Origin of the sequence: Staphylococcus borealis, from assembly GCF_001224225.1 — a bacterium.
In the GTDB taxonomy this organism is placed as follows: domain Bacteria; phylum Bacillota; class Bacilli; order Staphylococcales; family Staphylococcaceae; genus Staphylococcus; species Staphylococcus borealis.
This window is the reverse complement of sequence record NZ_CUEE01000002.1, coordinates 286,992-344,662: the sequence shown is the minus strand read 5'-3', so window position 1 is coordinate 344,662 and position 57,671 is coordinate 286,992. Positions and strand designations below refer to the sequence as shown.

At 32.4% G+C, this 57,671-nt stretch carries 60 protein-coding genes and 8 pseudogenes (2 of these 68 cut by a window edge); 9 read left to right on the top strand and 59 right to left on the bottom strand.

The features are described from left to right. The 3 genes from tkt to sosA form a co-directional block, all read right to left on the bottom strand. A protein-coding gene (gene tkt / locus AK212_RS04320) for a transketolase (RefSeq protein WP_053029399.1) crosses the window boundary here: on the bottom strand, window positions 1-738 show its 5' end (the start). The gene continues 1,251 nt to the left of window position 1, outside the view; only the first 738 of its 1,989 coding nucleotides appear in the window; its start codon is at window positions 736-738; its stop codon lies off the left edge, out of view. 102 nt (window positions 739-840) lie between these two features. Then, window positions 841-1,074 carry a DUF896 domain-containing protein gene (locus AK212_RS04315; RefSeq protein ID WP_053029398.1) on the bottom strand — a complete coding sequence of 78 codons (234 nt, stop codon included), beginning with the start codon at window positions 1,072-1,074 and terminating at the stop codon, window positions 841-843. Window positions 1,075-1,197: 123 nt separating this feature from the next. After that, the gene (gene sosA / locus AK212_RS04310; protein ID WP_053029397.1) at window positions 1,198-1,431 is read right to left on the bottom strand and encodes a DNA damage-induced cell division inhibitor SosA; all 234 of its coding nucleotides are present in this window, start codon (window positions 1,429-1,431) and stop codon (window positions 1,198-1,200) included. A 142-nt stretch (window positions 1,432-1,573) separates the two neighbouring features. Between sosA and lexA the strand changes: the two genes are divergently transcribed. Beyond that, entirely contained in the window at window positions 1,574-2,197 is a 624-nt protein-coding gene (gene lexA, locus AK212_RS04305; RefSeq protein ID WP_053029396.1) for a transcriptional repressor LexA, read from the top strand. 229 nt (window positions 2,198-2,426) lie between these two features. Here the strand turns inward: lexA and AK212_RS04300 are convergent, their stop codons facing one another. From AK212_RS04300 to AK212_RS04280, 5 genes are all read right to left on the bottom strand, one after another. Then, on the bottom strand, window positions 2,427-3,452 hold the full coding sequence (locus AK212_RS04300) for a CAP domain-containing protein (protein WP_053029395.1): 1,026 nt from the start codon (window positions 3,450-3,452) through the stop codon (window positions 2,427-2,429). Window positions 3,453-3,466: 14 nt separating this feature from the next. Next, window positions 3,467-4,444 carry a GMP reductase gene (gene guaC / locus AK212_RS04295; RefSeq protein ID WP_053029394.1) on the bottom strand — a complete coding sequence of 326 codons (978 nt, stop codon included), beginning with the start codon at window positions 4,442-4,444 and terminating at the stop codon, window positions 3,467-3,469. 146 nt (window positions 4,445-4,590) lie between these two features. Further along, window positions 4,591-4,884, bottom strand: a complete 294-nt coding sequence (gene rpsN, locus AK212_RS04290) for a 30S ribosomal protein S14 (protein ID WP_280513662.1) — start codon at window positions 4,882-4,884, stop codon at window positions 4,591-4,593. Window positions 4,885-5,344: 460 nt separating this feature from the next. Then, entirely contained in the window at window positions 5,345-5,494 is a 150-nt protein-coding gene (gene rpmG, locus AK212_RS04285) for a 50S ribosomal protein L33 (protein ID WP_053029392.1), read from the bottom strand. Between the two features lie 90 nt (window positions 5,495-5,584). Beyond that, window positions 5,585-7,099 (bottom strand): catalase, encoded by a 1,515-nt coding sequence (locus tag AK212_RS04280; protein ID WP_053029391.1) that lies wholly within the window; start codon window positions 7,097-7,099, stop codon window positions 5,585-5,587. A 214-nt stretch (window positions 7,100-7,313) separates the two neighbouring features. Between AK212_RS04280 and AK212_RS04275 the strand changes: the two genes are divergently transcribed. Both AK212_RS04275 and AK212_RS04270 read left to right on the top strand, forming a co-directional pair. Further along, the gene (locus tag AK212_RS04275) at window positions 7,314-8,765 is read left to right on the top strand and encodes an amino acid permease (RefSeq protein ID WP_053029390.1); all 1,452 of its coding nucleotides are present in this window, start codon (window positions 7,314-7,316) and stop codon (window positions 8,763-8,765) included. 148 nt (window positions 8,766-8,913) lie between these two features. Then, entirely contained in the window at window positions 8,914-9,228 is a 315-nt protein-coding gene (locus AK212_RS04270; RefSeq protein ID WP_053029389.1) for a hypothetical protein, read from the top strand. 91 nt (window positions 9,229-9,319) lie between these two features. On the opposite strand, the gene AK212_RS04265 is transcribed toward AK212_RS04270, so the two are convergent. From AK212_RS04265 to AK212_RS04250, 4 genes are read right to left on the bottom strand one after another with little or no spacing between them, the layout of a single operon-like run. Continuing rightward, window positions 9,320-10,123 carry a Cof-type HAD-IIB family hydrolase gene (locus AK212_RS04265; protein ID WP_053029388.1) on the bottom strand — a complete coding sequence of 268 codons (804 nt, stop codon included), beginning with the start codon at window positions 10,121-10,123 and terminating at the stop codon, window positions 9,320-9,322. 53 nt (window positions 10,124-10,176) lie between these two features. Then, on the bottom strand, window positions 10,177-11,094 hold the full coding sequence (gene thrB, locus AK212_RS04260) for a homoserine kinase (RefSeq protein ID WP_053029387.1): 918 nt from the start codon (window positions 11,092-11,094) through the stop codon (window positions 10,177-10,179). A gap of 1 nt (window position 11,095) precedes the next feature. Continuing rightward, entirely contained in the window at window positions 11,096-12,157 is a 1,062-nt protein-coding gene (thrC, locus tag AK212_RS04255; protein ID WP_053029386.1) for a threonine synthase, read from the bottom strand. A gap of 5 nt (window positions 12,158-12,162) precedes the next feature. Then, window positions 12,163-13,440 (bottom strand): homoserine dehydrogenase, encoded by a 1,278-nt coding sequence (locus AK212_RS04250; RefSeq protein ID WP_053029385.1) that lies wholly within the window; start codon window positions 13,438-13,440, stop codon window positions 12,163-12,165. Window positions 13,441-13,638: 198 nt separating this feature from the next. On the opposite strand from AK212_RS04250, the gene AK212_RS04245 reads away from it, so the two are divergent. Then, complete coding sequence (locus AK212_RS04245; protein ID WP_053029384.1) at window positions 13,639-15,021, top strand: aspartate kinase; 1,383 nt, start codon at window positions 13,639-13,641, stop codon at window positions 15,019-15,021. 64 nt (window positions 15,022-15,085) lie between these two features. Here the strand turns inward: AK212_RS04245 and AK212_RS04240 are convergent, their stop codons facing one another. Further along, the gene (locus AK212_RS04240) at window positions 15,086-15,667 is read right to left on the bottom strand and encodes a hypothetical protein (RefSeq protein ID WP_053029383.1); all 582 of its coding nucleotides are present in this window, start codon (window positions 15,665-15,667) and stop codon (window positions 15,086-15,088) included. 288 nt (window positions 15,668-15,955) lie between these two features. On the opposite strand from AK212_RS04240, the gene AK212_RS04235 reads away from it, so the two are divergent. Next, window positions 15,956-16,813, top strand: a complete 858-nt coding sequence (locus tag AK212_RS04235; RefSeq protein WP_053029382.1) for a hypothetical protein — start codon at window positions 15,956-15,958, stop codon at window positions 16,811-16,813. 63 nt (window positions 16,814-16,876) lie between these two features. On the opposite strand, the gene nucI is transcribed toward AK212_RS04235, so the two are convergent. Further along, window positions 16,877-17,416: a thermonuclease NucI gene (gene nucI / locus AK212_RS04230; protein WP_053029381.1), complete on the bottom strand. Its 540-nt coding sequence runs from the start codon at window positions 17,414-17,416 to the stop codon at window positions 16,877-16,879. Between the two features lie 167 nt (window positions 17,417-17,583). On the opposite strand from nucI, the gene AK212_RS04225 reads away from it, so the two are divergent. Together AK212_RS04225 and AK212_RS04220 are read left to right on the top strand one after the other, a co-directional pair. Beyond that, window positions 17,584-17,775, top strand: a complete 192-nt coding sequence (locus AK212_RS04225; RefSeq protein ID WP_053029380.1) for a hypothetical protein — start codon at window positions 17,584-17,586, stop codon at window positions 17,773-17,775. Between the two features lie 350 nt (window positions 17,776-18,125). Further along, window positions 18,126-18,305 (top strand): hypothetical protein, encoded by a 180-nt coding sequence (locus tag AK212_RS04220; protein ID WP_053029379.1) that lies wholly within the window; start codon window positions 18,126-18,128, stop codon window positions 18,303-18,305. A 160-nt stretch (window positions 18,306-18,465) separates the two neighbouring features. Here the strand turns inward: AK212_RS04220 and AK212_RS04215 are convergent, their stop codons facing one another. From AK212_RS04215 to AK212_RS04190, 6 genes are all read right to left on the bottom strand, one after another. After that, window positions 18,466-19,068 (bottom strand): response regulator transcription factor, encoded by a 603-nt coding sequence (locus AK212_RS04215; protein ID WP_053029378.1) that lies wholly within the window; start codon window positions 19,066-19,068, stop codon window positions 18,466-18,468. Beyond that, window positions 19,065-20,162, bottom strand: a complete 1,098-nt coding sequence (locus AK212_RS04210; protein WP_053029377.1) for a sensor histidine kinase — start codon at window positions 20,160-20,162, stop codon at window positions 19,065-19,067. Before AK212_RS04210 ends, AK212_RS04215 begins: the two co-directional genes overlap by 4 nt. Next, window positions 20,163-20,900: an ABC transporter permease gene (locus AK212_RS04205; RefSeq protein ID WP_053029376.1), complete on the bottom strand. Its 738-nt coding sequence runs from the start codon at window positions 20,898-20,900 to the stop codon at window positions 20,163-20,165. 3 nt (window positions 20,901-20,903) lie between these two features. Further along, window positions 20,904-21,770, bottom strand: coding sequence for an ABC transporter ATP-binding protein (locus AK212_RS04200; RefSeq protein WP_053029375.1), 867 nt, complete (start codon window positions 21,768-21,770; stop codon window positions 20,904-20,906). Window positions 21,771-22,041: 271 nt separating this feature from the next. Then, window positions 22,042-23,523 (bottom strand): cardiolipin synthase, encoded by a 1,482-nt coding sequence (gene cls, locus AK212_RS04195; RefSeq protein ID WP_053029374.1) that lies wholly within the window; start codon window positions 23,521-23,523, stop codon window positions 22,042-22,044. Window positions 23,524-23,578: 55 nt separating this feature from the next. Continuing rightward, entirely contained in the window at window positions 23,579-23,773 is a 195-nt protein-coding gene (locus AK212_RS04190; RefSeq protein ID WP_053029373.1) for a hypothetical protein, read from the bottom strand. 209 nt (window positions 23,774-23,982) lie between these two features. Between AK212_RS04190 and AK212_RS04185 the strand changes: the two genes are divergently transcribed. Further along, window positions 23,983-25,008, top strand: coding sequence for a threonine aldolase family protein (locus tag AK212_RS04185; RefSeq protein ID WP_053029372.1), 1,026 nt, complete (start codon window positions 23,983-23,985; stop codon window positions 25,006-25,008). A gap of 302 nt (window positions 25,009-25,310) precedes the next feature. Here the strand turns inward: AK212_RS04185 and AK212_RS04180 are convergent, their stop codons facing one another. From AK212_RS04180 to hflX, 22 genes and pseudogenes are all read right to left on the bottom strand, one after another. Beyond that, window positions 25,311-25,589: a hypothetical protein gene (locus AK212_RS04180; RefSeq protein WP_053029371.1), complete on the bottom strand. Its 279-nt coding sequence runs from the start codon at window positions 25,587-25,589 to the stop codon at window positions 25,311-25,313. Between the two features lie 371 nt (window positions 25,590-25,960). Beyond that, a complete protein-coding gene (locus tag AK212_RS04175) occupies window positions 25,961-26,248 on the bottom strand; it encodes a hypothetical protein (RefSeq protein WP_053029370.1) in 288 nt (95 codons plus the stop codon). A 130-nt stretch (window positions 26,249-26,378) separates the two neighbouring features. Further along, window positions 26,379-26,552: a hypothetical protein gene (locus tag AK212_RS13625; RefSeq protein ID WP_174841311.1), complete on the bottom strand. Its 174-nt coding sequence runs from the start codon at window positions 26,550-26,552 to the stop codon at window positions 26,379-26,381. Further along, window positions 26,504-26,636 (bottom strand): annotated as a pseudogene (locus AK212_RS14000) (hypothetical protein); the annotation flags it as partial. The pseudogene AK212_RS14000 and the gene AK212_RS13625, both read right to left, overlap by 49 nt. A gap of 69 nt (window positions 26,637-26,705) precedes the next feature. Continuing rightward, entirely contained in the window at window positions 26,706-26,819 is a 114-nt protein-coding gene (locus AK212_RS13795) for a hypothetical protein (RefSeq protein ID WP_411841225.1), read from the bottom strand. Between the two features lie 8 nt (window positions 26,820-26,827). Continuing rightward, window positions 26,828-27,361, bottom strand: coding sequence for a hypothetical protein (locus tag AK212_RS04170; RefSeq protein ID WP_080365520.1), 534 nt, complete (start codon window positions 27,359-27,361; stop codon window positions 26,828-26,830). Then, a pseudogene (locus AK212_RS13995) lies at window positions 27,313-27,445 on the bottom strand (hypothetical protein); the annotation flags it as partial. The pseudogene AK212_RS13995 and the gene AK212_RS04170, both read right to left, overlap by 49 nt. A 69-nt stretch (window positions 27,446-27,514) precedes the next feature. Continuing rightward, window positions 27,515-27,763 carry a hypothetical protein gene (locus tag AK212_RS04165; protein WP_053029369.1) on the bottom strand — a complete coding sequence of 83 codons (249 nt, stop codon included), beginning with the start codon at window positions 27,761-27,763 and terminating at the stop codon, window positions 27,515-27,517. After that, on the bottom strand, window positions 27,751-28,044 hold the full coding sequence (locus AK212_RS13620; RefSeq protein WP_174841312.1) for a hypothetical protein: 294 nt from the start codon (window positions 28,042-28,044) through the stop codon (window positions 27,751-27,753). Before AK212_RS13620 ends, AK212_RS04165 begins: the two co-directional genes overlap by 13 nt. A 141-nt stretch (window positions 28,045-28,185) precedes the next feature. Further along, window positions 28,186-28,464 (bottom strand): annotated as a pseudogene (locus tag AK212_RS12930) (minor capsid protein); the annotation flags it as partial. Next, window positions 28,452-28,676 carry a DUF4355 domain-containing protein gene (locus AK212_RS13790; RefSeq protein ID WP_231119773.1) on the bottom strand — a complete coding sequence of 75 codons (225 nt, stop codon included), beginning with the start codon at window positions 28,674-28,676 and terminating at the stop codon, window positions 28,452-28,454. The gene AK212_RS13790 and the pseudogene AK212_RS12930, both read right to left, overlap by 13 nt. Before the next feature lie 118 nt (window positions 28,677-28,794). After that, the gene (locus AK212_RS04150; protein ID WP_053029368.1) at window positions 28,795-29,013 is read right to left on the bottom strand and encodes a hypothetical protein; all 219 of its coding nucleotides are present in this window, start codon (window positions 29,011-29,013) and stop codon (window positions 28,795-28,797) included. Continuing rightward, a pseudogene (locus tag AK212_RS13990) lies at window positions 29,004-29,100 on the bottom strand (hypothetical protein); the annotation flags it as partial. The pseudogene AK212_RS13990 and the gene AK212_RS04150, both read right to left, overlap by 10 nt. Window positions 29,101-29,175: 75 nt before the next feature. Further along, window positions 29,176-29,426 (bottom strand): annotated as a pseudogene (locus AK212_RS04145) (hypothetical protein). 464 nt (window positions 29,427-29,890) lie between these two features. After that, window positions 29,891-30,732: pseudogene (locus tag AK212_RS13615) on the bottom strand (minor capsid protein); the annotation flags it as partial. A gap of 242 nt (window positions 30,733-30,974) precedes the next feature. Further along, on the bottom strand, window positions 30,975-31,181 hold the full coding sequence (locus tag AK212_RS04130; RefSeq protein ID WP_053029365.1) for a hypothetical protein: 207 nt from the start codon (window positions 31,179-31,181) through the stop codon (window positions 30,975-30,977). Window positions 31,182-31,626: 445 nt separating this feature from the next. After that, window positions 31,627-31,822 (bottom strand): annotated as a pseudogene (locus AK212_RS12925) (hypothetical protein). A 1-nt stretch (window position 31,823) separates the two neighbouring features. Continuing rightward, a pseudogene (locus tag AK212_RS13785) lies at window positions 31,824-32,658 on the bottom strand (minor capsid protein); the annotation flags it as partial. Between the two features lie 124 nt (window positions 32,659-32,782). Further along, entirely contained in the window at window positions 32,783-34,123 is a 1,341-nt protein-coding gene (glnA, locus tag AK212_RS04115; RefSeq protein ID WP_053029364.1) for a type I glutamate--ammonia ligase, read from the bottom strand. A 20-nt stretch (window positions 34,124-34,143) separates the two neighbouring features. Next, window positions 34,144-34,509 carry a MerR family transcriptional regulator gene (locus AK212_RS04110; protein ID WP_053029363.1) on the bottom strand — a complete coding sequence of 122 codons (366 nt, stop codon included), beginning with the start codon at window positions 34,507-34,509 and terminating at the stop codon, window positions 34,144-34,146. 386 nt (window positions 34,510-34,895) lie between these two features. Continuing rightward, window positions 34,896-36,134 carry a methionine gamma-lyase family protein gene (locus AK212_RS04105; RefSeq protein WP_053029362.1) on the bottom strand — a complete coding sequence of 413 codons (1,239 nt, stop codon included), beginning with the start codon at window positions 36,132-36,134 and terminating at the stop codon, window positions 34,896-34,898. A 16-nt stretch (window positions 36,135-36,150) separates the two neighbouring features. Beyond that, window positions 36,151-37,380, bottom strand: coding sequence for a GTPase HflX (gene hflX / locus AK212_RS04100; protein WP_371106765.1), 1,230 nt, complete (start codon window positions 37,378-37,380; stop codon window positions 36,151-36,153). A gap of 121 nt (window positions 37,381-37,501) precedes the next feature. Between hflX and AK212_RS04095 the strand changes: the two genes are divergently transcribed. Next, window positions 37,502-37,978 carry a glutathione peroxidase gene (locus tag AK212_RS04095; RefSeq protein WP_053029360.1) on the top strand — a complete coding sequence of 159 codons (477 nt, stop codon included), beginning with the start codon at window positions 37,502-37,504 and terminating at the stop codon, window positions 37,976-37,978. 198 nt (window positions 37,979-38,176) lie between these two features. Here the strand turns inward: AK212_RS04095 and hfq are convergent, their stop codons facing one another. The 17 genes from hfq to AK212_RS04010 form a co-directional block, all read right to left on the bottom strand. Then, the gene (gene hfq, locus AK212_RS04090) at window positions 38,177-38,419 is read right to left on the bottom strand and encodes an RNA chaperone Hfq (RefSeq protein ID WP_053029359.1); all 243 of its coding nucleotides are present in this window, start codon (window positions 38,417-38,419) and stop codon (window positions 38,177-38,179) included. Then, complete coding sequence (gene miaA / locus AK212_RS04085; protein ID WP_053029358.1) at window positions 38,373-39,371, bottom strand: tRNA (adenosine(37)-N6)-dimethylallyltransferase MiaA; 999 nt, start codon at window positions 39,369-39,371, stop codon at window positions 38,373-38,375. The genes hfq and miaA overlap by 47 nt, the downstream gene beginning before the upstream one ends. Window positions 39,372-39,386: 15 nt before the next feature. After that, complete coding sequence (locus AK212_RS04080; RefSeq protein ID WP_053029357.1) at window positions 39,387-40,310, bottom strand: alpha/beta fold hydrolase; 924 nt, start codon at window positions 40,308-40,310, stop codon at window positions 39,387-39,389. 460 nt (window positions 40,311-40,770) lie between these two features. Beyond that, window positions 40,771-42,444, bottom strand: a complete 1,674-nt coding sequence (locus AK212_RS04075) for a glycerol-3-phosphate dehydrogenase/oxidase (protein ID WP_053029356.1) — start codon at window positions 42,442-42,444, stop codon at window positions 40,771-40,773. A 152-nt stretch (window positions 42,445-42,596) separates the two neighbouring features. After that, entirely contained in the window at window positions 42,597-44,096 is a 1,500-nt protein-coding gene (glpK, locus tag AK212_RS04070) for a glycerol kinase GlpK (RefSeq protein ID WP_053029355.1), read from the bottom strand. Between the two features lie 117 nt (window positions 44,097-44,213). Further along, a complete protein-coding gene (locus tag AK212_RS04065; protein WP_053029354.1) occupies window positions 44,214-45,032 on the bottom strand; it encodes an MIP/aquaporin family protein in 819 nt (272 codons plus the stop codon). A 227-nt stretch (window positions 45,033-45,259) separates the two neighbouring features. Next, window positions 45,260-45,793, bottom strand: a complete 534-nt coding sequence (locus tag AK212_RS04060; RefSeq protein ID WP_053029353.1) for a glycerol-3-phosphate responsive antiterminator — start codon at window positions 45,791-45,793, stop codon at window positions 45,260-45,262. Window positions 45,794-45,807: 14 nt separating this feature from the next. Beyond that, window positions 45,808-47,841, bottom strand: coding sequence for a DNA mismatch repair endonuclease MutL (gene mutL / locus AK212_RS04055; protein ID WP_053029352.1), 2,034 nt, complete (start codon window positions 47,839-47,841; stop codon window positions 45,808-45,810). A gap of 12 nt (window positions 47,842-47,853) precedes the next feature. Next, on the bottom strand, window positions 47,854-50,502 hold the full coding sequence (gene mutS, locus AK212_RS04050; protein ID WP_053029351.1) for a DNA mismatch repair protein MutS: 2,649 nt from the start codon (window positions 50,500-50,502) through the stop codon (window positions 47,854-47,856). Window positions 50,503-50,760: 258 nt separating this feature from the next. Further along, the gene (thiW, locus tag AK212_RS04045) at window positions 50,761-51,252 is read right to left on the bottom strand and encodes an energy coupling factor transporter S component ThiW (protein ID WP_053029350.1); all 492 of its coding nucleotides are present in this window, start codon (window positions 51,250-51,252) and stop codon (window positions 50,761-50,763) included. A 21-nt stretch (window positions 51,253-51,273) separates the two neighbouring features. After that, window positions 51,274-51,639, bottom strand: a complete 366-nt coding sequence (locus tag AK212_RS04040) for a YlbF/YmcA family competence regulator (protein WP_053029349.1) — start codon at window positions 51,637-51,639, stop codon at window positions 51,274-51,276. Beyond that, the gene (gene miaB, locus AK212_RS04035; RefSeq protein WP_053029348.1) at window positions 51,640-53,184 is read right to left on the bottom strand and encodes a tRNA (N6-isopentenyl adenosine(37)-C2)-methylthiotransferase MiaB; all 1,545 of its coding nucleotides are present in this window, start codon (window positions 53,182-53,184) and stop codon (window positions 51,640-51,642) included. A 306-nt stretch (window positions 53,185-53,490) separates the two neighbouring features. Then, complete coding sequence (locus tag AK212_RS04030; protein WP_053029347.1) at window positions 53,491-53,787, bottom strand: thiamine-binding protein; 297 nt, start codon at window positions 53,785-53,787, stop codon at window positions 53,491-53,493. 45 nt (window positions 53,788-53,832) lie between these two features. Next, window positions 53,833-54,459 (bottom strand): poly-gamma-glutamate hydrolase family protein, encoded by a 627-nt coding sequence (locus AK212_RS04025; protein WP_053029346.1) that lies wholly within the window; start codon window positions 54,457-54,459, stop codon window positions 53,833-53,835. Between the two features lie 218 nt (window positions 54,460-54,677). Next, window positions 54,678-55,544 carry a 2-oxoacid:ferredoxin oxidoreductase subunit beta gene (locus tag AK212_RS04020; RefSeq protein WP_053029345.1) on the bottom strand — a complete coding sequence of 289 codons (867 nt, stop codon included), beginning with the start codon at window positions 55,542-55,544 and terminating at the stop codon, window positions 54,678-54,680. Then, entirely contained in the window at window positions 55,545-57,305 is a 1,761-nt protein-coding gene (locus AK212_RS04015) for a 2-oxoacid:acceptor oxidoreductase subunit alpha (RefSeq protein ID WP_053029344.1), read from the bottom strand. It abuts the gene before it with no gap. Window positions 57,306-57,438: 133 nt separating this feature from the next. Then, on the bottom strand, window positions 57,439-57,671 hold the 3' end of the coding sequence (locus tag AK212_RS04010) for a TIGR00282 family metallophosphoesterase (RefSeq protein ID WP_053029343.1). It continues 562 nt past the right edge of the window; the window shows 233 of its 795 coding nt (coding positions 563-795); the start codon falls outside the window, past its right edge; it ends in the stop codon at window positions 57,439-57,441.

Here is a 57,671-nt window from a genome sequence, read left to right as displayed (position 1 = left end):
AATTGTCTTAACTTCAATCATCGTTGGTCCATGTTGTGATTTAGCTTTCGTAATCGCTTGATCAATGGCATCAAGATCATTACCATCTTTAACTAAAATGTGATTCCAACCATAACTTTCAAAACGCTCTTTTACATCCTCTGAAAATGCTTTGTTTAATTCCCCGTCTAATGAGATATCATTTGAATCATATAATACGATTAATTTATCTAATTGGTTGTGACCTGCAAATGAAGCAGCTTCATGAGAAATACCTTCCATTAAGTCACCATCAGATGCTAGTACGTAAGTATAGTGATCAACAATATTGAAGTCATCTTTATTAAATTTACCAGCTAAATGATCTTCAGCTAATGCCATACCTACTGACATAGCAAAACCTTGTCCTAGAGGACCAGTCGTAACTTCAACCCCATCAGTGTGTCTGAATTCAGGGTGTCCAGGTGTTTTAGAGCCCCATTGTCTAAATTGCTTTAATTCTTCTAATTCAAGACTACCTGAAACATGTAATAAACTATATAATAGCGCAGAACCATGGCCTGCTGACAATACAAAGCGGTCTCTATTAAAATAGTCTTTAGATTGAGGGTTAAAATTTAAATGGCGTGTCCATAACGTGTAAGCCATTGGTGCAGCGCCCATTGGTAACCCAGGGTGACCTGAATTAGCTTCTTCTATTGCATCGATACTTAAAGCTCTAATAGTATCTATCGCTAGTTGATCTTTCTCGTTAAACATCTCTAATACTTCCCTTCTATTTAAATCATATTTGTTATATTATAACTTAAAAATAGTGTAATTGATAATCGTTTAGTCTCAAAGAACCTTACTTTAAATTTACTACTTTTTATTTTGTGCTTGAATTTTTTTTAATTTTTCAGGCGTAACATCATTGCCTTCTGGATCAATTACTTTTGTACTTTCAATTTGTTGTTTAAATCCTTTTCTAAATGCTTCTAAATATTTTTTACGTAATTTTGATTGTTCTTTAGCTTCAGCTTCCGTCAAGCCCTGCTCTTTTTTCTTTTTAGCTAGTTCATTAATTCTATCTATATTCAAATTATCTTTAGGCATCTTTATCACTCTTTCTTTATTTTCCTATTTCATTCTCTTTTACTTCATAGAATATAACAAAAAAGAGGCCTAGGCAAAAGCTATAGACATTTCAATAGCTTCGATAGACCTCAAAATTGATACTTATCTGACAAAGGCGAACACTTTGTAGTCATCTTGTTCCCCATTTGTATTATTTACGTTCTTATTATCATCTTTAATTATTGCCTGTTTAGAAATTGTATGATCAGTGATTTCGTACGTTTGTTCCGTTTGAGCGTTATGATATAAATTCATGAAAAATACTATAAAAACAACACAAGATATTGATACAACAGCTATATTCGTTATTAATTTATTTTTATATTTATTAAACATTACTTCCACCTCTAGAACATTTGTTTGTATACACACTTTAACAGAACATCTGTTCCTAGTCAACACAAAAACGAACAAATGTTTGTTCATTAAATAAATAAATGCTATACTATAGTTAAATAAAACTAGGGAGTGCCTATATATGAGAGAATTAACTAAACGTCAAAGCGAAATATATGATTATATTAAACATGTAGTACAAACGAAAGGATATCCACCTAGTGTTCGAGAAATTGGTGAAGCTGTTGGATTAGCGTCAAGTTCTACTGTCCACGGCCATTTATCACGACTAGAAGAAAAAGGATATATTAAAAGAGACCCTACTAAACCAAGAGCGATTGAAATTGTTAGCGAACAAACGAATGATTCAGTTAACATGGAAGAAACGATTTACGTTCCTGTAATCGGTAAAGTTACTGCTGGTATTCCAATTACTGCAGTAGAAAATATTGAAGAATATTTCCCATTACCAGAGCATTTAACATCTACACACAATAGTGACATTTTCATTTTAAATGTTGTTGGTGAAAGTATGATTGAAGCTGGCATTTTAGACGGAGACAAAGTTATCGTTAGAAGTCAAACCATTGCTGAAAATGGAGACATTATTGTTGCTATGACTGAAGATGATGAGGCAACGGTTAAACGTTTCTATAAAGAGAAAACACGTTATAGATTACAACCTGAAAATAGTACAATGAGCCCAATTTATCTTGATAACGTAACCGTTATTGGTAAAGTGATTGGTTTATATAGAGAATTGTAGTTCTAAATTTTAAAATTTACGTTTACCTCTCTCTTATATATCGAAATAAATAAAGAACTAGCAAAGTTTACAATGTAGACTTTGCTAGTTCTTTTGCTTTTCATTTTCTTTTTTATTCAAAATTTCTTTAACTTTGTCTAGAATATCTAGTTTTTTTGCATTTTTAGTTGTCATAATATCAACTTCCTTATCAACTAAAAGATACCCTAAATAAGTTGGCTTAAAACACTTAGCCAGTATAATTTTCTGTCCAATATGGCTGACGCTCATCATTAAAATCAACGCCTACACCTAGTGTTTTAAAATTAGAATTCAATATATTTTTTCTATGACCAAGTGAATTCATTAATCCCTCATGTGCAAATATACTGTTTTGTTGACCGTAAGCTAGATTTTCACCTGCAGCGTTAAAGTCAATGTTATCAGCCTTTAATCTATCAAATGGGGATGCCCCATCTAAATTGTTATGATCAAAATAATTCTGTTTTACCATGTCTTCACTATGCTTCCTCGCAGTATTAGACACATCTTTGGCATAACTTAATGTATTCAGTCCATGTTGTTTTCGCTCTGCATTAACTAAATCATAATTTTGATATTCAAAACTCTGCTCTAACGTTGAGGATGGTGCACCATAATGTTGAGTCAATCTTTTTTCCATTGCATCACTAACTTGAAGTAATGCGGTAACACCATTGTCATTATGTTTATCATAAAAAACAGTTGTATAAATATTATCCTTATGGAAAACATCATATTCATCACTACTGATATCAATTCGAAATCTGCCTTTAACCATTTCTTTTAACGGCTTACCTAGTCGTTCTTTTACGACATCTTTAGGTGTATTATATTTCACTTTAGATTTAGAAGTAATGACATTCTGATTACTATACAATGCATTGACCTTATTATCAATATAGCTAACCATAATAAAGTTTTCGTAATCATTGTTGTAATAGGCATACCATTTCGTTCCATATTCGTTAGATGTTATTCTTTTAGGTTGACCTAATTGACGCTCAACTTTGCCTTTGGACATATTCATTTGAATATTATTGATTGCAAAGTCTTGATCTTTAGGTGTCTTTAGTGCATTGTTTTTAACACTTGAGTCTTGGTTCATTACTTGTTGAACTTTACTTCTTACGTCATTTTGAACATTAATTAATGTTTGATTTTCTTTTAATGGTATTAATAAAGTTACAGCTAACAATACCAATGAAAGTAAAAAGAATTTTTTGATAATGTACACCTGCCACTCAAATTTTAATCTTTGTCCCCATTAAAAATTGAATTTCGTACGATAACATAATCTACAGTTGTTAATGATTTTAAATCTTTTCCACCTGCGTATGAAATTGAACTTTGTAAATCTTGTTGCATTTCAGTCAAAGTATCTTTTAATGACCCTTTATGTTCAACAAACATTTTTTTGCCTTCTACATTCTTATGTTCGCCTTTTTGGAATTCAGATGCACTACCAAAATATTCTTTATAACGTTTACCGTCTAATTCAACTGTTTCACCTGGTGACTCTTCGTGAGCAGCAAATAATGAACCAATCATCACCATACTCGCACCAAAACGAATTGATTTGGCTATATCACCATGTGTTCTTAAACCACCATCAGCAATAATAGGTTTACGTGCTGCTTTACTACAAATGTTTAAGGCTGCTAATTGCCAGCCACCAGTACCAAAACCAGTCTTAATCTTAGTAATACAAACTCTACCTGGCCCAATTCCAACTTTAGTGGCGTCGGCGCCTGCATTTTCAAGTTCTCGAACACCTTCTGGCGTACCTACATTCCCAGCAATTACAAATGATGAAGGAATATGCTTTTTAATATGCTTGATCATTTTAATAACTGAATCTGAGTGTCCATGAGCGATATCAATCGTAATATACTCAGGTGTCAATTGTTTGTCAGCTAAATCTTCAATAAATTTAAATTCATTTGCTTTAACACCTACTGATATAGAAGCAAATAAACCTTCTTTTTGCATATTTTGAATAAATGGAATACGAGCTTCTTCATCAAAGCGATGCATTATATAAAAGTAATCATTTTTGGCAAACCAATGCGCTAATTCTTCACTCATTACAGTCTGCATATTTGCAGGAACTACAGGTAACTTGAATGTTTTAGGTCCGAATTGGACAGTTGTATCACATTCAGAACGACTTTCAACGATACATTTATTTGGAATTAATTGAATATCTTCATAATCAAAAATTTTCATACTTTTTAGCCCCTATACAATCATATTTATTAAGTAAAAACGAACGTTTAGTATATCAAAACTAAAAATCATTCATTTTCTCACCCTTATATACTTTACAATGTTTTAATTGTCTTGTAAATGGACTAAAGTACTAGATTTGAATTTTACCAGCTTGATTTTTTAACACCAGGAATTTGTCCTTTATGTGCGTGTTCTCTAAATGCGATTCTAGACATTTCGAATTTTCTCATGACACCTCTTGGACGGCCTGTCACTTTACATCTACGAGTTAAACGTGTTGGTGAAGAATCACGTGGTAATTTACGTAATGCTTCATAATCTCCTTTTGCTTTTAATTCTTGACGTAATTCATAATATTGATTTACTAATTTTTCTCTTTTCATTTCTTTAGCAATTTTAGATTTTTTGCCATTTGAGTCACTCCTATTTTTATAAATCGTAATTATTACGTTTTATATAATAACATATGATTTTAAATTTACAAGACGAATAACTCAATTTAATCAATTAATTGCAAACATACGTGATTATTAAAAACGAGAAAACGTTTATTTTGAGTGATCATGACTATTATAAATGGACAGTATTCTTACGATCATCATCCTATCAATTATTACGTCAAATTAAGAAAGCAGCCTAATGAGAACCCTCATAAGACTGCCATATTATAAGTATTTAACTAATCGTAGAAAAGAGGCTAAGACAAAATAAAATGTCTCAGCCTCTTTTATCATTTTGGCAATAGTTGATGATTTGAAAATATGCTTAAACCAAGCTATTTCAAAGCTAGTCAACCTAGCCTGGGGAGGACAATGAAATAAATTTGAGAAAATATTGTTTATGTCCTACTTCCCATTGTTAACTTTATCTTTATTGTCGTATTTAAAAGATAAGATATTATTTAGTTTCACGGTGTAGCGTGTATTTATTTAATCTTGGGCAATATTTTTTCATTTCAATACGCTCAGGATTGTTACGTTTGTTTTTAGTAGTAATATAATTACGATAGCCACATTCTGTGCAAGCTAATGTTACATTAACGCGCATAATTAACATCCTTTCTTGTTTAACTAGGAATACTTACGATTTAAAATTTTACCATAATACAATGCTCAACGCAATTGAATTTTTTCAGTACTATTTAAAATTTTCGTAAGTTTCGTCGTTAGTACCTTCTAAATCAACATCATTAATATCAATTTCTAAGGCTTTGGCAACACCTTTACCATATTCTGGATCAGCTTTATAGCAATGACGGATATGTCTATGTTTAACATCTTCACTCACACCATCCATTGCATTTGCTGTGTTTGTAAAGATTCTTTCTTTCGCATCATCTGATTGTAAACGGAATAATTTACCTGGTTGTTCGAAGTAATTGTCATCGTCTTGTCTTTGATTATATTCGTAGCCATCACCGTCTACAGGGAATGCTGGTTTTTTATATTCAGGTTGTGATTGATACACACCTTTATTATTTGGATAGTAATGTGGGCCTCCACCTTGGTTACCATCAAGGAATCTCATTTGGCCATCACGACTAAATGGACACATGTTTTCAACACCAACACCTTTAGGTTGGTTTACAGGTATTTGCCAGTGGTTAACACCTAATCTATAACGTTGTGCATCACCGTATGAGAATAGTCGACCTTGTAACATTTTATCTGGTGAGAAATCTAAACCAGGAATAATGTTTGTTGGTGCGAACGCTGCTTGTTCTACATCCATGAAATAGTTTTCAGGGTTTCTGTTAAGTTCAAATTCACCGACTTCAATTAATGGATAATCACCTTTGTACCATACTTTAGTTAAATCAAATGGATTATCTGGGTGATTTTTAGCTTGTTCTTCTGTCATGACTTGGATATACATTTTCCATTTAGGATAATCGCCGTTTTCGATTGCATCATATAAGTCACGTTGAGAAGATTCTCTGTCTTGACCTACAATTTCAGCCGCTTCATCATCAGTATAATTTTCGATACCTTGTTGCGTTCTGAAATGATATTTAACCCATACACGTTCACCTTCATCATTGTACATAGAATATGTGTGCGAACCGAAACCATGCATATGGCGGAAGTCTTTTGGCATACCTCTATCAGACATCAAAATAGTAACTTGGTGTAACGCTTCAGGTAAACCAGTCCAGAAGTCCCAGTTATTTTGTGGACTTCTCATATTAGTACGTGGATCTCTTTTAACGGCACGGTTTAAACTCACAAATAATTTAGGATCTCTAAAGAAGAATACAGGTGTATTGTTACCTACTAAATCCCAGTTACCTTCTTCAGTGTAGAATTTTAGTGCAAATCCTCGGATATCCCTTTCTAAATCGGCAGCGCCACGTTCACCTGCTACTGTTGAGAAACGTGCAAACATTTCTGTTTGTTTCCCTACTTCTGAAAAGATTTTAGCATTTGTATACTTTGTAATATCATTTGTAACAGTAAACGTACCAAATGCACCTGAACCTTTCGCGTGCATACGACGTTCTGGAATGACCTCACGATCAAAGTGAGACATTTGCTCTAAGAAATAAGCATCTTGCATTAATAGAGGACCTCGCGGACCAGCTGTCATACTGTTTTCTCTATCTGAAACTGGGTGCCCAAACAAACCAGTCAATCTTTTATCATCTTTCGCCATAGTTAATTCCCCTTTCACTTATTTATAATAATTATAATTTAGAATCTACTATTAATAAACCCATAAGCCCTATAATTAAAACATTTTCAATAATCTGTAAAAAGTCAGAAAATTTAAAATTTTTAAGCTAAATTGTTCAAAAGTTATTGAATACTGTCTTCAAAAGGATTAAAATGGTTTGTATATTTTAAATTTTAGAATTAGGAGTCATCATATGGAAGATAACAATATGAAACGTGGTCTTAACTCAAGACACATATCTATGATTGCTATAGGTGGCGCAATTGGTACAGGGCTTTTTGTAGCAACAGGTAGTGTTGTTGCTCAAGCGGGTCCTGGGGGCGCTATTTTAGCTTATTTATTAATCGGAGTAATGCTTTACTTTTTAATGTCATCAATCGGTGAACTAGCAACTTTTTACCCTGTTTCAGGATCATTCAGTTCTTACGCAACGCGATTTGTAGACCCTTCTCTTGGCTTCACTATGGGATGGTTATATTACATTATGTGGTCATTAGTATCTAGCGTAGATGTAATGGTAGCTTCAAATGTGCTTTATTATTGGGATGTATTCAAATTCTTTAGTCCACTTACTTGGAGCTTAATTTTTATAACTGTTGTATTTTTATTAAATATTTTTACGGTTAAAGCCTTTGGAGAAACTGAATTTTGGTTATCACTCATAAAAGTTGTAACTATTATTATATTTATCATTGTTGGCTTCTTGATGATTTTCGGTATTTTAGGTGGTCACACGTATGGTTTTGAAAATTATACAAAAGGTGATGCCCCATTCGTAGGCGGTCTATCTGGTTTCTTAGGCGTACTATTAGTAGCCGGCTTCTCAGTTGGTGGTACTGAAGTTGTTGCAGTAACTGCTGGTGAATCTGACAATCCACAAAAGACAATGCCTAAAGCTGTTAAACAAGTATTCTGGAGAATTCTATTATTCTACGTTTTATCTATAGGTGTCATTGCGGCTATTATTCCATATACAGATCCATTATTATTAAATGAGAATGAATCCGTTTCACAAAGTCCTTTTACAATTGTATTTGATAGAATTGGTGTTGCATTTGCCGCTTCAGTTATCAATGCTGTTATTTTGACATCATTATTATCAGCGACAAATTCAGGTGTCTACACTACAAGCAGAATGTTATTCTCTTTAAGTGATGAGAAACAAGCACCTAAATTCTTAAGTAAATTGAATGATAAATCTAAACTACCATTACGTGCATTGGTAACAACATACATTTTAATTGTCGCAATTATCATTATTGCTAATTTCTATTCAAATGCTGTGTTTAGCTTATTGAATATTATAGGTTCATTGGTAATTATTGTATGGGCAGCTAGTTCGTGGGCTCAAGTTAGATTACGTAGGGCAATTAAACGCCAAGGTCAAGATATTAATGAACTATTACCTTACAAATCACCTTTATATCCACTAGGACCAATTTTAGTATTTGCAACTTTAATTTTCTTATATTTTGGTAATTCTATTGGAGATTTATTTGATGGTAATATAGGCAAATTCTTCGTTAATATTCTGCCAATCATTATCTTAGGGCTTATTTTCTTAGCTCATAAAATAATCAGAAAAACAAAATTTGTAAAATTAAATGATATGGATATTACACCACATCATTATCATAACGATTAATTAAATCATTGAGTGCGAGAAACTAAAAGTGGATTAACCGCTTTTTGTTTCTCGCATTTTTTATAGTTACAATATATTGATTATTTTCGAAAAATCAGTTATCTAGTATAATAATAGTAAAGATGATGACTTAGAGGTGAATAGCAAAATGGTTGGTCAAACAAACTTATTTGATGATGTCATTAAAAGTGAAGAACGTTTCGTTATCGTTGTACAATCTCTCGAAGAAAAAAATGGTCAATTGCTAAAACGTACTTTAAGAGAGTACCCTAGTCTTGAACATGACCAAATGGAGAATTTGTTCACGCATTTAAAGGATGTATTTAGTACAGAGCCATTTGGTGAAAATCAGTCTGCGTTTACTATTACAGTCTATACCAATTTAGATTATGCTGCGGACCAAGTTTATGCTTATGTTAAGCGCTATAAAGGTAAACATGAATGGACACATACTGCTAAATAAATATAAAACGGCATGAGAATAAGCATGGCTTGTTCGTCATAGTTTTAATGATGAACATACACCACACTCATTTCTCATGCCTTATTTTGTACTATAAAAGTTCTTTCAATGCCTTTGGTATGCCGTTAGAATCGTTATCTAACGTTATTTTATCCGCAATCGCTTTAAGTTCTTCATTGGCATTTCCCATTGCAATCGCACAACCAACGACTTCAAACATAGATTGATCATTCAAACTATCTCCAAAACAAATCACGTCAGATAATGATATATTCATTTTCTCACATAAAGCTTTTATCGCATTACCTTTAGAAACATCTTTAGCCATAAATTCTAAAAAGAATGGTTTACTTGTAGTCACGTCTATTTCCGAATTAAAACGTCCATGCAGGTCGTCACGTACTTTAGAGATATTCGAAGCATAATCAACACCCATTGCTTTAGGTACATCTTCTTTGATATATGCTTTAATATCTTCGACGCGCTTCATAGGTAATCCCGTAAGTTCAGATTCAATATCTCTATATTCGTGATCACCATCATGAATGATGTATCCGTCTTGATAAGTCAATATTAAGAAATGGTGTTTACGACAAAAATCTGCAATAAGGTCAAAATTTTTCTTCGATACACTTTGACTCACTTCTACTTCTTCTGTAGACACTTTGATTGTTTTGCCACCATTGTAACTAATGATGTAACTATCATGTACATCTAATTGAAGTTCTTTAGCAATGGGCAACATACCTTCAGTAGGTCTTCCTGAAGCTAGCACTACTTTATATCCTTGGTTCTGAATATCTATTAAATAATCTTTTGTTTCTTGACTTACTTTATTTTCACTATTAATTAATGTATCGTCCATATCCATGACAACCATTTTATAATTACTCATATCTGAAGTGTACTCCTTTCGACATTTTACTCTTTTATATTTTACAATAAAATTTATGAAGGATACACAATTTCTTCTACAACACCTATTTCATTAATAGTAGCTAGTTCAGAATGACATGACGCAACTTGTTGTCTCAACGCTCTAACTAATTGCCCACTCTTCTCTTTACGACTCAATGTCAATATTGTAGGCCCTGCACCACTTATCACTGTCGCATAGGCATCGTATTGTTGAGCTAATGCTTTAACCTCTTTAAATTCAGGTATTAAATGCTGACGAAATGGCTCATGAAAGCCATCCTGTGACATCATTTTTCCAGCAAGTTCATAATTATGTTGAATTAATGCACATAGCATCGTGTTACTAATTGCACTACTTTGAACCGCACGCTTGTGAGAAAATTGATCAGGTAATACATTACGAGAATCCTCAGTCTTTAATTCATAAGGAGGTATAGTTAAAATGATATCAACGTTTGGTACATCAATATGTGCTACGTTCGTTTCGTTAGTTTCGGGATTATAATAACCTGCTAACAAACCACCATATATTGTAGGTGCTACATTATCGGGGTGACCCTCAATTTCTGTTGCTAATTGAAGTAGTTCGTATTTAGATAGTTGTATATTGCCAAAATAGTTAGCAATATATAATGCACCTACTAACGCTGATGCTGATGATCCTAAACCTCGTGCTAAAGGAATATCACTTCTCATTGAAATACTTAAGCTAGGCAATTGAACATTATATTTTGATGCAACCTGTTGCGCTACTTTATAAACATAATTCTCCTTACTATTAGGAAGTGACGCTAATTCAGAATTCAGATACGTAAATTCCCAATTATCCCCTTCAATTCGTTTCACATAGAGATGCAAATATTTATCTATAGCCATACCTATTGAATCGAAACCAACGCCTAGATTAGCCGTAGACGCTGGTATCTTTAAGTGCAATTGTTCGCTCATTTTACAAAGCCCCTTTTATGTAATCGATAATACTTGATTTATCGTTAGGAAGCGGTTGAATTGGATTATCTAAAATTGAAATAGCAGTGTCAGGATCTTTTAATCCATTACCAGTTAAAATTGCCACTACTTTCTTACCTTTAGGTAGTTGACCTGCACGATGTAATTTAATTAATCCAGCAATTGAAGCATTACTAGCTGGCTCACTAAACACACCTTCTTTAGATGTCATTAATTGATAAGCTTCTAATATCTCTTCATCTGTAACACTATCAATTAATCCTTTAGACTCATCTAACGCTTTAGTAGCTTTAGTCCAACTAGCTGGATTACCAATTCGAATAGCTGTAGCAATTGTTTCAGGGTTTTTAATCACTTTATTTTGTACTATTGGTGAAGCACCTTCTGCTTGGAAACCAAATAATCGCGGTAATTGACTACCTTTTTTCTCATGATATTCTTTAAACCCTTTCCAGTAAGCAGTAATGTTACCAGCATTACCAACTGGAATTGCAAGTATGTCAGGCGCTTGTTCTAATTGCTCAACAATTTCAAATGCACCTGTTTTTTGTCCTTCAATACGATAAGGATTTACAGAATTAACTAGTTCAATCTCTTCGTCATTTTCGGCAATTTCCTTTACTATTTCCAACGCTTCATCAAAGTTTCCTTCAATTGAAACGATTTCAGCACCGTACATTACAGCTTGTGACAATTTACCAAGTGCAATCTTTCCTTCTGGAATAACCACAATTGCTTTTAGTCCAGCTCTTGCTGCATACGCAGCTGCGGAAGCTGAAGTGTTACCAGTAGATGCACAAATGACGACTTTCTTCCCTTGTTCTTTCGCTTTAGTAACAGCCATAACCATTCCTCTATCTTTGAAAGAACCTGTTGGATTTGCACCTTCATATTTTACATATAAATCAATATCTAACATGTCCGATAAATTCTCACAATGAATCAATGGTGTATGACCTTCATTTAAAGTTAACTTTGGTGTGTCGCTATTAACTGGTAAATATGCTTTAAACTCATCTACTAAACCTTGCCATCTTTTCATAAACATTAAACCCCTTCAACTGGATAAATTTTCTCGATATTAAAATCAGCTTTACTTAAAACGTCTTCCGGTGATTGATCTAGACCAACTATAACTACACCATAAGATTGATCATCGCGCTGTTCAACCTGTAGTGATTTGTGGAATGGTAACGTTTCTTTCAATAATGATTCAAATTTTTCTTTTGATAAGTCACTTTTTAGAACGACATAATAATTTAACTTCTCTTGAATGGATACTACATCTTCCGTATCCATCAGTTCTCGTGTTGCATCCGTTTTCAGTTCAAAGTGTGGCGGTAATGTATGTGTATTTGATTCAAAGAATAATGCAACGTTTAATAAGTCACTTACAACGGCACTACCAGTAGCTAGGCTACCTGCGCCTTTCCCATAGAACATTGTGTCACCTACTGCATCTCCTACGACATAAATAGCATTATATTCATCTTCAACTGTAGCTAGTTGGTGGGATTTATGTATTAATGTTGGTTCAACTGATGCGTTCACTTTACTATTTTGATAAGTTCCCTTACCAATTAGTTTGATTTTATAGCCTAATTTATCAGCTACATTGATATCAGATAGCGTTGTTTGGCTGATACCTCGAACCTTAACATCATTTAATTTAATAACTTGGTTAAATGATAAATAAGACGTAATAACAACTTTGCGCGCTGCGTCAATACCTTCTACATCATCAGTTGGGTCTGCTTCAGCAAATCCTAATCGTTGTGCTTCATCTAGCGCTTCTTCAAACGTTGTTTGTTCGCGCGTCATTTTAGAAAGAATGAAGTTAGAAGTACCATTAAGTATTCCCATAAACTTAGAAATATTATTCGCATTCAATCCATTATTAATTGCATTTACAATAGGAATACCGCCAGCAACACTCGCTTCAAACTTCAACGCAAGTCCTTTCTCTTCAGCTAAATCTTCTAATAATTTTAAATGTACTGCTAATAAATCTTTATTTGCAGTGATGACATGTTTCCCGCTCTTTAACGCATCTCTCAACCAATCTACAGTCGGTTCGATACCACCCATAACTTCAATGACAATATCAATGGAATCATCATTTAAAATTTCATTAACATCTTCAGTTAAATGATATCGGCTAATATTAATAGGTCTTTTCTTAGTTTTATCACGTACTAAAATATGTTTAATAACAATATCTTTGTTTAACGTATCAATGATTTGTTGTCGATTTTCTTCAATTATTTTAACTACGCCTGATCCAACTGTTCCTAGACCAAGTAAAGCAATATTTAATTCTTTCATATTTTTATCTTCCCCCATTTGTATAATTGAGAAATACAATTGTCTTGTTGAAATATACTTTATTTTAGTATACTATTAAACCATATTAAATTGATAGGACTTTTTAGCATAAAATGTAAATACTTAGCTATATATTATCACGTGATATCAGAAAAATAAATAGAATTTTCTGATTTTTTAGAAAGGTTGATTAGGTATATGAAAGTGGCAAAATTCGGCGGTAGTTCAGTTTCAAATGCAACACAAATTAAAAAAGTCCTAGATATCGTAAATAGTGACCCAGAACGTAAAATTATCATTGTATCTGCACCAGGAAAGCGACACAAAGATGATGTTAAAACGACAGACCTTCTTGTTCGTTTATACGAAAAAGTGCTAAATAACCTTAATTATCAGGATAAAAAGAAAGAAATTATTCAACGATATGCTGATATCTTACAAGAATTGGATATGGATACGTCGTTATTAACTGTGATTGACGAGACATTAGAAGAGATTATTTCAACTTTAAAAGAAGAACCTTTAAGATTGTATGATGCACTTCTATCTTGTGGCGAAAATTTTAATGCACAATTAATTGCGTCATATAATGATTCACAAGGTTTTAAAACAACTTATCTTTCACCTAAAGATGCAGGTATTCTAGTAACAGATTTACCACAGCAAGCACAAATTTTAGAAGAAGCATATGAACAGATAAGTAAATTAAGAGATATTGAAGGTAAAATTATTATCCCTGGATTCTTTGGTGTATCAAAGAATAACTACGTTGTTACCTTCCCTAGAGGTGGTTCTGACATTACGGGTGCAATTATTGCTAGAGGAATTAGAGCATCTCTATACGAGAACTTCACTGATGTATCAGGTATTTTCAAAGCGAATCCAAATATTATTCAAAACCCCGATCTTATTGAAGAGATTACCTATCGTGAAATGCGTGAATTGTCTTATGCAGGATTTAGCGTCTTCCATGATGAAGCCTTGCAACCACTTTATAAACATAGAATTCCAGTGGTTATTAAAAATACCAATCGTCCTCAAGATAAAGGAACATTTATTCGTCATGATAGAGATGTAAGTGATAAAAATGTCATTATTGGTATTAGTTGTGATAAAGGATTTACTGTAATTAACATTAAAAAATATTTAATGAACAGACAAGTTGGCTTCACTCGTAAGGTACTTGAAATATTAGAAGACTATAATATTTCATTCGACCATATGCCTTCAGGGATTGACAGCATCAGTATCATTCTCCGTACACATCAATTAAAAGGTAAAGAGAAAGATGTACTCAATGCGATTCGTAAACGTTGTGATGTCGATGAATTAAGTATCGAGCATGATCTAGCCATATTAATGATTGTTGGCGAAGGTATGAATAAAGCGATTGGCACAGCGAACACGATCACGCATGCCTTAGCAGAATCCAATATCAATTTAAAAATGATTAACCAAGGGTCATCAGAAATTTCAATGATGTTTGGTATTTCAATTGAAGATGCAGATAAAGCTGTTTTGTCTACATATGAATATTGTTATCACGGCGTTTGTTTAAAAAACTTAAATAAGCGAGCATAATTAAAAACATCTAGTATTTAAGTAATCATGTTCATTTACATTTTACTTAAATATTAGATGTTTTTTATGAATGATTATTGGCTAAAGCTTCTTTTATACGTTGCTCACCGACAACTACTTTCAAAATTACAAATTGATAATAGCTTAAAGAGTCTAAAACCATTTTGTAGTTAGGTAATTGATGATAGTTTTGGTTATCTAATAAATCATACATTAATACAATTTCTGGCTTAATATAATCTACGCCCCACGTCAATGAATGAAAGTATATGCTATTCATAGGAATACGAATATTATTATCAAGTCTAAATATCCATTCTTCATTCACCACATCATAAATGAAGATATTTATTAGCAATTGCTGGTTAAACGTAATATCAATGTGCGCAATTTCTGGCACACTTAGTTGATCACGATCCATTAACTCATTATTTTTATCATAATAATTTAATTGATATGTGGAAGGAATTACTTTTAGTACTTCGACGAGTTGCTTGCGCTCTACACAAATGTCGACTCTAGAAGGTAGAATAAAATTGTCACTTAAAAATAACTGCATTGCGACTTCCCCGTGAAATTTGAATGAAGTACGACATTTATTTTTTAATATTTTAACTAGCTCTTCTACATGTTGTTGATGTTCCATATTACTACCTCCAAAGGAAACGCTTTCATACACTAATTATACATATACTGATTTGAGTTTTCAATTTACGAATTGTGAAGTATCGTTAAAATTGATGTTAAAAAAATGATTGATATGACTAATAATTAGATTATTTTTATTAATTTAACAATTTAACTTAATTGATATTTTGTTGAACTACGCAAATATAATAGATATAATTTATATGTTATTTCATATCACTCACATCTTTAAGATTACAATAAATGAGTGATATAAAATGAAAAATTCGAACATAGGTGATGAATTATGACATTAACAATTATCTTGGTTGTTATCATCGTTATTCTTATTTTAGCGTTCATCTTAAATCAACGCTATATGCAAGATAGAGTTGATACAGAAGTTTACGCGAGAAATCAGATGGTAACAAAGAATGCGTCGCTTCGTAATGAAAATTTAGAACTCAAAAATCAAATGCTTAGTTCTAATAATGACGTAAGTTCACATGCTAAACGAAACGCAAAGCACGTTTTAACTGGCATTCTTGATAAGTATAAAGACGAAGGAAAGTTAAAATTCTATGATATTATAACGACAAGTAATTTAGCTACTAAGCATCCTTTCTTTGAATATGCTAGAACGTTTGATTATATCGTCGTTTCAGATGTTGGTTTAATCAATATTGATGTCAAAAACTGGAAACAAAAGACATTTTATCACTTTGATGCACCAGTTGACGATGATATGCAAATCGACACAACTGATGTCAATCAAATTGTTGGTCATTATGTTAGCAAACAATATCATAGTCAGTTCGATTCACCACGAAGTGAGATTTATACTTTCATCGAAAAAATCCAAAGTAACCGTGTCATTTATGAATTTTATGATCATGATCCATATGAACAGGCAGCGATTAATTCTAAAATTCTAAAAGACGGTATTGAAAATCACTTTAACCATAAAGTACAAAGTATCGGTGTCGTTTACTTTAGTGATGGTAGTGTCAATATCATTGAAGGTTCAGATGAAAGAGCTCAATATGTGGATACTGTTTCGACTAAGTCATCTCTTGAAGCGGTAATCAAAAATGCAATTGATTTATCTAAGCATCCGCTTTCTGAAGAACAAGTGACTAAAATTGTAAATAGCTTTAATAATTAATGCATTAAACAAGCGATTGACATTCCATCTTTTTACAGATACACGTGTCAATCGCTTAAATTTTTAACTCCATAAATTCACTTTATCTTTTTTAGCTTGTTGTTCGCCTTGTTCGAATATATGACGATATTTGCCATTTGGTGAGAAGTACTTTTCACGTGCTAATCCTTTTTTTACTAATTCTTCGTTGTACATCGTGTTGTCATTCAACCACACATACGCCAGTGTTCGTCCATAACGATCCTCTTTTTCTTTATCATATTCTAAGTATACATCTTTTCCGTTTAGATGTTGTTTACTATAATTTGACGCTTCTTTACCATAAGGTTGAACTGGTGTGTTAGGTTTTACTGTTTCTGGTGTATCTACACCTATAAGCCTAACTTTAATTTCTTTGCCGTCTTCATTAGTTGCCACAAAGGTATCACCATCTACCACACGTTCTACATGTACTTTTTCTTTATCTTTTATATTAGTAGAAGTTGATGAAGATTGCGTGCCACTATTTTTAAATGGACCTGTATGATTAATAAATTGAAAAGCTAAAACGCCTATTACTAAAACTGCTAATACTATGATGCTAAGGGATTTTTTCGAATTCACAGTTGTCACCTACACTTTTAATTTCGATAATAAATATCATATAGAAATTAAAATTAATCGTCAATGGCTTCTTAATTTTATTGAACAAAGTTAGACTCAACCTTACACGCAATAAGTGAATTGTTGAGTCATACCATGCTATAATAAATGCGTTAGGAGTGACATAGATGTCTGAGAAAAATGAAAATTTAGTGACAGTTATAGCTGTTATTATAGCTATTATTGTCGGTGTGATTCTTCAAATCGTCTATAAATTACCTATTATTGTATCTGTCGTAGTAGCAATATTATTAGGCGTGTTAGTAGGATTTATTGCTTATATTATTCAATCGATCGTACGTAAAAGAAAAAACAAATAATAACAACAATGACAACACTATTATTTTTAAGGCGACGTATCATATTTGAAATGGCTAATTAAATTGAGAAAGCTATTATATTCGTTTTTCTCAACTTTAGTTATCATTTCGAGCATGGCACAACAAAGAATTACATGAAACATTTTAGAGTTAAAGCTAATTGGGAGCGAGACTATGAATTCAAATTAAATTCTGTCTAACTCCCACATTTTTTTATATTTAAGGTTAATTTTTAAAATTAGTGGTATGTATAAGAAATACCTTAATTGTATAAAATTAATTATAAAATTGGATGGATTTTTAAGTAGCTACAAAAGCCTCATCATCAAATCAATTAGCGAGGTGTCATTATGGAAATTATAGACGTCATTATAGATCATCACGGTCTAATATATAAAGTTCAAACACAAAATGGCAATGTATTCGAACATACCTTGTCAAAAGACACCCCTCCAGATAAAGTAGCGCAAGTGTTACGTTTATTAGCTACTCATGTCGACAATTTAGAAGAGCAAGAAAAGAATAAGTAATATATTTAAAATGTCGCGCTCAACTTCAACGTACGCGATTATTTGTAAACAAAATGCAGAACATAAAATCATCTGTTTTCGGTTACTGAAGTATAGTAACCTAAACAAAGTTTTATGTTCTGCACTTTTATGCAGTCTATTTGATGAAATTAATCCAATACTATATCCAACCTTTATCGTTCGCTTTTTTCCAAGCATCAAAACGATTCTCCGCTTCGAGCTTATCAATAATGTTAGACATATAATTTCTTACTGTCCCATTTGAAAGATAAAGCTTATCTGCAATTTCTTTATTACTTAACCCTTCTCCAATCTCACGTAGTACTACTTGCTCTTTATGCGTTAGAGGATTGGCCTCTTTAAATAAAGATGTCATTAAAGATGTACTATATTCTTTTTCGCCATTTAAAACTTTGTGAATGGTGGTAACTAAATCGTCGACTGAGCGTTCTTTTAAGACATATGCGTCGACATCGTTCGCAACTGCTCTTTCGAAATAACCAGGCCTTTTGAAAGTCGTAACAATAATTACCTTTGTTTTAACTTTGTGTTCTCTTAATTGCGACAATACCTCTAAGCCTGTCATCCCTGGTATTTCAATATCGAGAATAGCGATGTCGGGCTGATTATGCGTAATGCATTCCAATGCATCAACACCATTATCAAAATCATTGATTACTTTTAAATCATCATGAAATTCAATTAATTGTATCATTGCTTTACGTAACATGTTTTGATCTTCTGCAATCACGATTGAAATCATTGTATACCTTCTCTCGGAATCTTTATATCGATGGTCGTACCCTGTTTAGAAGTGATATGAATAGTACCGTTTAATAACGCTACCCTATCATTAATACTTTTTAAATTCACTTTATTAGGTTGTTTCAAACCTATACCATTATCACTGATGGTGAATTGAATACCTATGTCATTACTTTCTATTTTCCCGTTAATTTCAGTGGCTTGTGCATGCTTAATCACATTGTTAACTGCTTCTCTAAGTATCATAGACAATATGGTTTGTTTAGTTGGATTAAGAGAACTCGCGCCTCTTTTATTTTCAAAATGAAAGTGAATATTCGCATCCTGTAATATTTGCGCTATTGATTGAATTTCCTCTTCAAAACTTTGTACTTTTAAATTTTCGATAATGTGCCTTACTTTCTCCAATGTTTCTTTCGACATTTCATTTATATTTAAAATTTCTTTCTTAGCGGCTTGAGGATCTTTATCAATCAGTTTCGCTGCTAACTCTGATTTCACACTTAAACTTGCAAATACATGACCTAATGTATCATGCAAATCTTGACCGATTCTGTTGCGTTCTTTCTCAGCAATTAAAATATTAATATATTTATTCTTTTCCTCAATTTGTTGACGATATTGTCTTTCTTTCACAATTTTAAAATTACCAAACAATATCGCTAAAATGACAACATAATATATAATAATACTCACAACATATAAATGATTAGAATGTAAAGTTGTGATGATGATACAAGCAATCATTGAACTTATTAATAAAACAAATTCGATTGATTTAATCCCTTTTTTAAATAAAAATGGTATTGCAAAAGCACTGAAGAAGAAAAATAAGCTCAATGACGGATTGTATGCATATACAAAATAGATAATCGCTAAAAAGTGAATAATGAACAAAATTAAGTTCATTCGGTGGCTCAATGTTTCATGAAATAGAATTAACCCTGCATATGCAATCGTAAAAATGATGACTATACAAAGATTAATGAAAAAGCTTTCATGTCTCCACGTTAAATATAAACCATAATAAGGAAATATTAAGTAAATTAAAGATGAAATTTCTCCCATTTTAGCGCCTAAACTACGTTTCATTTAATCCACCTCTTTCTTCTTATTAATTAATAATGCAATACCTAAAAAAATAATGCTATAAATACCTAAAATAAGGAACGATTGAAGATTAAAGCCATGACCTTTACCTAGTTCAAGTGCCAAATGACGTAAATGATACGTTGGTGTTAACTTAGTAATGGTTTGCATCCAATCTGGAAAAGTACTTACTGGGAACCATAAACCGCCAATAATCGCTAAAACAATATTAAGTAAATTTGCTATACTACTCGCTTTCTGTGTTTCATTAAATTGCGTAATAATTAAACCTAAAGTTAGAAACATGCTAGCACCTAACCATAGTGTTACACCAGATAAGAGCCATTCACTTGGTTTAAGTGATACACCTTTATAGAAATGGGCCACACTATATAAAAGTACAATTGAAATAAAAAATAAAGTCATTGTTTTAAGTATTTTAGCTAAATAATAATTTAGTACAGTGATGGGTGTAGATATTATTTTTTTATACCATCCATTGTTCCTTTCATCTATAATTTCTAATGGAAATTGCATTAAACAGAAGCCCATTAAACTAAATACGGTCATACTATACATATATTCTTTATAAAAAACTTTTTTTGCATCTTCTGGCATATCAATTAAAGATGTAAATAGTAAGTAGAACACAAGCGGAAAAACAAATGCCATAAATGACGAAAATTTACGTCGCAACAATAATTTATATTCAAAATTGAGTAAAGTCATTGTCTTTAACATAAGCTATTGCACCACACTTTCTTCATTTGAAAACATATGTTCCAGTAAAGATTTCTTATAAATTGTAATTTGGTTTAAATCTATTTGGATTTTAATTAAGTTCATAATGACTGACTCAACATTTTCTGAATGTATTTTTAAATTATTATTCATAATATCTATATGGTATATTTCTGAAAGTTGATGATATTGGTCTTCTGTATATTTCATGACTTCAATAATAGAATTATTTTGACTAAACAAGATATTATGCGGTGTATCATTAAGTTTAACCTTACCGTGCTCTAAATACACAACTTTGTCAGCCATCCTTTCGACTTCTTCAATATAATGAGACGTATACAATATGGTCATTCCATCTTGTTTGAGATGACTAATCAAATTCCAAAAATGTTCCCTCGTTTCAATATCCATTGAAGTGGTGGGTTCATCTAATATTAAGAATTGAGGCTTTCCTATTAAAATGAGTACAAAATCTAATATTCTTCTTTGCCCTCCTGATAATTTATTAGCATATTGATTCATTTGGACATCCGAAAAATGCGTTAATCTTTGAAACGTTTCAAATGTCATAGGATTTGGATATAATTGTGCATATAAATGATATAACTCTTTCACTTTAATGAGCTTAGGCAAATGTGTAGTTTGAAATAATATCCCCATATTCTTCGACGAAATTAGGTTTGATGTATCCTCAATTGATCCACTATTCGCATGTTTATGACCAATTAGTATATCTATTAATGTTGACTTGCCTGCGCCATTCTTCCCGATTAAAGCTGTACATTTTCCTTCTTCGATATTTAAAGTAATGTTATCTAATATAGTCTTCAGGCCAAACGATTTATTCAATTGGTTGATATTTATCATTACGAACTCACATCCTTATCATTTATACATCTATCTTATTCTTTTATCGAAGCTGAAATTAGTTCATAATGTCATGACTTTACTATGACATTTGTCATAGTAAAATGATGACAAAATAGCAAAAAAGATTAAGCAACTCAGTGTCGCTTAATCTCATAAATAGCTTAATCCATTAGATTTAATAGAGAAACAAAATGTCTTCTCCATTTAACCGGCAATGACCGACAAGTAATCTTATTAGATTAGTTTGTGTATGTTCTTATTCTGAATACTATAAAATTGGTGATACTAATTTTGCTATATCTTCTTTTATTTTAATTGAAAGTGAACGTTTATTATATGCGTCTAATGTTAATAATTTAGATTTTTTAATATCTTCTTCATAAGCATTTCTAATTTGTTTGGCGATATTTTCATCATAGATAAATGCATTCACTTCAAAATTTAATGCGAAACTACGATAGTCCATGTTAGCGGAACCAACACTGCATATTTCATCATCAATTATCATAACTTTAGAGTGGATAAAACCATTTTGATACGTATAAATTTTCACACCACTATTTAATAGTTCAGCAGCATTTGAAAACGTCGCCCAATATACGAATGGATGATCTGGTTTACATGGAATCATTAAATGTACATCTACGCCAGCATTCGCTGCCATTTTCAGTGCATTGATATAGGATTGATCTGGAATAAAGTAAGGACTTTGCATATAAATAGATTTTTTGGCGCTCATAATCATTTTAGTATAGCCGTACTCTATTTGATGTAACTCAAAAGCAGGTCCACTTGAAGCAATTTGTATAGCTGATTTACCTTTATGCTGATTCTTTGCAGGGAAATATTTCTCATCATATTCAAATTGTGGTCGATGCGCTTGTGAATTCCAATCTAAAATGAAACGTATTTGTAATGCATCGATGGCATTACCTTCAACACGAATATGCGTATCTCTCCAGTACCCTAACTTACCAAGTCCTAAATAATCATCACCAATATTAAATCCTCCGATGTATCCTACTTGTCCATCAATAATTATAATCTTTCTATGATTCCGGTTATTCATTCTAAAATTGATAAGTGGAAACTTAGAAGCAAAAAAGGCTTCAACTTCGCCACCTAGTGATTGGAAATGATGAAATTTTGACATCCTTACTTTCTTAGAACCCACATCATCATATAATATTTTAACTTCCAAACCTTCTTTAAGTTTTGTTTCTAATGCATCTATTATACGATGACCTAAGCCATCAAGTTCAAATGTATAATATTCTAAATGAATGTAGTCTTTCGCATTATAAATATCTTCAATCACTTTGTCGTAAAGCTTGTGGCCATCCGTAAATAAATCAATATGATTATCTTCTGTTAGAAATGCATCTTGCTTGTTTAATAACATTCTAATAAGATCCCTATGTTTTGTTACTTGCTGATTATGAGTTTGATAACGATATGCATCGAATTGTTTAACTTGTTCATCTACTACACCTTTAAATGTATCCAATTCTTTACCATTATTTTTCTCCATTTTCCTTTTTGAAACTGTTCTTCCAAAAAATAAATAGAGTATAAACCCGATTAATGGTAAGACAAATAATACAAAGAGCCATGCCCATGTTGATGATGCACTACGTCTATTTCTTTCTAAAAAAATGATAATAAACGCTAATATTAGATTTATCACAAACCCTAGTGCTAATATAATCGTAAAAAACGTCCCCAAATCTGGGCCGAACATAAATTTCATAATATAATACTCCTATTTAATTCCATAATTTGGATTTATCTATTCAATCAATATATTACTTGGCATTTAATATTATAATTGCGTTAAGTACTTCTTCATTATTGGGGAATTTACGTTCTTCTACTTTATCAATCGAAATATTCAAAACTTCATATTGGCTACCTTCATCACTTTCAAGAAATACATTAATCTCTTTTTCTAGCTCATCCAAAGTTTTTTCTTGAATTTTTTTAAATTTGATTTTGCTCATTTTATAACACTCCATTTCAACTTATTTGTTTAAATCATAGTCTTTTTACATTTAAATCGCAAATAAATTTACACTTCACCTTTTTAATTGAAACGCTTACAATTTTATATTTAAAATATTAAATTCACATAAGTGCTAAATTATTGTATACTAAAGTCATTCTATTAAATTTTCAGAATAATTAAACTATTTAGATTGTGGGGTATTATATGATTTCTTTTGAAAATGACTACCTTGAGGGTGCACATGAAAACGTGTTACAACGATTACTTGATACCAATTTAATCCAGGCCTCTGGTTATGGTGATGATCAATTTTCAAAGCAAGCAGCAAAAAAAATTAAATCAGCCATTAAGTGTCCAGAAGCGACTGTACGATTCTTAGTTGGCGGTACGCAAACCAATCAAGTTGTGATTAATTCAGTATTAGAGCCATATGAAGGTGTAATTTCAGCGGATACAGGTCATGTCGCCGTACACGAGGGAGGTGCGATTGAATTTAGTGGTCATAAAGTGTTAGCGATACCATCGCATGAAGGTAAAATCAGACCAAAAGAAGTGAATGAATATTTAGATACATTTTACAATGATTTCAAACGCGAACACATGGTCTTTCCTGGAATGGTCTACATTTCACACCCTACAGAATACGGTACTTTATATACTAAAGAGGAATTGAAAAATCTTGCTGACGTGTGTAAAGAACATAATGTACCTTTATTTATGGATGGTGCGCGTTTAGGCTATGGTTTAATGAGTGATCAAAGTGATTTAAAATTTGAAGATATTGCTAAATACTGCGATATCTTTTATATAGGTGGTACTAAAATAGGTGCGCTATGTGGTGAAGCCATCGTATTTACTAAAAATAATGAGCCAAAACACTTTACCACTCGAATCAAACAACATGGTGCATTACTTGCTAAAGGTCGCTTAGTAGGCGTACAATTTCTAGAATTATTCACTAATAATTTATACTTAGATATTAGCCGCCATGCCATCAATATGGCTAATAAAATGAAAAAAGGATTCCTTGAAAAAGGCTATCAACTTTACTTCGATTCACCTACCAATCAACAATTTTTTGTACTTAGTGAAGAAAAGATTAAAGAATTGAAACAAAAAGTGAAGTTCGCGATTTGGGAGAAATATGACGATAATCATCGTGTTGTTAGATTTGCTACGAGCTGGGCTACTACCGAAGAAAATGTAGATAAGTTATTAGAGTTAATTTGATAATAGAGAAACAGGACTTCCTGAAAAGGAAATCCTGTTTTTTAATGTAGCTTATAATAAATACCGGCTATAATTACAATTAATCCAAAGAGTGCTATAATTTTTTCTTTTTTAGATGGTTCTCGTTTTTCTATAGTGACTTTAATATTAAATTCCACTTTTTTTATTCTCCTTATAAAAGTTTAAGCAATCATGTTAATCTCATTCACTACCACGTTAACATTGAATTTTAAGTAGTATAATACAATATTATACTTTGTTTTATTATATTAGTCACCAATAGTTTAGAGTACTGCCCTTTATCATACGCCTATTCTATTAATAACTTTTTGATAAGCTTCAAGCACTTGTGGATAAAGATAAATTACTCTAGATCCAACCCGGCGAGTTACTTCGACAATTTCAGGTTCACAGACTATTTTATTTTGAAGCGTTGATTTACTTAATCCAGTTAAAGTTACTAAATCTTTAATTCCTACTGAAGCATATTGTCTCTTATAATTTTGCAATATATTATCTAGGTTCTCTTCAATCAATTTATGCATAAAATCTTCGTCAATATGGATTGTTATATTACTCATACTGTTCACTCCATCTATTTTAAATTACTCATTGTTTTAAGTTAATTTATAAAGCTGGTTATTAAAGTCAGTAATACTAATATAAATATACCTATAGTTAAATATAGAGATATTTGCTCCCTGTTGAATTTCATGTTTTTAAACACTCCTTTTATTTCTTAAAAAAATTAACCATAGCTAACAATAAAGTAACTACATTAATATAAAAAGTTAACTTTCTTCTCATATCTCTACTCATAAAATTCATCTCCTTATAAATTATTAACTATTTCATACGTCTTACTTGAGTCGATAGTTCTCAGATTTTTAGACCAACTTTTTTTATTTAATTATATTATATTAATTTTATAATATAACACACAAGTGTAAATTTAAGTTTTATCGAAAGATATTGAAGTGCATTTTAGTTCAGCAATTAAATTAGGGTTTCCTACAATGTCTATGATTTGATCATCAAAGTTTTCTTCACCTGATTCACTAAGCATTGAACGTGTTTCATTTCTCATTTGAGATAATGCCTTTTCAACTTCTTGAATGGGAGTGGGACAGAATTCTTTTAAATTCGACGTAAACTCCCAGCTTGCTTTGCTTGTAGAATTTCTTAATGAAATTCTCTTTGCTGGGGCCCCGACCCCAACTTGCTTAGCTTGTAAAATCACTTTCGTGATTTTTTGTGTTGGGGCCCCGCCCACCTCCGCAATGATGACTAGAACTGAGAAAAGCTTGATTTAAGCGCCTTCTCAGTTCAGTCAGCTACTGCAAATTTGCTTAATAGCATTATTATATTATTTATGTCCCAGACTGCATCAGATTTCTTCTTTCTCTAGCTATACGGTCTTTAATCATTTGAGATACTTCTTCTTGGGAAATTGTTTTCTCATATTGTCGGGCTTGTTCATTAGGTGTTACTAAATTCACATTGCTTTTTGTTTCTTCAGTAATATTACTTTGGTTGTTTTCCATGAGATATACCTCCGTTTATAGTCTGTCGACTTTTCATTCCATACTTGCTTTTATAAAGTCATCAGCACGTTTTGAACATAAAAAATAACCTTCAGTAGAAGGTTAAAAAAGTGTATAAAAATAGCATCACTTTCTATTTATGTAGAAAGGATGCTACTCTTTAGATTTTTGATTTTTAGTTTTAGCTTCTAATTCTTTTGCTAATTCCTTAAAAGATTCACTTAATTCTTTTGCAGTTACTTTTCCATCTAACTTTGAAGGTAACATTATTAAAATCATCTCACTTTAAATTTAATCATATTCATATTATAAATTTGCTTCAGTAAATTTTCAATGTGATTTTCAGTATATACATTAAGATTAGAAAAATATTTAGCACATAACTTTCTAACCTCTATATCATTAATATTATCTGTTTTAGTTATAAATTTAATTTGCCCTCTATTAGTGACAATTGTAATCGTTTTTATTGATTGATGCTTAAAAAATGTATATATATCATATGCAGAAAAGCTAGATTGTCCAGGATGGTTGTGTAGCATGGTTATAGAATTTTCTTTACTGTTTAATAATAAATTATTCGCCTTACTTCCTGGTTCAAATGAAACACTGTTTTGATTTCCATATACTTTTATAACTTTGCCATCTTTTAGCAAATATGCAACTTCATTGTTTTCTTTGGCATCTTTTAGAAGTGCTTTATGTTGTTCTTGTATAAATTTATTATCTTCTTTTGTATGTGTAGGAATATCAATATACCTTACTTTATCAATTGCTTGATTAGTAATATTACTTTGGTTGTTTTCCATGAGATATACCTCCGTTTATAGTCTGTCGACTTTTCATTCCATACTTGCTTTTATAACGTCATCAGCACGTTTTGGACATAAAAAATAACCTTCCGTTGAAGGTTAAAAAAGTGTATAAAAATAGCACCTTAAGCTTTATATTTAATAGGTGCTCTATCCCCAAGCTACAAGTTCAGACTTTGGAAAAATTTTTTTACTGGTATTTAATTCTATTCTATCGATAGCATGTATAAAATAGTTATCTTTTTCTTTATCTTCTATCTCAGATTTTCTAGCATTGATAATCTGAAGACTGTTGATATCCATCTGAATAACACCTGGTTTAATGTTCTCATCATCATTTGGATAATATTTATATATTACAGAATGACTATTTTTTTCTTGAAATTTTAAAATGAGCAATTAATCTCACCTCTATTTAACAAATGAACTATAATTATATTTTTTTCATATAATATATGTACTTCTTTATAACTTAAATTATACTTATTCATTAAAAAGTGTTCAAGTGCTTCGTGCTTTAGCATTATTATATCCATAGCTTCAATATTTTTTCCTACTCTCAATCTTTGCCAACTTTGAGCCATATAAAAATCAGGATCAAATTGTTTAATTCCATCGTCTAGTAAATACTTATTCTCAAATAGATGTTCATAAACTCTTTTAATAGCTTTTTCTTTCATATTCGTATTTTTAGCAATAGTTTTAATTTCAACCTGTCTATCTCGATTTTTTACAGAATTATATTATGTTTTAGCTTGCCTGCTTCTTTTTACATCGTATTCATCATTTATGTTAGTATGTGCACCTGACTTGCTAAGATAATCTTTAATCTGATATTTATCTTTAAGCTCAGTAAAGAATTTATCCCGCCAGTTTCCCACATGGGGTACTGTAGTACTCCTACACCAAGGATGCATAGGTGGAGCATTAACTCTAGGTATCATATCTTTAACTTTAATTACTTTACCATTTAAAGAGTGACATATTTTAGATGTTTTTTTGTCTATTTTGGTCACTTATTTATATTCGCCATCTTCGCCCAATTCTTTTAGATAAGTTAGCTTCTGTGATTCAGCCTGAACACGTGCTAATTCAGTAAGTTAGTAAATGATTCCATATTTTTCTTTGTTGTTTCAGCATCAGAGTTCACTAATACATTAATGATTTGATCATCAAAGTTTTCTACACCTGATTCACTAAGCATTGAACGCGTTTCATTCCTTATTTGAGATAATGCCTTTTCAGCTTTTAATGCTTCATTCTCTTTCAAAAGTTTTTCTATCTCATATTGGCTTTTTTGGTCTTTATTCATCTTGGCCAGTTTTTCAGCTTCTTGAATGGGAGTGGGACAGAATTCTTTTAAATTCGTCGTCTCACCCCCGCAATGATGACTAGAACTGAGAAAAGCTTGATTTAAGCGCCTTCTCAGTTCAGTCAGCTACTGCGAATTTGCTAGATAGCATTATTATATTATTTATGTCCCAGACTGCATCAGATTTTCTTCTTTCTCTAGCTAGACAGTCTTTAATCATTTGAGATACTTCTTCTTGGGAAAATTTTTTCTCATTTTGTTGTGCTTGTTCATTAGGTGTTTCTAAATTCTCATTGCTTTTTGCTTCTTCAGTAATATTACTTTGGTTGTTTTCCATGAGATATACCTCCGTTTATAGTCTGTCGACTTTTCATTCCATACTTGCTTTTATAACGTCATCAGCACGTTTTGGACAAAAAACTAACCTTCAGTGGAAGGTTAAAAAAGTGTATAAAAATAGCACCACTTTCTATTTATATAGGTAGAAAGGATGCTATTTTTAATACCACGCATATAAATATTTAATAGGAAATTTATCTTCCTCAATAAAATTTAAGATTGCAAGAAACGATTTATTTCTATAAGTTAAAATATTTTTTTAATTTCTAATTTAGACAATTTATATTCTTTTACTTCTGAACTTAATTTATTAACAACTATCTCGCCTTTACCGTTTTTGATGTCATCTTGTGGTACATATTCATATCTAATAATTTGTTCATCTTCATATAATTTTCTTAATATAAGCACCTGTTTCACCTTACTTATTCAATATATCTTGAGTAATAATATTTTCTTTCCACAATTTTATGAGCGTCAATATACTTTTAATCATACTTATTCATTAAATAATGTTCAAGGGATTCATGACGTAATAGAACCAAGTCTTGCTCTTCAATATTTTTACCTTCTCTCAAACGTTGCCAACTTACAGCAATATAATAATCTAGATGAAATCTATTAATACCACTTTCTAAACTATATATGTTTTAAAAAGATGCTCATATGCTCTTTTCACTATATTTTATTTAATTTGGTATTTCTAGAAATAATATCAATTTCTATTTTCTTATTTCTTCGACGTATTGACTGATAATATGCATTAGCATGCTTATTTCTCTTTTTTTGATAAGGATCATTAGTATCATTTAACGCTCCTGAAGGTTTTGGTATTCTTTCTATTTGTTCTACCTGATACGTATATGTATTTTCTTTATAGAATTTATCTCGCCAGTTTCCCACATGTGGTACTGTAGTACTCCTACACCAAGGATCCATAGGTGGAGCATTTACTCCAGGTATCATATCTTTAACTTTAAATACTTTGCCATTTAAAGAGTGACATATTTTAGATGTTGTCTATTTTGGCTACATATTTATATTCGCCATCTTCACCTAATTCTTTTAGATAAGTTAACTTCTGTGATTCAGCCTGAACACGTGCTAATTCAGTAACTAGTAATCTACTAGCATTATAAGTAGTGGAATTTGTTTGCTTTTTAAATTCAGACACATACTCATTAGGATGTCTCCCTCTAAGTAATACATTGTTTGTTGTTCTTTCCACTTCTTTTTGAACTACAGCCATATCTTGCCATAATCTTGTAGACCATTTCACACCTTTAAAGTTACTGTTAACAACCGCTTTTACTTCAGTGTCATCAATTTTCACATGTTCCCCAAGTATATGTGCTTGTCTTTCAACTTCTCTATCCACTGCCTCAACTAACTTATTTTCTAGCTTATCTTGAATATCCAAAGTAGAATCTTTGACTATCAAATCTAATTGTTGCTTTAATAATTTTTCTCTAGATACTTTCATAGTCAAGTTATAAAGTTTAAGTGCTTTGTTTGCTTCATTGCTAAAATCTCTACGCTTCACATATTTTTTAGCTTTGTTTCGAAACGCATATACATCAAAGTCATCTGCTTTTTTCATGACTTCTTGAATGGTTAATCCAGTATTCGTTGCATATTTTGCATAAAAGGCGAGTAGTTCCCTCATTATTTCTGCATACATTAGCATAATTATGCGTTCTATTTCTGAAGTAGCTTGGGTATAACAAATTAATGTTTAGTAATATACCTATGAAATTGATTGGAATGGTAAAAACAAAAAATCAAAAGTATTACTAATAAAACCTTATAGCATCAATGTTTACCCAGCTATACGTTTTATAGTTAGCTAAATTTAGTTGCCCATTTAGTTGCCCATTTAGTTGCCCAATATACTAAAACTTACAAAATAGGCAACTAACTAGGATCTATCCCTTATGTATCAAGAGATAGATCCTTATTTTATATTTCTTCACTTTGTTCTAATTCTTTTTTATAATTATATAGCTTTATAATCGTTCTAAATCTAGCATCTTCAATTGATGTTTTACCATTCTTCAAATCTTGAACGGTTTGATAAGGCAGACCACTTCCTTTTGATATTTTATAAACTGTATTTTTATTTAATAGCTCTCTTAAACATTTAATAATATTAGTTATTCCGTCCATTCTTGTCCCTCTTTAATAAATTGATTAATACTAATGTTGTTAATAATGAGATAATACCTTGACTTATATCATTGCCTAAAAACAAGTTTAACCAAATCAGTACAATTAAAATAATGTAAATTGTTTTCATATCATTTAAGTGTTAGAATTTAATTAGACAAGTCCTTTCGGGCTTTGTCTCTACTCATCGTCTTTTGTTAATGTCTTAATTATGGTTAAGGTAGACATTATATAAAAGGCGATTTCTGTTATTGTCTTAATATTTTCTAACACTTTCTTTCCTCCTCTCAATTGGTATATTTCATTTTTCACGATTAAACGTGATAAACAATAGTTTTTATCTCTTTTTTGAAATTTAGGCATAAAAAAATAACCTTCAGTGGAATATTAAAAAAGTGTATAAAAATAGCACCACTTTCTATTTATATAGGTAGAAAGGATGCTGTTAAGATATTATTCTTATTTCTTTAATTTCTGTATCATCAAATGAATAAAAACCCTTTTCTGTTTCTAAATCCAAGCAATAGTTTCCAGTATCACTTTCTAATGGATTTTCATAATCAAACACAAAGCCTTTAAACTTTTCATTATTTTTTTAGTGTGACAATAACATTTTTACGATAAGCATCTTTAATTAACATTTTATTTCTCCTTACTTACGAAAGGTACTATATGAGAGCCTGTTTTTGAATAATGCACTTTACCAAATGTTATCTCAATATATTTTCCATCTATAAATGCCTTTCCTGTAATTCTCTCGAAATTTATTATTTCTTTATGGTTAATACTATTTTTATTTATTAAGATTTTACCAGAAGTTGAGTATTGTTATACTAATCTATTTGATTCATTAATAGATAACGTAGTATAACTTGGTAATCTTTCATTATTTATTTATGCAAAATTTTATTTTTCAAATATAAATTATGATTTAAAGAATGTCTATTTTGTTTTTCTGGGTTAATATCTAATTTTATTTTACCATTACGTATCATATCAAGCATTTCTTTTTTGCTTTTTCTTGTATTTTTTCTTTTCCTGATTCTTTATTCTCTGTCTGATACTTACCTTTTCGCTCATTAAAGAATTTATCCCGCCAGTTTCCCACATGCGGCACTGTAGTACTTCCACACCAAGGGTGCATAGGTGGAGCATTTATGCCAGGTATCATATCTTTAACTTTAAATACTTTGCCATTTAATGAGTGCCAAATTCTAGATGTTTTTTTTATCTATTTTGGCCACATATTTATATTCGCCATCTTCACCTAATTCTTTTAGATATCAGCCTGAACACGTGCTGATTCAGTAACTAATAATCTACCAGCATTATAAGTAGTGGAATTTGTTTGCTTTTTAAACTCAGATACATACTCATTAGGATGTCTCCCTATAAGTAATACATTGCTCGTCGTTTTTTCCACTTCTTTTTGAACTAAAGCCATATCTTGCCATAATCTAGTTGCCCAATAGTTGCCCATTTTAGTATAATAGGAAACTATTTTATCTATTAGTTGCCCACTTTTTAAACAAAAAAAGAAGCTAAGGCACAATGCCTTAACTCCTTATACCACTAAGTCTTTCCCCGATTTGCTTAGCGAATTAATATTGTTTCATGTATTGATCGCGTTCCCATTCAGACACTTGAGTTCTATAATAATCCCATTCAATTGATTTAGAGTTTATAAATTGATTGTAAATGTGATTACCTAACGCTTGTTTAACTGTGTCATTTTCACGCATAGCTTTTAAAGCAGTGTAAAGTGTTGAAGGTAAGTCTTGGATACCTACAGCTTCACGTTCTTCACGGTTCATTTCATAAATATTTTGGTTAACTGGTTCTGGAACTTTAGTTTTGTTCTTAATACCATCTAAACCAGCTTGTAGGATTGTTGCTAATGCCATGTAAGGGTTAGCAGCTGGGTCTACTGAACGTACTTCAATACGAGTTGATAATCCTCTTGAAGATGGTACACGTACTAATGGCGAACGGTTTTTACCACTCCAAGCGATATAACAAGGTGCTTCGTAACCAGGAACTAAACGTTTATAAGAGTTTACTAATGGGTTACACACAGCTGTAAATCCACGTGCATTATTTAAGATACCTGCAGTAAAGTGATAAGCATCTTCAGTTAATTGCATTTCATCATTTGGATCGTAGAATGCATTTTCTTTACCTTTAAATAATGATACGTTGAAGTGCATTCCGCTTCCGTTAACACCGAATAATGGTTTTGGCATGAATGTTGCATGTAAATTATGCTTACGAGCAATTGTTTTAACAACTAATTTAAATGTTTGGATGTTATCACAAGCAGTAATCGCATCTGCATATTTAAAGTCGATTTCATGTTGTCCTGGCGCAACTTCGTGGTGACTTGCTTCGATATCGAATCCCATATCTTCAAGTTCTAATACGATGTCACGACGGCAATTTTCACCTAAGTCTGTTGGTGCTAAATCGAAGTAACCACCATTATCATTTAGTTCTAATGTTGGTTCACCTTTTTCGTCTAATTTAAATAAGAAGAATTCAGGTTCAGGCCCTAAGTTGAAATCTGTATAGCCCATATCTTCCATTTCTTTTAACACACGTTTTAAGTTGTTACGTGGGTCACCAGCAAATGGTTCACCATCAGTCGTATATACATCACAAATTAAACGAGCTACTTTACCTTGACCAGCAGTCCAAGGGAAGATAACCCAAGTGTCTAAATCTGGGCATAAATACATGTCAGATTCTTCGATACGTACGAAACCTTCGATTGATGAACCATCAAACATCATTTCGTTATCTAATACTTTTTCTAATTGGCTAACTGGTACTTCAACGTTTTTGATTGTACCTAAGATATCTGTAAATTGTAATCTTAAGTATCTAACGTTTTCTTCTTTTGCAAACTTACGAATATCGTCTTTACTAAATGTACGTTTAGGCATGGTAGAAATCCTCCAAAAATTTATTTAATAAACCGTGATAAATCGCCACGATTTATTGGCAAAGCTTCACCGTGTGGTTTCTGCGTTGCGTCAACAATCATTCTTTTTCTAATCTCTTGTTCATCTGATGTAAGATGCCCTTGATTATTAGTTATGATTTGCTTGATCCCTTTAAGGTTAAATCCTTTCTCAATCAAAGATTTAATTTCAAGAAGACGTTCTAAATCATTTAACGAAAATAATCGCTTGTTTCCTTCTGTACGCTCGGGCATAACAAGTTCATGTGTTTCATAGTAGCGGATTTGTCTTGCAGTGAGTTCTGTTAATTTACAAACAACACTCATAGAGAACACGGCCATATTACGTCTGATTTTATCGTTAGACATTCATAACCTCACCTCTACTTTTGAACTTGATATTAATTTAGCATAGTTTTAATCGTATTACAAAAATATGTTAGGTTTTCTTACATAGAAACTTCAAATCTATATTTAATATTAATTTCAAGCTCTTTTCAATAAGTAATATAGACTCAATTTATATAATATTTTTTAAAAAAGAGGCTGTGACATAAATAATATAATGGTGCTACTTCGCAAATTCGCAGTAGCTGACTGAACTGAGAAAAGCTTAATTTAAGCGCCTTCTCAGTTCTAGTCATCCTTGCGGGCGGTGCCCCAACAAAGAGAATTTCATTAAGAAATTCCACAAGTAAAGCAAGATGGGAGCGGACGACGAATGTAAAAAATTCTGTACCACTCCCATTAAGCATCTATATTAAGCTTTGTTCCTTCAAATTAGTAACTGCACGAGTAACAGCTAGTTTAACATGTTCATAAGTTAATCCACCTTGAACATAGGCTTCATATGGCGGTCTTATCGGTCCATCTGCTGACAATTCAATTGAAGACCCTTGAACAAAAGTACCAGCAGCCATAATTACATCATCTTCATAACCCGGCATATAGCTTGGTTCCGGGCTGAAATGTGCATTGATTGGTGAAGCGTGTTGTATACTTTGGCAAAATGCTATCATTTGTTCTTTCGTATCAAATTGTACGGTCTGTATTAAATCCGTACGTTTGACATTATATTTAGGAACTGTTTGCATATTCATTTTTTCTAATAATAAGCTCGTAAACAATGCACCTTTCAAGCTTTGACTAACTACATGCGGTGCTAAGAAGAAGCCTTGATACATCTCTTGTAACGAATACAATGATGCACCTGCTTCTTTACCAATTCCTGGCGCTGTTAATCGATAGCCACAACGTTCGATTAAATCTTTACGTCCTGCGATATAACCACCTATCTTAGCTAAACCGCCACCTGGATTCTTAATTAATGAACCTGCTATCAAGTCTGCACCAACTTCAATAGGTTCACGTTCTTCGACAAATTCTCCGTAACAATTATCCACAAAGATTATAATATTTGGGTATCGTGCTTTAATAGCTTGAATTGCTGTCTCAATTTCTTTGATAGCGATGGAAGGTCTTTGGTCATAGCCTTTGGAACGTTGAATGGCTACTACTTTTGTCTTTTCTGAAATTGCTTCAAGTGTGGACTGAATATCTATTTGTCCTTCTTTTAAAGGTACTTCATTATATTCAATTCCATGTTCTTTTAAACTTTCAATACCATTACCATTTACACCAATCACTTCAAGTAACGTATCGTATGGACTTCCAGTAATATACAATAGTTCATCGCCGTATTTAAGTGTACTTTGCAGCGCTAAAGTAATCGCATGTGTGCCTGAAATTATTTGTGGGCGTACAATCGCATCTTCAGCTTTAAATGTATGGGCATAGATATCTTCAAGATGATCCCGACCAAAATCATCATATCCATAGCCTGTACTCCCTACTAAATCACTTTCTGTAGCTTTAACGTAATGAAAGGCATTTAAAACTTTTTCTTGATTTAAATATGCAATTTCTTCTATTTGTTTAAAATATGGTGATAACGTTTCCTCTACGTCTTTAACCAATGATGAAATATCTGACATTCTTACATACTTCCTTTTATTGTTTTTTATATCCAGTAATCACATAATCCTCATTTTTAGGATCAAAATTCATTTCTTCAATTAGCGTATGTTGCTTCAAGAAATAAAGTCTATCTGCATTTGTACTAGGAACCTTCTCTTCATAATAAGACAATGCGGCTTTCACTTGCGCGATTAAAAATGCCTTAACCTTTGATTTATCCCCTTCAACTCGACTAGAGACAAAAATGGATGGTGATGCAGATACTGGACTATCATCACTGTCACTACATTGATCTTTCTTGTTAAATATAACTGCTTGAGGTATGTGACTCATATCTAAATCATTAATTAATTGATTAACTGTATCATATTGAGAACGGTACTCTGAATGACTCGCATCTACGACATGTAATAATAAATCTGCACCTTTTGCTTCTTCTAACGTAGATTTAAAGGCAGCGATTAATGTCGTTGGTAATTTTTGAATAAATCCAACAGTATCTGAAATAATTAAATTAAATCCTTCATTAATTTGAATTTGACGTGTTTTAGGATCTAACGTCGCAAAGAGTAAATCTTTCTCAAATGTTTCTTCACCTGATAATACATTAAACCACGATGACTTACCTGCATTCGTATAACCAACGAGCGCAATTTGAAAGACTTGATTTTGTTCGCGTTTATTACGGTAACGTTCCCTGTGTTCTACTACAGTTTGTAATTGATGTTTAATTTCATTCATACGTGTACGAATGTGACGTCTATCCATTTCTAATTTCGTCTCACCAGGACCTCGTGTACCTATGCCACCACCAAGTCGTGATAAGCTTTTACCATGCCCCTGAAGTCTTGGTAATAAATAATCTAATTGCGCTAACTCTACTTGTAATTTACCTTCACGACTACTTGCTCTCAATGCAAAAATTTCTAAAATCAACTGTGTTCTATCGATAATTTTTATGCCCAAATTATCATTTAATGTTTTTGATTGTGCGGTAGTTAACTCATCATTGGTCACTACGACATCTATATCATGGAACTCAATAAAAGCTTTTAATTCGTCAATTTTACCTTTACCAACGTAATACTTATGATCGACTTGTTCTCTATTTTGAGTGACCTGTCCTTTAACATCAAGCTGACAAGTTAATGATAAAGCTTTTAATTCTTCCATTGTTGAATCGAAATTAAATTCATTATCATTTTGAGCATGTACACCGACTAATACAGCAGTTTCCAACTTTTTCTTTGTCGCGTGTGTCATACGCTGTGTCACGTTATACATCTCCTTCTAATGTGTTTCTCAAATATTCTATCACAGTGTCTATTCAAAGACTATCTACTAAAATTATGTTACATTATTCTTATATCGAAAGGGTGATACTATGGAAAATATATATGACTTTGTGGTACAAAAATCTAATGGTGAAGATTATAAATTAGAAGAATACAAAGGCAAAGTAATGCTAATTGTTAACACTGCAAGTGAATGTGGTTTCACGCCACAATTTGAGGGTTTACAAGCATTGTATGAGAAATATAAAGACCAAGGTTTTGTTATTTTAGGTTTTCCATGTAATCAATTTGGTGGGCAAGAACCTGGTTCAGGTGCTGAAGCTAACCAAAATTGTAAAATTAACTATGGCGTAACATTCCCAATCCATGAAAAAGTGGACGTCAAAGGGGAAAATCAACATCCTTTATTCCGCTTCTTAACTGACGCAGCTAAAGGTATGTTAAGCGAAAAAATTAAATGGAACTTCACAAAATTTTTAGTTGATCGTGAAGGAAATGTCGTGAGTCGTTTCTCTCCTCAAAAGAAACCAGCTCAAATTGAAAAAGATATCGAAAAATTATTATAGATTAACATTTAATTAAACTACGATAAAAAGCTACATTATAGAGTTATCATTTCACTCTATAATGTAGCTTTTTATATTACAAACATTCCTCTATTTGTCAAAAGTGCTAAAATATGATGAGTTTATTACAAGTCACACTGTCATTAAGACCGTTGTCTACGCTCTTAAGAACTTGCAACGTTGCACTTTAATTACAACTTATTCTTCACTATTTACTGGTTCATTAGAATCTGTAACTTCAGTTTCCACAGTAAATGTGCTGATCGCATGTTTGTATATCAAATGTTGTTTACCTTGAGAAACTAAGCTGACAACATATTTGTCAAAGTCTTCAATAACACCTTTCATTTGAAAGCCGTTTAAAAAGAAAACTGTAACTTCTGTTTGTTGTGCTTTAAAGTTCTCTAGTGCTTGATCTTGGATGTTGTGGTTTGCAATCATGTTTAGAACTCCTTTTATTTATTTGGGTTGTAATCTCATCTAACATCATTTGAAGTGTCATTGTCTCTCTATCAAACCATTGAACATGTAATTTATTCTTGAACCATGTCAATTGTCGCTTAGCATATTGTCTTGAATGTTGTTTTAATGTTTCAACTGCTTGGTCTATTGATAACTCACCATTTACAACAGGTACCAGCTCTTTATATCCAATTGCTTGCATACTTTGAGTAGATTCATAACCCTGTTCTACTAGGTTCTTCACTTCATTAAATAATCCGTGGCCCAACATAATATCTACACGTTTATTTATTCTTGAATATAATGTTTTGCGCGACATTTCAATCCCTATTAATAATGTATCATAATTTTCTATAAATTGTTGCACTTTCTTGCGAGAACTTATAAGTTTTTTTGTATTTAAGTAATATTCAATCGCTCTATACACCCTTTTTCTATTATTGGGATGTATATCTTGTGCTGATTGTGGATCGAATGTCGCCAAATAATCATGCACTTCTTGATTAGTCAATGATTCTAATGCTTGCAATTTAGACTTGGTTTGCTTTTCAACTTCTTTTGAAACGCTCTCATCTTCGAATGGATAATCATAAATTAATGATTGAATATATAATCCCGTACCTCCAGCTATAATAGGAACCTTGCCCCTAGCAGTTATATCTTTAATCAAACTTTGTGCTTGTTGTTTGAAATCATACGCTGAAAATGAGTCATCTGGATTTAAAATATCAATCATATAATGGGGGATGCTATCCATTTCTTCATTCGTCACCTTAGCTGTACCGATATCCATCTGTTTATATACTTGCATAGAATCCCCACTAATGATTTCACCATTGATGCGTTTTGCTAATTCAATACTCAATTCTGTCTTACCAGACGCGGTTGGTCCTACTATAACCACTAAAAATGGTTTATTGACGTCGTTCAATCGTTATCCCTCACTTCAATTTTTCTTTATTACTTGTTTCTGAATCCAGTCAAACATATGCGTCCATATCATTTCCTTATCATCTTCAAATAAAATTTCATGTCTTCTATTCGCATAAAGTTGAACTGTTATATGGTTGATACCTGCACGTTTGAATTTTTTTCCCAACTTCCGTATACCTTTACCATAGTCACCAAATGGATCCTCCTTACCAGAGATAAGTAATATTGGTAACTGGGCGTTCATTTTTTTGAGTTGCTTATTATTAGCCGTACTTATCATATGTTTCACTGTTTGATAGATTAATTGGTTAGATACTAAGAAACCCGTATAATCATCGTTAACAAATTTGTTAATTTCATCACGCTTAGAGGATAGCCAATCACTCTTTGTTTCAGGTTGATCTATTTTCTTATTAAATGATTTATAAACAAATTGATTCACCCATTCTAATCGGTTACGCTTTCCACAAATAAGTGTGATTAATTTTAATGCAATTATAGCTGGAATTCCTTTGTATTTAGGATACTGACCAGTACCTGTAAGTATTAAGCCTTGTGCAACATCTGGATATTTCTCTACAAACAAACGAGCAATAATTGAACCCATTGAATGTCCTAAAATGATATATGGAATATTGCTATCTGAACTATGGAGTGTTTGTGCTATTTCATAAGCATCTTGGGCTATGGTATGCATGTCATTGTAATGACCTCTTTCACTTTCATCTATATCGATTCCGTGACCTCGATGATTGTGTCGTATCACATCGTATCCTTGATGCGTTAATGCCTGCACAAGTGATTCATAACGATCCATATGCTCAGCCATTCCGTGAAAGATATGAACGACACCAAATGTTGCTATCTTCGCTTTATCTACTTTAACTTCTATCATAGTGCCGTCTTCAACGGTAATTTTGAATGATTGTTGACTCACGCATATGCCTCCTTGCAAAATTAATTACTTAACCTTAATGTCCTATATTCCTTTAAATATACCTGTCATTCTTAATGTTATCAAATTGTTAGACTCATTTTAACAACTTCAATTGCATCTTTATAGGAGCAAGTCTGAATTCATCTTGAAATCGTTGTCCTACCCATCTTACTTTGCCTGTAAAATCACACTCTATATTAGTGACCTTTCCCAATGAAATTCTCTTAGGTGAGATGTCTCCGCCAATAATCTTACTTTTGAAACACTAAAGCGGGAGTAGAACAGAATTCTTTTTAAAATCGTTGTCCTACCCCCGCAAGGATGACTTGAACTGAGAAACCTTAATTTAAGTACGCGCTCAGTTCAGTCAGTTACTAAATATTCATATTTTTAATGACTTTGATGTTTCATTTAATACACGCATATATGTGTTAAATTCTCAAAACATCCATTTTAAATTTTATTTTAGAACTGCAAGTTGTTCATTGCCGTGTGTTGCTTCTTCAATCGCAATATTAATTTCTTTAGTAAATTCATTGCGTTGACTTTGAGTATAATTCAGTAATTTAGCAAGCTCTTCAACGACTGCATCTTTATATTGTTTTACTTGGTTAATATTGAAATACAATTTACCTGTTCTACGAATTAAGAAATCTGTTGGTTTATAAACCATTTCATTTTGAACGCTATATACTAATTCAACGTACATTTCTAGTGGTAAATTTAATGTTTTGTCTTGTGCTATTTGTGCAATGTTAAATAATTTATCAACGTTAGAACCATATTTAGAAGCTAAACGTTCAGCAACATCAGCTTGAAGACCAATTGCCTTACCTTCTTCAACTTTACGTGCTACGTAATTTTCAAAGTTTGCACTTCCGCCTACATCACCACCAGAAATCGGTGTATGTTTCGTTTTACAATCATCAAATGTTAATTTGTATTCTTGTTTTAAACGTTTTGCTAATAAATCGACAATTTCTAAAGCCATGTGACGGTAACCTGTTAATTTACCACCAGCAATTGTTAAAAGACCTGATTTACCTTCCCATATTTCATCTTTACGTGAAATTTCAGAAGGATCTTTTCCATCTTCTAATATTAACGGTCTAACTCCGGCCCAAGTTGATTCGATATCTTCATCTTTTACATTTACGTCTGGGAACATATAGTTAATCGCATCAATAAGATAGTCTCTATCTTCTTGTGTTGTTAATGGTTTTGTTTTGTCATTATCATAGAACGTGTCAGTTGTTCCGACATACGCTTTACCTTCACGTGGAATAGCAAAAATCATTCGTCCATCTTTTTCAGTATCGAAATAAACCGCTTGTCTTAACGGGAATTTAGATTGATCAATGACAACATGAACACCTTTAGTTAAACGTAATTGTTTATTGTTACGCGTGTAATCTTTTTTACGAACTTCATCTACCCAAGGACCTGCAGCGTTAATAACTTTTTTAGCATTGATTTGGTACATTTCACCAGTTAGTAAATCTTGAACTTCAATACCTCTCACTTTAGATTTTGCATCATAAATGAAATCGGTTGATTTCGTATGATTTAAAACTTCCGCACCATTTTCTTCGGCACGTTTCATAACTTCAATTGTTAAACGCGCATCATCAGTACGGTATTCAACATAATAACCGCCACCTTTTAAACCATCTTTTTTCACTAATGGTTCTTTGTTTAATGTTTGTTTTTTACTCAACATTTTTTTACGTTCGTATTTTTTTACACCGGCTAAGCGATCGTAAGCTGTTAAACCTAAGTTTGTTGTGAATTTACCGAAAGTACCACCTTTGTGCATTGGTAGTAACATCCATTCTGGTGTCGTTACGTGTGGACCATTTTCATAAACAATCGCACGTTCTTTACCAGTTTCAGCTACAACTTTGATTTGTGCTTGTTTTAAATATCTTAATCCACCATGAACTAATTTAGTAGAACGTGAACTTGTACCTTGAGCAAAATCTTGCATTTCTACTAATGCTACTTTCATACCGCGTTGAGACGCATCTAACGCAATCCCTGCACCTGTGATACCGCCTCCGATGATTACGACATCATATTCTTCATTTTGCAAATTTTTCTTAATTACTTCTCTATTTAAAGTTGATAAAGCCATAAATATACCCCTCCGATATTTTATTTTTGTGAAAAAAGAGAGACCTATCCATACAGAATCAAACTGTATGAAACAGGTCTCTCAAATCTCGACTAATTTATTAACTTAATTTAATCATATCACACTTCAATAAACTAAGCCATGTTTAGAGATTAATCTTCTAATTTAAAGACCTGAGTAGCTTCAACTGCTTTTTTCCAACCTTTATATAACTTAGTTCTGTCTTCTTCAGACATCTGTGGTGTAAATTCTGTTTCTAATTGCCATCTATTTGCGATTTCATCTTTACTATCCCAGAAACCAACTGCTAATCCCGCTAAATAAGCAGCGCCTAATGCTGTAGTTTCTTGAATTTCTGGGCGCTCTACTGCAGTATTAACAATATCTGCTTGGAATTGCATGATAAAGTTATTTTTAACTGCACCGCCATCAACACGTAAATTGTTCACTTCAATTTTAGAATCTTTAGACATCGCTTCCATAACATCACGTGTTTGATAACATAATGATTCTAATGTTGCTCGAATGAAGTGTTCTTTTTCAGTACCACGGCTCAAACCGAAGATGGCACCTCTTGCTTCTGAATCCCAGTAAGGCGTACCTAATCCAACGAATGCTGGTACGAAATAAACATTATCAGTAGAGTCAACGCGTGTCGCATAGTTCTCAGATTGAGGCGCTGAATTTATAATTCTTAAACCATCACGTAGCCATTGGATTGCTGATCCTGAAACAAAGATAGAGCCTTCAAGTGCATAATTAACTTTACCATCTAAACCATACGCAATAGTAGTTAATAATCCACTTTCAGATTTAACTGGTTCTTCGCCAGTATTCATTAACATAAAGCCACCAGTACCATAAGTGTTTTTCACATCTCCACGTTCGAAACATGCTTGTCCAAATAGTGCAGCTTGTTGGTCACCAGCGATACCTGAAATCGGTACTTTTTGGCCAAAGAAATGATAGTCTCTTGTATGTGCGTAAATTTCACTAGATGGTTTAACTTCTGGTAACAATTGTTTAGGTACACTTAATAATTCAAGAAGTTCTTCATCCCATTTTAAATCATAAATATTATACATTAGTGTACGACTCGCATTTGAATAGTCTGTAATATGTGCTTCTCCACCAGACAATTTCCACACGAGCCAAGTATCAATTGTACCAAATAATAAGTCGCCATTTTCAGCTTTTTCTCTAGCGCCATCAACGTTATCAAGAATCCATTTAACCTTTGTTCCAGCAAAGTATGGGTCTAATAATAAACCTGTTTTATTACGGAACGTTTCTTCATGTCCTTGCTCTTTTAATTCATGACAGATTGCTTGTGTTTGACGAGATTGCCATACAATTGCATGATAAATTGGACGTCCTGTATTTTTATCCCAAATAACTGTCGTTTCACGTTGGTTTGTGATACCAATACCCTCAACTTGATCAGCGTTAATTTCATTTTCATTTAACACTTCTGCCATAACTGCTAATACTGAAGTCCAAATTTCATTAGCGTCGTGTTCTACCCAACCTGATTTAGGGAAGTATTGTTTGAATTCTCTTTGTGCAACACCTTTGATGTCGCCTTCTTTATCAAATAAGATAGCTCTTGAACTTGTTGTTCCTTGGTCTATCGACATGATGTATTTTTCCATAAATTTTCTCCCTTTCTGCTATATGAATAAACAATTGTTAAAGAATTTAAATATTAAGGAAGTGTACTATAGTTATAGCACTTTTCCAAAAAAATAATCATAAATGTAAGATATTAATTAATAAATTGATTCAATATCATTTGATTTATTAGCTTTATTCAGTGCCAAACCAAGCACTAATGTAACGATAACTAGTAAAATACCAACTGCACAAATCAAATCAAATTGTCCTTTGTAGAAGACTTTATAAATAACTGCTCCTAACATACCTCCTGCAATAGGCCCCAATACAGGTACTATTGCATAGCCCCAGTTAGAACCACCTTTACCAGCTATTGGTAGCATTGCATGTGCAATTCTTGGTCCTAAATCACGTGCAGGATTGATGGCATATCCAGTAGGACCACCTAAACTTAGTCCAATTGCAACGATTAAGGCACCAACGATAAGCGGATTTAATCCATCGGCAATTTTATTAACACCAATAAATAAAATACCTAAGCAAAGAATCGCTGTACCAATAATTTCACTCAAAAAGTTTGCAAAATAGTTCTTAATTGCTGGTGCTGTAGAAAATACACCTAACTTCGCACCTTTATCTTCTGTTGCTTTCCAATGTGGTAAATACATTAACCAAACGAGCACACCACCTACAATACCTCCAAGCATTTGACAGATTATGTAACCTGGTACTTGCGCCCAACTAAAACCGCCATCCATCGCTAAAGCAATAGTCACCGCTGGATTTAAATGTGCTCCTGAAAATTTCCCAACTGCGTAAACACCCATTGATACAGCTAGTCCCCAACCTGCTGCAATAACGATCCAGTCAGAGTCCTGACCAGCGCTTCGCTTCAAATTAACGTTAGCACAAACGCCACCACCGAAAAGAATTAGAATAGCAGTACCTAAAAATTCTGCTAAATAAACATTCATGATGAATCCTCCTATAAGACAAAAAGATTCCTACAAAAGCGCTAATAAAGGCATTGCAGAAATCTCTTCGTCTCTTAATCTTAATATTAACTTGTTTAAATCATACAGAAAGTTTGTAAGCGTTGTCAATACTTTCGTTGAAATTTTGTCACATTTAAGTAATCCTAAAATTGATTGTTCTCATTTTTATAAAATTAAGAAAGAAGTTGGATTGATGGCGGTACGAATTACCATAATGCACGGTTACTGGTTGTAACGTAGCTCGCACCGCTATTAAGTGCCTGAGTTATTTCGCTTTCTTCATTAATCAAACCACCAGCAATGACTTTTGAAGCAGTTTCTTCATCAATAATTTTAACAACTTTATGCGCTATACCAGGTAATACTTCTACATAATCAGGCTCAACTTTCTTAATTAAGTTAATACTTCTACTTAAGGCTTGACTATCTATAATAAACACCCTGAAAATCGTTAACTTATTTAACGATTTAGCTTTTTGAATTACCTTAGATTTGGTAGAAACGATTCCTTTAGGACTATATGTTTGAATGATATATTCACAAGCATATTCATCAACAGCCATACCCTTAATTAAATCGATATGAATATAGGCTTCAATTTGATTCGCCTTTAACAGCGCCATAACACTTTTCAAATGACCAATATGCATATCTAATAGCACACATATTTTATAATCTGTTTTTATTAATTTCTCTAAGTCTTTCATATTCCGTATCGCAGGTAAAACGTATTCTTTCATAAGCATTTTCCTCTCTACATGACGCGTTTAAATAGTTTTTCTAGTTCATAATTCGAGAAGTTGATGATAATAGGTCTGCCGTGCGGACATGTGAATGGATCTTCCGCTTCACGTAATTGATCAATCAAATCCGCCATCTCATTATTTTTTAAATAATGATTTGCCTTAATAGATTTCTTACAACTCATCATGATCGCAGCATCTTCACGCATTTTTTTTACACTTATTTTTTTATCATTTAATACCAATTCAACCATATCTTGAATAATTTCTTCCGCTTCCGCTTTTGGGAACCAAACAGGGTAACTATTCACGATATAATCATGACCGCCAAAGTGCTCTAAATGAACGCCTACTTTGTCTAATTCTTCCTGATATTGATCTATAATCATTTGTTCATCTTTTGAAAAGTGAAAGGTTAATGGTATCAACAAATCTTGGACTTCATTCGTCACTTCGCCAATTTTTTCTCTAAAATATTCATATTTAATACGTTCTTGAGCAGCATGCTGATCAATCATAAACATGCCGTTTTCATTTTGGGCAATAATATAAGTTCCATGTACCTGGCCGACAACTTCCATATATGGAACACGTCGCGATGGTGTGTTGCTTACCTTTCCTTTAATATCATTGCTATCTTGTGGTTGATATAGTGTTTGTTGATCTTTTGGCGCTATTTCATCACTCATATTGGCTTCTGATGCGCCTTTTGTTGCGTAATTTATATCCTGATTATCTGGGTTAGTCGTATCACTATCCATTTCATTCAAAATTTCTTTTTGAATTTGGAAGTAATCTTTGTCATCGGCGCGTTTATTATTGTGAACGATGCTTTCCGTACTTTCATTTATGCTCTCTTTATTATCTGGAGCATCGTACTCATAATTTGCTTCATTTAAGTTATCGTCATTAGAATCACTAGATGTCTTATAGGTTGGAGTCGCAGTCTCTTGATTCAATTTCTGTTGACGTCTCTCAAAGTCTATTTTTTGCTGTTCAAATTGATTTAATACTTTATTTTTTTTAGGTCTTCTATCCAAATTATTTTGCGGAATTAAAATTCTATCCTTGAAAGCCTCTCGAATTTTCTCAACAATTAATTGATATAATTGTTCTTCTTTTGATAATCTGACTTCTAATTTCGTTGGATGAACATTCACATCTACGAGTATTGGATCCATTTCGATATTTAAGTAACAAATCGGATAACGTCCAATTGTAAGTAGTGTATGATACCCTTCAATAATTGCCTTATTGAGTACAAAGTTTTTAATATATCTGCCATTAATAAATATTGAAATATAATGCTTATTACTTCTTGAGTGTTCTGGTTTAGCTACGAAACCTTCTAAGTGATAATCACTCGTATCACCTTGAATATGTACTAAATCTTTTGCAACTTTTATACCATAGATTTCAGCCATAACTTCATTTGTTTTACCGGAACCGTTAGTTTTTAACAATGTTTTTCCATCTGATATTAAAGAAATACGTATATCGGGATGACTCATTGCCATACGATTGACGATATCTGTAATTTTGCCTAACTCTGTATATAAACTTTTTATATATTTTAGGCGAGCTGGTGTATTGTAGAATAATGATGCTACTGTGATGTCGGTACCTTTTTTAGCTTTAGCTGGTTTACGACTTAAAATTTCGCCATTTTCGGCATAGATTTCATGACCATTCTCACTATCTGTACACGTCTTAAGCGTAACTTTAGCTACTGAAGATATACTTGCTAATGCCTCACCACGAAAACCTAATGTTCTAATGTGAAATAAATCATCATCTGCATCTAACTTACTTGTTGCATGTCTATGAAATACTAAATCTAAGTCATCTTGTTCAATACCAGTACCATTATCTACGACTCTAATAGAAGAAATGCCTGATTGTTCTACTTCAATATTAATTTCAGTAGATTGTGCATCGATTGCATTTTCTAACAATTCTTTCACAACTGAGCTTGGACGCTCTACTACTTCACCAGCTGCTATTTTATTCGCAAGAGACGTTTGTAGTTCCTTAATTTTGCCCATTTTCCAACACCTCTATCTCAATTGATTTTGTAATTCACTTAGTTTAAGTAATGCTTCAATCGGTGTCATATTTGATATATTAAGTTTTTTAATCTCTTCTTCGATTTCACTTACTGTTGGTTCTGAATCAAATAGATTAAATGATGCTTGTTCAAATTCATTGCTAGGTGCATGATTGTTAGTTTGTGCTTTTTTATCGCTATCTTTTTTATTTTGTGTACCGTTAATATCGTGGTTATCGACTGACACCGATTCCTTAAGCACTGAATTACTAGTTTCTTCATAATCATTGGCGTTTTGATGTTGTTCGAAAGCATCTAAAATAACTTGCGCACGATTAATCACTTCGTCTGGTAGGTTAGCCAGTTTAGCTACTTGAATACCATAACTATCATCAACAGCCCCATCTTTTACTTTATGTAAGAAGATTAACTCTCCTTGATATTCATCAGCGGCAACATGTACATTTTTAAGGCTTGGTAGTTCTTGATCTAATGTAGTTAATTCATGATAATGCGTTGAAAATAACGTTTTTGCGTGAGACGTTTGAGCAACATACTCAATCATGGCTTGGGCTAAAGCTAAGCCATCATACGTCGAAGTACCTCTACCAATTTCATCGAAAATGATTAGACTATTTTCAGTCGCATATGTTAATGCTTTTTGTGCTTCTAACATCTCTACCATAAATGTACTTTTCCCTGATACTAAATCATCCGCAGCACCAATTCGAGTAAAGATTTGATCAAATATTGGCAATGTTGCCTTATCACATGGAACATATGCCCCCATTTGAGCCATAATACTGATGATTGCAACCTGTCTCATGTAAGTTGACTTACCTGACATATTAGGCCCAGTGATAAGATAAATAAAGTTTTCTTTGTCTAATTTACAATCATTAGGAACATAGTCATTATAGTCCATTACACGTTCAACCACAGGGTGACGTGAATTTTCTAATTTTAATGTTTTATTATCACTAAATTCAGGTCTAACATAGTTGTATTTTTGTGCAATTTCAGCAAAACTTTGCAAGCAATCAAGTTCAGAAATAATTTTAGCCTGCTTTTGAAGTCTTTCCGTATAAGTTTTAATGTGTTCTCTTAAACGAACAAAAAGTTGATACTCAAGTTCTACTGCTTTATCTTCAGCACCTAAAATAATATCTTCTTTTTCTTTTAACTCATCTGTTATAAAACGCTCAGCATTAGATAAAGTTTGCTTACGGTGATAACCATATTCATTCGGTTCAAATCCTTGTAAGTTTGCTCGTGTAATTTCTATAAAATATCCAAATACTTTGTTGTAGCTAATTTTAAGTGATTTAATTCCTGTCCGCTCTCGTTCTTTAGCTTGTAACTGTGCCAACCAATCTTTACCATTCTTAGAGGCCTCTAAGAATTCATCTAATTGTTTACTAAAGCCATGTTTAAACAGACCACCATCCTTAATGGAAATAGGTGGTTCTTCAATTAAACTGTCTTCTAATACCTGCAATAAATCTTCTAATGGTTCAAGAGAACTAAATTGGTTTGTTGCAACATCATTCATACTTTCGAGAAGTGCTTTAATATTAGGAATCTCAGAAATTGAATGTTTAAGTTGAATTAAATCACGTGCATTGACGTTACCATAACTTACGCGACCAACTAATCGTTCTATATCATAAACTTGATTTAAATAACCTCTTAACGTATCTCTTTCAATGAAGTGATTCATGAATGATTCAACTATATTTAGTCTCTCTTCTACTCTTTCTTTATTAATTAAAGGTCTGTCTATCCATTGCTTAAGTCGACGCGCCCCCATTGGTGTTTTCGTTTCATCCATTAACCATAAAAGCGTGCCTTTTTTAGATTTTAATCTTATACTTTCAGTTAATTCTAAATTTCTTTTAGCGTAGTAATCCATCTTCATGAAATCAACTGCAGCATATGTGATTGCACTCTCTAAATGAGATAGATCTCTCTTTTGTGTATGATATACATAGTCGAGTAATAATTGAGTAGCTTGATACGTATGATGATCAGTTAGTTGATTAACCTCATATGAAGCATCCGAAATTGTTTCTCTAACAGTTATTGTTTCTGTTGTTAAATAGATTTGTTTTTTAAGGCTTTCATTAATTTCTTGATTAACAACGATTTCGTTAGGATTTATCGTTACAATTTCATTAATTAAAGTATCTTCATCTTCAATTTGAGTAGCTTTTAATTCACCAGTTGAAATATCACAATAACTTAAGGCATAGTTACTATCTTGTTTAATAAAACTTAAAATATAGTTATTTTGGTTCTCATCCATACCACCTTGTTCCATTACTGTTCCAGGTGTTACTACTCTAACTACTTCTCGTTTTACCATACCTTTCGTTTGCTTAGGATCTTCCATTTGTTCACATATTGCTACTTTGTAGCCATTATTTATTAACGTTTCAATGTAGCTATTCGCAGAGTGATAAGGTACGCCACACATAGGAATTGGGTTTTCTTTTTTAGCATCTCTTTTAGTCAATGTAATTTCTAATACTCTAGACGCTTCTTTTGCATCCTCAAAAAACATTTCATAAAAATCGCCTAATCTAAAGAATAATAAACAATCTTGGTATTGCGATTTAATTTTCAAATATTGTTGCATCATCGGTGTCGTATTCGACATATTTTCACAACCTTACTATATTTTTCCGAATTATAACGTACTTTTAACTTATATATTTTAACATATGAAATGTTACAACGCTCGTGAGTTCATTTAATTTAACTTTATATACTATTGCAAAATTTATTTATCACAATAATCAATAAAAAAAGATTATCATAACAAAATTAAGAATATAGACATTTTTTAAACGTCTGCCTCTTTCTTTTGAAAATGATAATCTCAAATTAATTAAAACAACTCTTCATTCACAAACTATTATTTTTTAAACTTATCCAGTAATCCTCGTTTTTTCAACATAAAAAGTAAGAAATAACTAATCGCAGCACCTATAAAACTTGAAATAATAAACGCTATCATTAATGGTTTAACAAAGAAATCTTGCATGCCTAAGAACCATGCCATTGGAATACATAACAAACTTCCTATTATACCAGTACCAATTACTTCACCAACAGCAGCCATAAAAATATGTTTCCTGTACATATAAAACACACTGGCTAAAAGTACACCAATCATACTTCCTGGAAATGCGAAAAAGCTACCAGTGCCAAATAAATTTCTTAAGATCGATGAGATGAGTGCTTGAGCTAAACCATACCATGGTCCCACAAATACTGCACATAATACATTGATAAAATGTTGCACAGGTGCTGCTTTTATAGGTCCCAATGGAATGATAATAAAACTACTTAACACAACGTTAGTGGCAATCAACAATGCTGTAAGTGTTAGTTTTCTATTGTTCATAGTGCTTATCCCTTTCTTATATTATTCCTTATGTTCATCTTCATTATGTTCGTTTAAACGATCTTCCATAGTACTTATCATCAGTTGTAATAAATCATTCGCTTCATATTGTGCAGAGCGAAATTCCTCAACTATTGGTAATTCATTAATTTCATGTTCTAAAGCTTCAATCTCATCTTCTGATTTTTGATAGGCATGTTGTTTACCGTAATTTTGAAAATTAACTGACTGCTTTTGTTGTTTTTTTAAACGGTTCATTTTATTTTCAATATTATGATTTTCATGAATTTGTTTTTCTATATTTTGATATGATTTTATAAGGTCTAAATCTTTAATTTTATTTGTGAGTTGATCGGCTTGTTTTAAAATTTCATCCTTGCTATACATTTAATTAGTCACCATTGGCGCACTATGAAATTCTTTGAATGTACCATTTAATGAATATTGTTTTGTTTCATCAATTTCAACGTATACTAATTTTCCGATTGCCTCACGTGGACCTTTAAAGTTTACTAATTTATTCTTCTCAGTATAACCGGCTAGAACCGTATCATCTTTCTTACTAACACCTTCACATAAGACAGTTACTGTGTGCCCTTCATATTGATTCATCGCTTTTTCAGAATAATGACCTACTTTTTTATTTAAACGTTGCAAGCGCTCTTTTTTCACATCTTCAGGTACATTATCTTTCATTTTAGCAGCTGGCGTACCATCTCTTTGAGAATATAGGTACGTATATGCATGTTCAAATTGGACCTCATCATATAATGATAGTGTTTCTTGGAATTGTTCTTCGGTTTCGTTAGGATATCCAACAATTATATCTGTCGTTAATGCGACATTCGGAATGGCATTTTTAATTCTATGTACCAAATCTAAATAACTTTCTCTCGTATATTTACGTCCCATAATTTTTAATACAGCATTATTTCCAGATTGCACAGGCAGATGGATATGTGGCACTATATTTCCACCTTGAGCTATAACTTCAATCATTCTATCCGTAAAGTCCCATGGATGACTTGTAGTAAAACGTACTCTTGGGATATCAATTTTAGAAATATCTTCTAATAAATCTCCTAATCCATAATCTAGATCCTTAATATCTTTACCATATGAATTCACATTCTGACCAAGCAAAGTGATTTCTTTATAACCATCTCGTGCTAAACCACGAACTTCGTCAATGATATCTTCTGGTCTACGACTACGTTCTTTTCCTCTAGTAAATGGCACAATGCAATATGTACAGAATTTATCACAACCATACATAATATTAACCCATGCTTTCGTACTACCTTCACGAACTTTTGGTAAGTTTTCAATAATGTCGCCTTCTTTAGACCAAACTTCTACAACCATTGCTTTAGAAAGATATGCTTCTTCTAAAATTTCTGGTAATTTATGGATATTGTGTGTACCAAAAATCATATCTACATTTTGATATGATTTAAGTATCTTATTTACGACCGACTCTTCTTGAGACATGCATCCACAAACACCGATTAATGCTTCAGGTCTATTCTTTTTTAAATGTTTTAGGTTACCAATTTCACTAAAAACTTTATTCTCAGCATTTTCACGAATTGCACAAGTATTAATCAAAATAACATCCGCTTCATTTATATCATCTGTAGCTGTATAGTCTAAAGCTTGTAAAATCCCAGCCATTACTTCTGTATCGTGTGCATTCATTTGACAACCATATGTTTTAATTAAGAATGTACGCCCTTTTCCCATTCCTTGGTATTTGTCTTCTATATGAAAATCGCGATTATAATTAATATCTTGTTTACCTCGTTTACGTGCTTCTTTTAAACTAGGTGGTTGATAAATTTTTTCGAAGTATTTACTATAATCTTTTTCTACTTTCTTATCGCGTTCATTTAAGATATTTATCGTACCAGCTTTTCTTTGTTCTTCATTCACTTTAAAAAATTCCTTTCTATATGCACTAATATCATTAGTTCATTATATTAAAATAAATTATAAAGTGCAAAAAGAGTTAAAATAGTTAATAAATTTGTCATTTTAAAAAAGGAGCGAGTCAGAATTCTTTTAAAATTCATCGTCCACTCCTAGTTTACTTTGCTTGTAGTATTCTTAATGATGCTCTACTTGTTGGGGCCCTTGACTAGAACTGAGAAAAGGCTTGATTTAAGCGCCTTATCAGTTCAGTTAGCTACTGCGAATTTACAAAAGTATTATTTATGTCCTAGCCCCTTCAAAAGCCATTTATTCACTATCATATTTTCCTGTTAACGTTTCAATTGTGATACCAGCTGGTACATGATAAAACTTAACTTGACTAATAATACTTGGACATTCTAATTCAACCATTCGTTCATGTAATTTCTGAATTAGGATTAAACATTCACTCATATCGCCTTGAACTGTCGTTTCGAGAGGACCCACTCTAAAATGCAGACCAGAATCATTTATGATTTTGATAGCCTCATCTACATACGGTATAACGTCTTCGTTGTTAGGCGTTTTTGGAACGATTTGAATACTCATTAATGTATCTTGCATTAATAATCACCTCAGTCTATTCTATTACCTTAATTTTACCACTCATTAATTAAAATTGCCTTCAGTAATTGCTATATTAATTGCTTTACTAAAATCAAACATCTTATCGTCCCAATTCGATTCGTCCAACCTACTTTTGCGGTTACTCTTATTATTTTTGAATAAAGATTTTCTCAAACTAGACGTTAACTCTATTTGCACACCTACACCATTTTTTGTACAATTCACGATATTATTATCTTGAGTACCAGACATATGACTAGGTGCTTCTTTTACTTCTATACCAATTTGACTTAATTCTTCAACAATACGCTCTTTTAAATGATTATCTTTACCACCGATATAAGCGATTTCATCTTCACCAAGACATCCATGAATTGTGATTGCACGTTCACTTGTTTTTACTAAATCCATAGCAATGTCATTATCATAATTAATAGATGTTACGTGCAACTCATTGTTTCCTTTTGTTCGCATACCATTAAATGCAAAATAATTAAATTGTCCATCATTAGCAATAACACGCGCAAGTTCAGTAGTAGCAGGTTCTATTCCACCGCCATGTATCGCTAGAATTGTTATTTCGCTATCTCTATTATCAGTGACAATTTCCCAATCTTCATTCTCAATCGTTTCACTTTGCAATTCTCTCATAGACTGATATTTATCCATTTTGAAACCTCACTTAAGTAAATTATTATTACTTTTCTTTTCCCTTCATTTTATTCCTAAAAAGTATTTATCTAAAATTTAATAATGATTACTTAAACTAAATACTTTTAATAGTATCTAAATACTAATGTATGATGCAAAAAATATATAATGAATAGGTCGTAATACAAAAAACTCACCTCCAAACATACGTTGTTTAGAAGTGAGGAATTAAATTTTTATACAAATTGAGAAGTTAAGTTGTTGAAATCTTCTTCAGTTATATGAATATCTCGCTTAGATAATGCACTTTCATTTAGTTCTTCTATTTGAGATTCATATGACGGGGTTTCAGTGTCTTGATACACGATACCTTTGACTAAAGACTCATGATCTAAAACGGTCTTCATAGCTAATTGTTTATCAGACGTATCATAGCCTTCTATGTCATCTAAGCTTGTTAAATGTTCTTTAAACCAATCATACGTATTTACTTTGTTATAAGTAACACATGGTGAAAAGACATTTACAAATGAAAAGCCATCATGATTAATCGCATCTTCAATGAGCTTAGTTAGCGCTTTAATATCACTCGAGAACCCTTGGGCTACAAATGTTGCACCTGATGATAATGCTAATTCAAGTGGTGCAACATTCTTCTCGATATTACCTTTAGGCGTAGATTTTGTTATGAAACCTACTGCAGATGATGGAGAGGTTTGCCCTTTAGTTAAGCCATAAATTTGATTATCCATAACAATATACGTCATGTTCATATTACGTCTTAATGCATGAATAGTATGTCCCATACCAATAGCGTATCCATCACCATCACCACCAGAGGCAATGACAGTTAAATCCTTGTTCGCCATTTTAACCCCTTGTGCTAGTGGTAATGCGCGTCCATGTATACCATGTACGCCGTATGAATTAATATAACCAGATAATCGGCCTGAACAGCCAATACCAGTAATGATTGCTACTTCCTCAGGCTCTAATCCGACGTTGGCAGCTGCTTTTTGAATAGCTGCTTGAACTGAGAAATCACCACAACCTGGACACCAATTTGGCTTCACATTATTACGAAAATCTTTAAATGTAGCCAATTATACCAACTCCTTAATTTCACTTACTACTTCTTGCCCTTTAGATTCAATTTCATGAGGTAAGAAAGGTGTACCATCATATTTAGTTTGATTAATCAATTTATCTTGAATTGTTGTATTCATTTTAAGGATATTTGAAAGTTGCCCTTGATAATTATGTTCAACAACAATGACTTTAGATGCTTTATTAATAGCTGATTGAATAACATCTTTCGGCATAGGATGAAGTTGACGAATCTGCATAGTATTCACTTTTAAACCTTGCGCATTAAGTCTTTCAGCACCTTCTTGAATCGCACCTTTACTAGATATAAATCCAATAAATAAAATATCGGCTTCTTCGTGTTGTTCATTTAATTCAACTGGTTTTTCAATTAATAGATTTGCTGTTTTACGCATTCTCTTGTCCATTTGTTGACGTCTATTTTCAGCCGCTTCACTTGGTTTACCTTCTTCATTGTGTTCTACGCCAGTTACATGATGTATACCACCTTTAACTCCAGGTATAGGTCTAGGTGATACACCATTTCCTGTTAACGCATATCTTCTAAAGTATTGTTTGTCATCCTCTTCACGTTCAATATCAGATTGCAATAATTCGCCTCGTTGAATGTGAATTTTATTATAATCAAGATGTTCAACCGTTTGTTTACCTAATGATAATTGTAAATCACTCAATACTATTACTGGACATTGATATGCTTCAGCTAAGTTGAACGCTTCAATCGTTAAATAGAAAGCATCTTCAGCATCAGTAGGGGCTACGACAATCTTTGGTATATCCCCATGCGTACCATAAATCATTTGCATTAGATCAGATTGTTCTTGTTTAGTTGGTAAACCCGTTGATGGTCCACCACGTTGTGTATTAATAATTACTAATGGTGTTTCCGTCATACCTGAAAGGCCTATAGCTTCCATCATAAGTGAAAGACCTGGTCCTGCACTGGCAGTAAATGCTCTAACACCTGCATAATTAGCACCAATTGCCATATTAGCTGCAGCAATTTCATCTTCAGTTTGTACTACTGTACCGCCTACTTTAGGTACGTTCGCAATCATATATTCCATTATTTCAGATGCAGGTGTAATTGGATAGGCAGCCATGAAGCGAGAGCCCGCTGAAATAGCACCTAACCCTATTGCATCATTACCAATCATATATAAATGAGGATCTTTATCCGTTGGTTGCAATTTAAAATCTAACTGCAAATCATTCATTTGCGCTTTCATCAATGCATAACCTTGATTTAAAGCTTCAATATTCATTGCTACAACGTTTTCACCTTTTTTGGTAAACATATTTGTTATAAGCGTTTCGAATGTAGTTGTATCTAAATCCATGATGGCACACGTTGCACCAACAGCAACCATATTCTTCATAAGTGCAGTACCTAATTCTTTAGCTGTGCTAGTAAATGGTAATTCAATAAGTTGAGCACGACACGCTTCAGGTTTCGTCGGTTTTGCCTTTGCATCAGCAATAATAATACTATCCTCGCGCATTTCATGATGGTTCAATTCAATTGTTTCTTGGTCAAAAGCCACCAAAATGTCCAAATCATCACTAATTGCATGTACAGGTGTAGTGGATACTCTAATTTTATTATTAGTGTGTCCGCCTTTAATACGGCTTGAGAAATGTCTATATCCGTATAAATAATATCCTTTACGGTTCATCGCTGTGGCAAAAATTTCACCTGTCGATTCGATACCTTCACCTTGTTGTCCGCCCACTTTCCATGATATTTGTGATTTCATATCATATGCCTCCTGTGGAATTAATTCATAATAAATCATAACAAAAATAACCACCGTCTTACTATGACAACAGTGGCAATTATTTAAATTCATACTAATGGACTATATCCAATCGTCTATGAATGGTTTCAAATTATTTATTAAAAGGATGATCGTCGTTGATGAGTATTCTTTCAATATGCTTAGTTTTTCCTTCTTTATCTAAATCTATAATAACACCTGAAAGAACACTTCTGCCATCATTCGGCACAACATGACGTTGTGGCAAGCTTGTGATAAATCGTTCAATGACTTCATCACGATTAATTCCGAGTATTCCGTCATAATACCCTGTCATACCTACATCTGTGATATAACCCGTACCAT

What these genes read in the sequence shown, in the direction of transcription:
- AK212_RS04315 (WP_053029398.1), bottom strand. Translation starts at nt 1,074, where the DNA reads ATGCCTAAAGATAATTTGAATATAGATAGAATTAATGAACTAGCTAAA.
- sosA (WP_053029397.1), bottom strand. Translation starts at nt 1,431, where the DNA reads ATGTTTAATAAATATAAAAATAAATTAATAACGAATATAGCTGTTGTA.
- lexA (WP_053029396.1), top strand. Translation starts at nt 1,574, where the DNA reads ATGAGAGAATTAACTAAACGTCAAAGCGAAATATATGATTATATTAAA.
- guaC (WP_053029394.1), bottom strand. Translation starts at nt 4,444, where the DNA reads ATGAAAATTTTTGATTATGAAGATATTCAATTAATTCCAAATAAATGT.
- rpmG (WP_053029392.1), bottom strand. Translation starts at nt 5,494, where the DNA reads ATGCGCGTTAATGTAACATTAGCTTGCACAGAATGTGGCTATCGTAAT.
- AK212_RS04280 (WP_053029391.1), bottom strand. Translation starts at nt 7,099, where the DNA reads ATGGCGAAAGATGATAAAAGATTGACTGGTTTGTTTGGGCACCCAGTT.
- AK212_RS04275 (WP_053029390.1), top strand. Translation starts at nt 7,314, where the DNA reads ATGGAAGATAACAATATGAAACGTGGTCTTAACTCAAGACACATATCT.
- AK212_RS04270 (WP_053029389.1), top strand. Translation starts at nt 8,914, where the DNA reads ATGGTTGGTCAAACAAACTTATTTGATGATGTCATTAAAAGTGAAGAA.
- AK212_RS04265 (WP_053029388.1), bottom strand. Translation starts at nt 10,123, where the DNA reads ATGAGTAATTATAAAATGGTTGTCATGGATATGGACGATACATTAATT.
- thrB (WP_053029387.1), bottom strand. Translation starts at nt 11,094, where the DNA reads ATGAGCGAACAATTGCACTTAAAGATACCAGCGTCTACGGCTAATCTA.
- thrC (WP_053029386.1), bottom strand. Translation starts at nt 12,157, where the DNA reads ATGAAAAGATGGCAAGGTTTAGTAGATGAGTTTAAAGCATATTTACCA.
- AK212_RS04250 (WP_053029385.1), bottom strand. Translation starts at nt 13,440, where the DNA reads ATGAAAGAATTAAATATTGCTTTACTTGGTCTAGGAACAGTTGGATCA.
- AK212_RS04245 (WP_053029384.1), top strand. Translation starts at nt 13,639, where the DNA reads ATGAAAGTGGCAAAATTCGGCGGTAGTTCAGTTTCAAATGCAACACAA.
- AK212_RS04240 (WP_053029383.1), bottom strand. Translation starts at nt 15,667, where the DNA reads ATGGAACATCAACAACATGTAGAAGAGCTAGTTAAAATATTAAAAAAT.
- AK212_RS04235 (WP_053029382.1), top strand. Translation starts at nt 15,956, where the DNA reads ATGACATTAACAATTATCTTGGTTGTTATCATCGTTATTCTTATTTTA.
- AK212_RS04225 (WP_053029380.1), top strand. Translation starts at nt 17,584, where the DNA reads ATGTCTGAGAAAAATGAAAATTTAGTGACAGTTATAGCTGTTATTATA.
- AK212_RS04220 (WP_053029379.1), top strand. Translation starts at nt 18,126, where the DNA reads ATGGAAATTATAGACGTCATTATAGATCATCACGGTCTAATATATAAA.
- AK212_RS04215 (WP_053029378.1), bottom strand. Translation starts at nt 19,068, where the DNA reads ATGATTTCAATCGTGATTGCAGAAGATCAAAACATGTTACGTAAAGCA.
- AK212_RS04210 (WP_053029377.1), bottom strand. Translation starts at nt 20,162, where the DNA reads ATGAAACGTAGTTTAGGCGCTAAAATGGGAGAAATTTCATCTTTAATT.
- AK212_RS04205 (WP_053029376.1), bottom strand. Translation starts at nt 20,900, where the DNA reads ATGTTAAAGACAATGACTTTACTCAATTTTGAATATAAATTATTGTTG.
- AK212_RS04200 (WP_053029375.1), bottom strand. Translation starts at nt 21,770, where the DNA reads ATGATAAATATCAACCAATTGAATAAATCGTTTGGCCTGAAGACTATA.
- cls (WP_053029374.1), bottom strand. Translation starts at nt 23,523, where the DNA reads ATGAAATTTATGTTCGGCCCAGATTTGGGGACGTTTTTTACGATTATA.
- AK212_RS04190 (WP_053029373.1), bottom strand. Translation starts at nt 23,773, where the DNA reads ATGAGCAAAATCAAATTTAAAAAAATTCAAGAAAAAACTTTGGATGAG.
- AK212_RS04185 (WP_053029372.1), top strand. Translation starts at nt 23,983, where the DNA reads ATGATTTCTTTTGAAAATGACTACCTTGAGGGTGCACATGAAAACGTG.
- AK212_RS04180 (WP_053029371.1), bottom strand. Translation starts at nt 25,589, where the DNA reads ATGAGTAATATAACAATCCATATTGACGAAGATTTTATGCATAAATTG.
- AK212_RS13625 (WP_174841311.1), bottom strand. Translation starts at nt 26,552, where the DNA reads ATGGAAAACAACCAAAGTAATATTACTGAAGAAACAAAAAGCAATGTG.
- AK212_RS13795 (WP_411841225.1), bottom strand. Translation starts at nt 26,819, where the DNA reads ATGTTACCTTCAAAGTTAGATGGAAAAGTAACTGCAAAAGAATTAAGT.
- AK212_RS04170 (WP_080365520.1), bottom strand. Translation starts at nt 27,361, where the DNA reads ATGGAAAACAACCAAAGTAATATTACTAATCAAGCAATTGATAAAGTA.
- AK212_RS13620 (WP_174841312.1), bottom strand. Translation starts at nt 28,044, where the DNA reads ATGAAAGAAAAAGCTATTAAAAGAGTTTATGAACATCTATTTGAGAAT.
- AK212_RS13790 (WP_231119773.1), bottom strand. Translation starts at nt 28,676, where the DNA reads ATGAATAAAGACCAAAAAAGCCAATATGAGATAGAAAAACTTTTGAAA.
- AK212_RS04150 (WP_053029368.1), bottom strand. Translation starts at nt 29,013, where the DNA reads ATGGAAAACAACCAAAGTAATATTACTGAAGAAGCAAAAAGCAATGAG.
- AK212_RS04130 (WP_053029365.1), bottom strand. Translation starts at nt 31,181, where the DNA reads ATGGACGGAATAACTAATATTATTAAATGTTTAAGAGAGCTATTAAAT.
- glnA (WP_053029364.1), bottom strand. Translation starts at nt 34,123, where the DNA reads ATGCCTAAACGTACATTTAGTAAAGACGATATTCGTAAGTTTGCAAAA.
- AK212_RS04110 (WP_053029363.1), bottom strand. Translation starts at nt 34,509, where the DNA reads ATGTCTAACGATAAAATCAGACGTAATATGGCCGTGTTCTCTATGAGT.
- AK212_RS04105 (WP_053029362.1), bottom strand. Translation starts at nt 36,134, where the DNA reads ATGTCAGATATTTCATCATTGGTTAAAGACGTAGAGGAAACGTTATCA.
- hflX (WP_371106765.1), bottom strand. Translation starts at nt 37,380, where the DNA reads ATGACACACGCGACAAAGAAAAAGTTGGAAACTGCTGTATTAGTCGGT.
- AK212_RS04095 (WP_053029360.1), top strand. Translation starts at nt 37,502, where the DNA reads ATGGAAAATATATATGACTTTGTGGTACAAAAATCTAATGGTGAAGAT.
- hfq (WP_053029359.1), bottom strand. Translation starts at nt 38,419, where the DNA reads ATGATTGCAAACCACAACATCCAAGATCAAGCACTAGAGAACTTTAAA.
- AK212_RS04075 (WP_053029356.1), bottom strand. Translation starts at nt 42,444, where the DNA reads ATGGCTTTATCAACTTTAAATAGAGAAGTAATTAAGAAAAATTTGCAA.
- glpK (WP_053029355.1), bottom strand. Translation starts at nt 44,096, where the DNA reads ATGGAAAAATACATCATGTCGATAGACCAAGGAACAACAAGTTCAAGA.
- AK212_RS04065 (WP_053029354.1), bottom strand. Translation starts at nt 45,032, where the DNA reads ATGAATGTTTATTTAGCAGAATTTTTAGGTACTGCTATTCTAATTCTT.
- AK212_RS04060 (WP_053029353.1), bottom strand. Translation starts at nt 45,793, where the DNA reads ATGAAAGAATACGTTTTACCTGCGATACGGAATATGAAAGACTTAGAG.
- mutL (WP_053029352.1), bottom strand. Translation starts at nt 47,841, where the DNA reads ATGGGCAAAATTAAGGAACTACAAACGTCTCTTGCGAATAAAATAGCA.
- mutS (WP_053029351.1), bottom strand. Translation starts at nt 50,502, where the DNA reads ATGTCGAATACGACACCGATGATGCAACAATATTTGAAAATTAAATCG.
- thiW (WP_053029350.1), bottom strand. Translation starts at nt 51,252, where the DNA reads ATGAACAATAGAAAACTAACACTTACAGCATTGTTGATTGCCACTAAC.
- AK212_RS04040 (WP_053029349.1), bottom strand. Translation starts at nt 51,639, where the DNA reads ATGTATAGCAAGGATGAAATTTTAAAACAAGCCGATCAACTCACAAAT.
- AK212_RS04030 (WP_053029347.1), bottom strand. Translation starts at nt 53,787, where the DNA reads ATGCAAGATACATTAATGAGTATTCAAATCGTTCCAAAAACGCCTAAC.
- AK212_RS04025 (WP_053029346.1), bottom strand. Translation starts at nt 54,459, where the DNA reads ATGGATAAATATCAGTCTATGAGAGAATTGCAAAGTGAAACGATTGAG.
- AK212_RS04015 (WP_053029344.1), bottom strand. Translation starts at nt 57,305, where the DNA reads ATGAAATCACAAATATCATGGAAAGTGGGCGGACAACAAGGTGAAGGT.